This is a genomic window from Gemmiger sp., assembly GCF_036306485.1.
Classification (GTDB): Bacteria; Bacillota; Clostridia; order Oscillospirales; family Ruminococcaceae; genus Gemmiger.
Genome location: NZ_JAXJZK010000031.1, coordinates 1 through 53,638 on the forward strand (window position 1 = coordinate 1; position 53,638 = coordinate 53,638).

The 53,638-nt window shown below is 59.9% G+C and carries 49 protein-coding genes, 4 tRNA genes and 1 pseudogene; 24 read left to right on the forward strand and 30 right to left on the reverse strand.

Annotated features, from left to right (window positions below; all coding sequences use genetic code 11):
• Window positions 1-20 precede the first annotated feature (20 nt).
• From purB to purE, 11 genes are all read right to left on the reverse strand, one after another.
• Window positions 21-1,454, reverse strand: a complete 1,434-nt coding sequence (purB, locus tag U0L91_RS06510) for an adenylosuccinate lyase (RefSeq protein WP_330045394.1) — start codon at window positions 1,452-1,454, stop codon at window positions 21-23.
• Window positions 1,455-1,479: 25 nt separating this feature from the next.
• Window positions 1,480-5,166: a phosphoribosylformylglycinamidine synthase gene (locus U0L91_RS06515; RefSeq protein ID WP_330045395.1), complete on the reverse strand. Its 3,687-nt coding sequence runs from the start codon at window positions 5,164-5,166 to the stop codon at window positions 1,480-1,482.
• A 17-nt stretch (window positions 5,167-5,183) separates the two neighbouring features.
• Complete coding sequence (gene purD, locus U0L91_RS06520; RefSeq protein ID WP_330045396.1) at window positions 5,184-6,470, reverse strand: phosphoribosylamine--glycine ligase; 1,287 nt, start codon at window positions 6,468-6,470, stop codon at window positions 5,184-5,186.
• A 61-nt stretch (window positions 6,471-6,531) separates the two neighbouring features.
• The gene (locus U0L91_RS06525; protein ID WP_330045397.1) at window positions 6,532-8,550 is read right to left on the reverse strand and encodes a hypothetical protein; all 2,019 of its coding nucleotides are present in this window, start codon (window positions 8,548-8,550) and stop codon (window positions 6,532-6,534) included.
• A gap of 36 nt (window positions 8,551-8,586) precedes the next feature.
• Window positions 8,587-9,768 (reverse strand): phosphoribosylaminoimidazolecarboxamide formyltransferase, encoded by a 1,182-nt coding sequence (locus tag U0L91_RS06530; RefSeq protein ID WP_330045398.1) that lies wholly within the window; start codon window positions 9,766-9,768, stop codon window positions 8,587-8,589.
• A 6-nt stretch (window positions 9,769-9,774) separates the two neighbouring features.
• A complete protein-coding gene (locus U0L91_RS06535; protein WP_330045399.1) occupies window positions 9,775-10,506 on the reverse strand; it encodes an IMP cyclohydrolase in 732 nt (243 codons plus the stop codon).
• Between the two features lie 23 nt (window positions 10,507-10,529).
• Complete coding sequence (gene purN, locus U0L91_RS06540) at window positions 10,530-11,123, reverse strand: phosphoribosylglycinamide formyltransferase (RefSeq protein ID WP_330045400.1); 594 nt, start codon at window positions 11,121-11,123, stop codon at window positions 10,530-10,532.
• Window positions 11,120-12,160 (reverse strand): phosphoribosylformylglycinamidine cyclo-ligase, encoded by a 1,041-nt coding sequence (purM, locus tag U0L91_RS06545; protein WP_330045401.1) that lies wholly within the window; start codon window positions 12,158-12,160, stop codon window positions 11,120-11,122. Before purM ends, purN begins: the two co-directional genes overlap by 4 nt.
• A 23-nt stretch (window positions 12,161-12,183) precedes the next feature.
• Complete coding sequence (gene purF / locus U0L91_RS06550; RefSeq protein ID WP_330045402.1) at window positions 12,184-13,653, reverse strand: amidophosphoribosyltransferase; 1,470 nt, start codon at window positions 13,651-13,653, stop codon at window positions 12,184-12,186.
• A 30-nt stretch (window positions 13,654-13,683) separates the two neighbouring features.
• Window positions 13,684-14,397 carry a phosphoribosylaminoimidazolesuccinocarboxamide synthase gene (purC, locus tag U0L91_RS06555; RefSeq protein WP_330045403.1) on the reverse strand — a complete coding sequence of 238 codons (714 nt, stop codon included), beginning with the start codon at window positions 14,395-14,397 and terminating at the stop codon, window positions 13,684-13,686.
• Between the two features lie 75 nt (window positions 14,398-14,472).
• Window positions 14,473-14,973, reverse strand: a complete 501-nt coding sequence (gene purE, locus U0L91_RS06560) for a 5-(carboxyamino)imidazole ribonucleotide mutase (RefSeq protein ID WP_330045470.1) — start codon at window positions 14,971-14,973, stop codon at window positions 14,473-14,475.
• A 470-nt stretch (window positions 14,974-15,443) separates the two neighbouring features.
• On the opposite strand from purE, the gene U0L91_RS06565 reads away from it, so the two are divergent.
• Window positions 15,444-15,980, forward strand: a complete 537-nt coding sequence (locus U0L91_RS06565; RefSeq protein WP_330045404.1) for a PglD-related sugar-binding protein — start codon at window positions 15,444-15,446, stop codon at window positions 15,978-15,980.
• Window positions 15,981-16,051: 71 nt separating this feature from the next.
• Here U0L91_RS06565 and U0L91_RS06570 read toward each other — a convergent pair whose 3' ends face one another.
• Genes U0L91_RS06570 through U0L91_RS06610 form a run of 9 tightly spaced genes read right to left on the reverse strand, consistent with a single transcriptional unit; the run spans window position 16,052 to window position 25,326 of the window.
• Window positions 16,052-17,467 (reverse strand): hypothetical protein, encoded by a 1,416-nt coding sequence (locus U0L91_RS06570; protein WP_330045405.1) that lies wholly within the window; start codon window positions 17,465-17,467, stop codon window positions 16,052-16,054.
• Window positions 17,468-17,479: 12 nt separating this feature from the next.
• Complete coding sequence (locus tag U0L91_RS06575; protein ID WP_330045406.1) at window positions 17,480-19,012, reverse strand: MBOAT family O-acyltransferase; 1,533 nt, start codon at window positions 19,010-19,012, stop codon at window positions 17,480-17,482.
• 30 nt (window positions 19,013-19,042) lie between these two features.
• On the reverse strand, window positions 19,043-19,396 hold the full coding sequence (locus U0L91_RS06580; protein WP_330045407.1) for a DUF2304 domain-containing protein: 354 nt from the start codon (window positions 19,394-19,396) through the stop codon (window positions 19,043-19,045).
• 10 nt (window positions 19,397-19,406) lie between these two features.
• Window positions 19,407-20,129, reverse strand: a complete 723-nt coding sequence (locus U0L91_RS06585) for a glycosyltransferase family 2 protein (protein ID WP_330045408.1) — start codon at window positions 20,127-20,129, stop codon at window positions 19,407-19,409.
• A 30-nt stretch (window positions 20,130-20,159) separates the two neighbouring features.
• Window positions 20,160-21,383 carry a glycosyltransferase family 4 protein gene (locus U0L91_RS06590; RefSeq protein ID WP_330045409.1) on the reverse strand — a complete coding sequence of 408 codons (1,224 nt, stop codon included), beginning with the start codon at window positions 21,381-21,383 and terminating at the stop codon, window positions 20,160-20,162.
• A gap of 32 nt (window positions 21,384-21,415) precedes the next feature.
• Window positions 21,416-22,555 carry a non-hydrolyzing UDP-N-acetylglucosamine 2-epimerase gene (gene wecB / locus U0L91_RS06595; RefSeq protein ID WP_330045410.1) on the reverse strand — a complete coding sequence of 380 codons (1,140 nt, stop codon included), beginning with the start codon at window positions 22,553-22,555 and terminating at the stop codon, window positions 21,416-21,418.
• Between the two features lie 43 nt (window positions 22,556-22,598).
• On the reverse strand, window positions 22,599-23,069 hold the full coding sequence (locus tag U0L91_RS06600; RefSeq protein ID WP_330045411.1) for a DUF3592 domain-containing protein: 471 nt from the start codon (window positions 23,067-23,069) through the stop codon (window positions 22,599-22,601).
• A gap of 42 nt (window positions 23,070-23,111) precedes the next feature.
• Entirely contained in the window at window positions 23,112-24,287 is a 1,176-nt protein-coding gene (locus tag U0L91_RS06605) for a polysaccharide biosynthesis C-terminal domain-containing protein (RefSeq protein ID WP_330045412.1), read from the reverse strand.
• Entirely contained in the window at window positions 24,271-25,326 is a 1,056-nt protein-coding gene (locus tag U0L91_RS06610) for a polysaccharide biosynthesis protein (protein WP_330045414.1), read from the reverse strand. The genes U0L91_RS06605 and U0L91_RS06610 overlap by 17 nt, the downstream gene beginning before the upstream one ends.
• A gap of 156 nt (window positions 25,327-25,482) precedes the next feature.
• Here U0L91_RS06610 and pepT point away from each other — a divergent pair, with 156 nt between their 5' ends.
• Entirely contained in the window at window positions 25,483-26,706 is a 1,224-nt protein-coding gene (gene pepT, locus U0L91_RS06615; RefSeq protein ID WP_330045416.1) for a peptidase T, read from the forward strand.
• Window positions 26,707-26,784: 78 nt separating this feature from the next.
• On the opposite strand, the gene U0L91_RS06620 is transcribed toward pepT, so the two are convergent.
• The 8 genes from U0L91_RS06620 to U0L91_RS06655 all read right to left on the reverse strand — a co-directional run bounded on the left by U0L91_RS06620 (window position 26,785) and on the right by U0L91_RS06655 (window position 32,130).
• Window positions 26,785-27,117 carry a hypothetical protein gene (locus U0L91_RS06620; protein ID WP_330045417.1) on the reverse strand — a complete coding sequence of 111 codons (333 nt, stop codon included), beginning with the start codon at window positions 27,115-27,117 and terminating at the stop codon, window positions 26,785-26,787.
• A gap of 71 nt (window positions 27,118-27,188) precedes the next feature.
• Window positions 27,189-27,264: transfer RNA gene (locus U0L91_RS06625), tRNA-Gly, on the reverse strand.
• 38 nt (window positions 27,265-27,302) lie between these two features.
• Window positions 27,303-28,739 carry a DUF3329 domain-containing protein gene (locus U0L91_RS06630; RefSeq protein ID WP_330045420.1) on the reverse strand — a complete coding sequence of 479 codons (1,437 nt, stop codon included), beginning with the start codon at window positions 28,737-28,739 and terminating at the stop codon, window positions 27,303-27,305.
• Window positions 28,740-28,811: 72 nt separating this feature from the next.
• Window positions 28,812-28,888: transfer RNA gene (locus U0L91_RS06635), tRNA-Arg, on the reverse strand.
• Window positions 28,889-28,966: 78 nt separating this feature from the next.
• Window positions 28,967-29,911: a glycoside hydrolase family 25 protein gene (locus U0L91_RS06640; RefSeq protein WP_330045422.1), complete on the reverse strand. Its 945-nt coding sequence runs from the start codon at window positions 29,909-29,911 to the stop codon at window positions 28,967-28,969.
• A 56-nt stretch (window positions 29,912-29,967) separates the two neighbouring features.
• A complete protein-coding gene (ymfI, locus tag U0L91_RS06645; protein WP_330045423.1) occupies window positions 29,968-30,711 on the reverse strand; it encodes an elongation factor P 5-aminopentanone reductase in 744 nt (247 codons plus the stop codon).
• Window positions 30,701-31,195: a nucleoside deaminase gene (locus tag U0L91_RS06650; RefSeq protein WP_330045425.1), complete on the reverse strand. Its 495-nt coding sequence runs from the start codon at window positions 31,193-31,195 to the stop codon at window positions 30,701-30,703. Before U0L91_RS06650 ends, ymfI begins: the two co-directional genes overlap by 11 nt.
• Before the next feature lie 5 nt (window positions 31,196-31,200).
• Complete coding sequence (locus U0L91_RS06655; protein WP_330045427.1) at window positions 31,201-32,130, reverse strand: CPBP family intramembrane glutamic endopeptidase; 930 nt, start codon at window positions 32,128-32,130, stop codon at window positions 31,201-31,203.
• Between the two features lie 332 nt (window positions 32,131-32,462).
• On the opposite strand from U0L91_RS06655, the gene U0L91_RS06660 reads away from it, so the two are divergent.
• From U0L91_RS06660 to U0L91_RS06765, 22 genes are all read left to right on the forward strand, one after another.
• Entirely contained in the window at window positions 32,463-33,347 is an 885-nt protein-coding gene (locus U0L91_RS06660) for a LysR family transcriptional regulator (RefSeq protein WP_330045429.1), read from the forward strand.
• Window positions 33,348-33,463: 116 nt separating this feature from the next.
• Complete coding sequence (locus U0L91_RS06665) at window positions 33,464-34,309, forward strand: PHP domain-containing protein (RefSeq protein WP_330045431.1); 846 nt, start codon at window positions 33,464-33,466, stop codon at window positions 34,307-34,309.
• A gap of 41 nt (window positions 34,310-34,350) precedes the next feature.
• Entirely contained in the window at window positions 34,351-34,605 is a 255-nt protein-coding gene (locus U0L91_RS06670) for a TIGR03905 family TSCPD domain-containing protein (protein WP_330045433.1), read from the forward strand.
• A gap of 39 nt (window positions 34,606-34,644) precedes the next feature.
• Complete coding sequence (locus U0L91_RS06675; RefSeq protein WP_330045435.1) at window positions 34,645-36,423, forward strand: HAD-IIIC family phosphatase; 1,779 nt, start codon at window positions 34,645-34,647, stop codon at window positions 36,421-36,423.
• 11 nt (window positions 36,424-36,434) lie between these two features.
• Window positions 36,435-37,577: a hypothetical protein gene (locus tag U0L91_RS06680; RefSeq protein WP_330045437.1), complete on the forward strand. Its 1,143-nt coding sequence runs from the start codon at window positions 36,435-36,437 to the stop codon at window positions 37,575-37,577.
• On the forward strand, window positions 37,577-38,968 hold the full coding sequence (locus U0L91_RS06685) for an MBOAT family O-acyltransferase (protein ID WP_330045439.1): 1,392 nt from the start codon (window positions 37,577-37,579) through the stop codon (window positions 38,966-38,968). Before U0L91_RS06680 ends, U0L91_RS06685 begins: the two co-directional genes overlap by 1 nt.
• A gap of 113 nt (window positions 38,969-39,081) precedes the next feature.
• A tRNA-Leu gene (locus U0L91_RS06690) sits at window positions 39,082-39,165 on the forward strand.
• A 177-nt stretch (window positions 39,166-39,342) separates the two neighbouring features.
• Window positions 39,343-40,572, forward strand: a complete 1,230-nt coding sequence (locus tag U0L91_RS06695; protein ID WP_330045441.1) for a zinc ribbon domain-containing protein — start codon at window positions 39,343-39,345, stop codon at window positions 40,570-40,572.
• A 94-nt stretch (window positions 40,573-40,666) separates the two neighbouring features.
• On the forward strand, window positions 40,667-40,981 hold the full coding sequence (locus U0L91_RS06700; RefSeq protein ID WP_330045443.1) for an ArsR/SmtB family transcription factor: 315 nt from the start codon (window positions 40,667-40,669) through the stop codon (window positions 40,979-40,981).
• Window positions 40,982-41,071: 90 nt separating this feature from the next.
• Window positions 41,072-42,073, forward strand: coding sequence for a permease (locus tag U0L91_RS06705; RefSeq protein ID WP_330045444.1), 1,002 nt, complete (start codon window positions 41,072-41,074; stop codon window positions 42,071-42,073).
• A gap of 19 nt (window positions 42,074-42,092) precedes the next feature.
• On the forward strand, window positions 42,093-42,419 hold the full coding sequence (locus U0L91_RS06710; protein ID WP_330045446.1) for a thioredoxin family protein: 327 nt from the start codon (window positions 42,093-42,095) through the stop codon (window positions 42,417-42,419).
• Window positions 42,419-42,832, forward strand: a complete 414-nt coding sequence (locus U0L91_RS06715; RefSeq protein ID WP_330045448.1) for an arsenate reductase ArsC — start codon at window positions 42,419-42,421, stop codon at window positions 42,830-42,832. Before U0L91_RS06710 ends, U0L91_RS06715 begins: the two co-directional genes overlap by 1 nt.
• Before the next feature lie 199 nt (window positions 42,833-43,031).
• Window positions 43,032-43,116 (forward strand) — tRNA-Tyr (locus U0L91_RS06720).
• Between the two features lie 222 nt (window positions 43,117-43,338).
• Window positions 43,339-43,617 (forward strand): hypothetical protein, encoded by a 279-nt coding sequence (locus U0L91_RS06725; RefSeq protein ID WP_330045450.1) that lies wholly within the window; start codon window positions 43,339-43,341, stop codon window positions 43,615-43,617.
• A 216-nt stretch (window positions 43,618-43,833) separates the two neighbouring features.
• A complete protein-coding gene (locus tag U0L91_RS06730; RefSeq protein WP_330045452.1) occupies window positions 43,834-44,325 on the forward strand; it encodes a hypothetical protein in 492 nt (163 codons plus the stop codon).
• A gap of 100 nt (window positions 44,326-44,425) precedes the next feature.
• Window positions 44,426-45,259, forward strand: a complete 834-nt coding sequence (locus tag U0L91_RS06735) for a polysaccharide deacetylase family protein (protein ID WP_330045454.1) — start codon at window positions 44,426-44,428, stop codon at window positions 45,257-45,259.
• 96 nt (window positions 45,260-45,355) lie between these two features.
• Window positions 45,356-45,898 (forward strand): hypothetical protein, encoded by a 543-nt coding sequence (locus U0L91_RS06740; protein ID WP_330045456.1) that lies wholly within the window; start codon window positions 45,356-45,358, stop codon window positions 45,896-45,898.
• A gap of 14 nt (window positions 45,899-45,912) precedes the next feature.
• Window positions 45,913-47,232, forward strand: a complete 1,320-nt coding sequence (locus tag U0L91_RS06745) for an alpha-amylase family glycosyl hydrolase (protein WP_330045458.1) — start codon at window positions 45,913-45,915, stop codon at window positions 47,230-47,232.
• Window positions 47,233-47,405: 173 nt separating this feature from the next.
• Complete coding sequence (locus U0L91_RS06750) at window positions 47,406-48,959, forward strand: ABC transporter ATP-binding protein (protein ID WP_330045460.1); 1,554 nt, start codon at window positions 47,406-47,408, stop codon at window positions 48,957-48,959.
• Window positions 48,960-48,962: 3 nt separating this feature from the next.
• The gene (locus tag U0L91_RS06755; RefSeq protein WP_330045462.1) at window positions 48,963-50,120 is read left to right on the forward strand and encodes an ABC transporter permease; all 1,158 of its coding nucleotides are present in this window, start codon (window positions 48,963-48,965) and stop codon (window positions 50,118-50,120) included.
• 1 nt (window position 50,121) lies between these two features.
• Complete coding sequence (locus tag U0L91_RS06760; protein ID WP_330045464.1) at window positions 50,122-51,039, forward strand: ABC transporter permease; 918 nt, start codon at window positions 50,122-50,124, stop codon at window positions 51,037-51,039.
• Window positions 51,040-51,130: 91 nt separating this feature from the next.
• Window positions 51,131-52,453, forward strand: coding sequence for a pyrimidine-nucleoside phosphorylase (locus tag U0L91_RS06765; RefSeq protein ID WP_330045466.1), 1,323 nt, complete (start codon window positions 51,131-51,133; stop codon window positions 52,451-52,453).
• Between the two features lie 88 nt (window positions 52,454-52,541).
• On the opposite strand, the gene U0L91_RS06770 is transcribed toward U0L91_RS06765, so the two are convergent.
• Together U0L91_RS06770 and U0L91_RS06775 are read right to left on the reverse strand one after the other, a co-directional pair.
• Complete coding sequence (locus U0L91_RS06770; RefSeq protein WP_330045468.1) at window positions 52,542-52,946, reverse strand: hypothetical protein; 405 nt, start codon at window positions 52,944-52,946, stop codon at window positions 52,542-52,544.
• A gap of 155 nt (window positions 52,947-53,101) precedes the next feature.
• A pseudogene (locus tag U0L91_RS06775) lies at window positions 53,102-53,638 on the reverse strand (molecular chaperone HtpG); the annotation flags it as partial.

Genomic DNA, 53,638 nt, shown 5'->3' on the forward strand with positions numbered 1-53,638 from the left:
ATCGGATTCTGTTCAGGAAATCAGACGCTCAGCTCCGCCTTCTGGCCCACATCCTCGGGGTTGGCTGCGAGCACGGGACGGATCACCTCATTGAGATAATCCTCCACCTGTTCGGGAGCACGGCCGGTGAAGGCCTCGGGCGTCAGCTCGCTCTCGATCTCCTCGCGGGTCAGACCGAACGCCGGATCGGCCTCCACACGGGCGATCATATCGTTGGGCTTGCCTTCCTGCTTGACCACAGCGGCCGCCGCAACAGCGTGCTCGCGCAGACGCTCGTGCAGTTCCTGACGGTCTCCGCCCTTCTTGACGGCCTTCATCATGATGTTCTCACTGGCCATGAAGGGCAGCTCGGCCATCACGCGGCTGCGGATCACCTTCGGGTAAACCACCAGACCATCCGAGACATTCAGCAGAATGTTCAGGATGGCATCGGCGGCCAGGAAGCCCTCCGCCATCGCAATGCGCTTGTTGGCCGAATCGTCCAGCGTGCGCTCAAACCACTGGGTACCGGCCGTCATGGCAGGGTTCAGGACATCCACCATCAGATACCGGGACAGCGCACAGATCCGCTCACAGCGCATCGGATTGCGCTTGTAAGGCATGGCGGAAGAGCCGATCTGATTCTTCTCAAACGGTTCCTCCATCTCCTTGAAGTTGGCCAGCAGACGGATGTCGGTGGCCATCTTCATCGCACTCTGTGCGAGGCCGGCAATGGCGGACAGGACATTGTAGTCCACCTTGCGGCTGTAGGTCTGACCGCAGACCGGGATGACCTTGTCAAAGCCCATCTGGGCGCAGACATCGGCCTCGACGGCCTTGACCTTGGTGGAATCACCGGCAAACAGCTCCATGAAACTGGCCTGGGTGCCGGTCGTTCCCTTGACGCCGCGCAGCGCCAGTTCCCCGATCTGATGATCGATTTCGGTCAGGTCCATGTAGAACTCGTTCATCCAGAGCGTGGCACGTTTGCCGACGGTGGTCAGCTGCGCAGGCTGGCAATGGGTGTATGCCAGGCAGGGCATATCCTTGTAGGTCTCGGCGAAGGAAGCCAGATTGGCCAGCACGCCGATCAGCTTCTTGCGCACCAGCTGCAGACCCTGACGCATCAGGATCACGTCGGTGTTGTCGCCGACATAGCAGCTCGTGGCACCCAGATGAATGATGCCCTTGGCTTTGGGGCACTGCAGGCCGTAGGCGTACACATGGCTCATCACATCGTGACGGACCAGCTTTTCCCGGGCAGCAGCTTCCTCATAATTGATGTCATCCTTGTGCGCTTCCAGCTCGGCGATCTGCTCATCGGTGATGGCCAGACCCTGTTTCTGCTCCGCCTTGGCCAGAGCAATCCAGAGCCGACGCCAGGTGCGGAATTTGTTGTCGTCCGAGAAGATGTACTGCATCTCATCCGACGCATACCGGGTGGAGAACGGAGAAATATAACGGTCATGTGCCATAGGAAAATCCTCCTGGATTGATGTATTACAGCTTGAAGTAGTTCACGCCGCCCTCAAAGATCGGCTGATACTTGTCGCCGGTGACGTTCTTGTACAGGTTGTCGCCGCTGCGCTCCGAGTGACCCATCTTGCCGAACACACGGCCGTCCGGGCTCGTGATGCCCTCGATGGCCAGTACACTGCCGTTGGGGTTGTACCGCTGGTCCATCGTCGGCACGCAGTTCAGATCCACATACTGGGTGGCGATCTGACCGTTGGCAATCAGCTGCTGCAGCAGCTCGTCGTTGCAGACGAACCGTCCTTCGCCGTGGCTGATGGCAATCAGGTGTTCGTCGTTCACATCGCATTCGCTGAGCCAGGGGCTCTTGTTGGATGCCACGCGGGTGCGGACCAGCATGCTCTGATGACGGTGAATCGTGTTGAAGGTCAGCGTCGGGTCCTGTGCCGTGATCGGGCGGATCTCGCCGTAGGGGACAAGGCCCAGCTTGATCAGTGCCTGGAAACCGTTGCAGATGCCCAGCGCCAGACCGTCGCGCTGATTGAGCAGGCGGTTGACCGCATCGGCCACTGCCGGCGCACGGAAGAACGCCGCGATGAACTTGGCGGAACCGTCCGGCTCGTCGCCGCCCGAGAAGCCGCCCGGCAGCATCAGGATCTGGGCCTGATCAATCTCCTTGACCAGGGCCTCGCAGCTCTCGGCAACGTCGGCGGGGGTCAGGTTCTTCAGGACCAGAATGTGCGGATCGCCGCCCGCACGACGGAAGGCGCGCGCCGTGTCATATTCGCAGTTGGTGCCCGGGAAGACCGGAATGATCACGCGGGGCGTGGCAAGACGAACGGCCGGGGCCACGCGCTGGAAGACGTTGCAGTTGTATTCCAGGGCCTTGACCTCCTCGCCGGGCTTGCGGTAGGGGAAGACCGGCTCCAGCTTGGCTTCCCACTTGTCCTGCAGCGGGGCCAGGTCAATTTCCTGACCGCCTGCGGTGAGGGTGTAATCCACCGTCGTGAAGCCCAGGAACTCGCCCGCGGCGGGGTCCAGCAGCTCGAGAATCACAGCGCCGTAGCAGGGCTTGAACAGATCATCCAGCTTGATGTTGTTGCTCAGCGCCAGACCCACATGATTGCCCACGCACATCTTGAACAGCGCTTCGGCCACACCGCCGTACCCGGGGGTGGCGGCAGCCAGGACCTTGCCCTGCTCGATCATCTGCTCCACGGTGTGGTAGATGGCCAGCAGGCTGCCGATCTCCGGCAGACCGTCCTTGTACTGCGGCTTGAGGATGACCACCGAGCTGTTGGCCTTCTTGAATTCGGGGCTCAGCACGTTTTCGGTCTTGCCGATCGCCGTGGCAAAGCTGACCAGCGTCGGGGGAACATCCAGCCCCTCAAAGCTGCCGGACATGCTGTCCTTGCCGCCGATGGCCGCGATGCCAAGACCCATCTGGGCGTCCAGAGCACCCAGCAGAGCGGCCAGAGGCTTGCCCCAGCGTTCCGGCTGGGTGCCCAGGTGCTCAAAGTATTCCTGGAAGGTCAGATACATGTCTTCGTGGCGGAAACCGGCACAGACCAGCTTGGTCACGCTCTCCACCACGGCCATGTAGGCGCCGCGGTAGGGGTCCGCCTCGGTCAGATAGGGGTTGAAGCCCCAGGCCATACCGGAGCAGGTGGTGGTCTCGCCGTCCACCGGCAACTTGGCGGCCATGGCCATGGCGGGCGTCAGCTGATATTTGCCGCCGTAAGGCATCAGGACGGTGGCGGCGCCGATCGTGGAGTCAAACCGCTCGCCCAGACCCTTCTGGCTGCAGACGTTCAGGTCGGTGACCAGGCTTTCCAGCTTCTCGGCGAAGGTGTTGCCGGACCACTGCGGCTGCCAGACCGTGCCGGGCAGGATGTGAACATCGGCGTGACGCTCGGCGCCGTTGGAATTGAGGAATTCACGGGAAAGATCCACGATGGCGGTGCCATTCCAGCGCTCGCGCATCCGCTTTTCCTCGGTGACGGTGGCCACAACGGTGGCCTCCAGGTTTTCCTCACGGGCCAGCGCGATGAACTTGTCGGCATCCTCCGGGGCCACGGCCACAGCCATGCGCTCCTGGCTCTCGCTGATGGCCAGTTCGGTGCCGTCCAGACCTTCGTATTTCTTGGTGACCTTGTTCAGATCAATGTCCAGACCGTCGGCCAGTTCGCCGATGGCAACCGAGACACCGCCCGCACCAAAGTCGTTGCAGCGCTTGATCATCCGGCAGGCGTCCTCCCGGCGGAACAGACGCTGCAGCTTGCGCTCGATGGGGGCATTGCCCTTCTGGACTTCGGCACCGCAGGTTTCCAGGCTGGTCAGCTTGTGAGCCTTGCTGGAACCCGTGGCACCGCCGATGCCGTCACGGCCGGTCCGGCCGCCCAGCAGGATGATCACATCCCCCGGGGCGGGCTCTTCGCGGCGCACATGGCTGGCCGGCGTGGCGCCGACCACGGCACCGATCTCCATGCGCTTGGCCACATAGCCGGGATGATACAGCTCACAGACCTGGCCGGTTGCCAGACCGATCTGGTTGCCGTAGCTCGAATAGCCGGCGGCCGCGGTGGTCACGAGCTTGCGCTGCGGCAGCTTGCCGGGCATCGTCTCGGATACCGGCTGCAGCGGATCGCCGGCACCGGTCACACGCATTGCCTGATAGACATAGCTGCGGCCGGACAGGGGATCGCGGATTGCACCGCCGATGCAGGTGGCCGCGCCGCCGAAAGGCTCGATCTCGGTGGGGTGGTTGTGGGTTTCGTTCTTGAAGAGGAACAGCCAGTCCTGCAACTCGCCGTCCACATCACACTTGATCTTGACGGTGCAGGCGTTGATCTCCTCGCTCTCGTCCAGATTCTTCAGAATTCCGCGTTGCTTCAGTGCCTTGGCGGCAATGGTGCCGGCATCCATCAGGGTGCGGTTCTTCTTGTCGCGGCCGGTCTCGGTACGCAGGGCCATGTAGCGGTCAAAGGCGGCCTGCACCACGGCGTCGTCGATCTGGACGTTGTCCAGGATCGTGCCGAAGGTGGTGTGGCGGCAATGGTCGGACCAGTAGGTATCGATCAGACGGATCTCGGTGATGGTGGGATCGCGGTGCTCGGACTTGAAGTAGTTCTGGCAGAACACGATGTCGGCATGGTCCATGGCCAGGCCCTTCTCGACACGGAACGCCTCCAGCGCGTCGTCATCGAGGTCCAGGAAACCGGTCAGGGTTTCCACGGCGGTCGGAACGGCGAACTCCATCTTGAGCGTGTCGCGGGGCTCCAGGCTGGCTTCACGGGCTTCGACGGGGTTGATGACGTACTTCTTGATGGCTTCCAGATCGGCATCGGAGAGATCGCCTTCCAGCAGGTAGACACGGGCACTGCGCACGTCGGGGCGCTCGCCCTGGCTCAGCAGCTGGATGCACTGGGATGCCGAATCCGCCCGCTGGTCAAACTGTCCGGGCAGATACTCCACGGCAAAGATGATCGGTGCCGTGGGCAGCTCGTCGTAGGTCACATCCACCGGGGGCTCACTGAAGACCGTCGGAATGGCCTTCTCAAACAGCTCGCGGTCGATGCCTTCCACGTCGTAGCGGTTCAGCAGGCGCAGGCTTTTCAGACCCGAGATGCCGACCAGCTCGACCAGCTCATGCAGCAGGCCCTGGGCTTCGCCGTCAAATCCGGGCTTTTTCTCAACATAAATGCGGTATACCATTTCGTTTGACCTCCTGTTCAGTGCATGGCAGCCAGCGCGCGGGCGCCGATGTCGGTGCGCATATGCATCTTGTCAAAATGAATGTTTGCAGCCGCGGCGTATGCCTTCTTCAGGGCGGCAGGCAGATCGTCGGCTGTGGCGGTGACGCCCAGCACACGGCCGCCCGCCGTGACCAGCTTGCCGTCACGGATCGCGGTTCCGGCATGATAGACCGTCACATCCTCGGCGCCTTCCACCTGGCCGTTCACAAGACCGGTGATCTCCTTGCCCTTCTCATAGGCAACGGGATACCCGCCGGACGCCAGGATCACGCAGGCGGCCGCGCCGCTGCTGAACCGGACCTCGGTCTGGTCCAGCGTGCCGTTGGTCGTCGCCAGCATGATGGAGAGCAGATCGCTTTCCAGGAGCGGCAGCACGACCTGGGTTTCGGGATCACCGAAACGGCAGTTGTACTCAATGACCTTGGGACCGTCCGGGGTCAGCATCAGGCCGAAATACAGGCATCCCCGGAAGGGGCATCCCTCGGCCTGCATGGCAGCCACGGTGGGCAGGAAAATCTTTTCCATGCACTCGGCGGCAATCTCGGGGGTGTAGCAGGGGTTGGGCGCGACCGTTCCCATGCCGCCGGTGTTCAGACCCTCGTCGTGGTCCAGGGCCCGCTTGTGGTCCATGCTGGACACCATCGGCTTGACGGTCTTGCCGTCGCAGAAGGAAAGAACGCTGACCTCAGGACCGGTCAGGAACTCCTCCACGACCACATGGTTGCCCGAAGCGCCGAACTTCTTGTCCAGCATGATCTCCTTCACGGCGTCCTCGGCCTGAGCCTCATCGGCGCAGATCAGCACGCCCTTACCCAGGGCCAGGCCGTCCGCCTTGATGACCACCGGATAGCGGTTCTTCTCCCGGACGTACGCCAGTACCTTGGAAGGATCGTCAAACACCGCATAGTCAGCGGTGGGAATGCCGTATTTCTTCATCAGGTTTTTGCTGAACACCTTGCTGGCCTCGATGCGTGCCGCGGCAGCGTTGGGACCGAAAGCGGGAATCCCGACCTCAGCCAGCGCGTCCACCATGCCCAGGGCCAGCGGATCATCCTGGGCGACGACCACATAATCGAACGCCTCTTCCTTGGCAAAGGCAACCATGGCTTTCACATCGGTGGCCGGAATATTCTTGCAGATGGCGTCGTAGCTGATGCCGCCGTTGCCGGGCGCACACCAGATCTCGCCGCATTCGGGACTTTTTTTCAGCGCGCGGATGATGGCGTGTTCACGCCCGCCGCCGCCGACAACCAGAATCTTCATCACAAAAACTCCTTTATGTCAGACTTGCCCGCCGGCCCGCATCCGGACCGAAGGGAAACTTTCAGGATTCAAAACGGTAGATTTTCACCGTATCGTTTTCATAAACGCAGCAGAAACTGCCTGTCTCAAAGGCGGCATCGCTGCCCGGAAGGGTGGTGTTGCAGACCAGCCATCCGACCTGGGTATCGCGGCAGATCTGCTCGGCGCGGGCGGGATCGCAGACGCCGTCCATGCCGAACAGGGCAGCCATCCGGTCATACCGTGCGCCGAATTCCTCGGCCGGAACACCCAGATTGGTCTTGGCATACTGGAAACTTTCCATATAGGCGCGCCGTCCCGAAAGCCCGGAATACACGTTGGAAAGCCCTTCCTCCGCCGCACCGGTGTGCATGCGGTTGGTGGCAAAATAGGCATCTTCCGGCATGGCGGCGCGCAGCCACTGCATGGCCTCTTCCTCGTCCGCGGTCAATGGCGTGTACTGCGGATGGGCCTGTACGGCAGCGGAAGGATTCCAAAGCGCTGTGCAGCCTTCCCGCATCAGAAACACACAGGCGAGCACCCCGGTCAGTACACTGAGCGCACCGAGCGCCGCAGCCGGAACCCGCAGCAACCCGCGGCAGGATGGCAGGGCATCCAGGGCGATCAGATCCACCACGCCCAGCGCCGCATAGGCAAAATAGCACTGACTCATGGCCGGGTGGTCAAAGAGGAAGAACGCCAGCAGTCCGCCGAATCCCAGCGCAAAACAGAACAGCCGTGCCGGGTCGGCTTGTTTCAGGTGGCGCAGCGTGTGCAGCGCGGCGCCGCAGAAAAGAGGAAACGCAAAGGGGGCCATGCAGAAACACTGAACGATCATCCACAGCGGCAGACTGACCGTGTAGAGCAGACCGCTGCGTGCCTTGAGCGCCGCCAGCAGCGGGGCAAACGCGCCTTTTTCAAGGGTGGCGTGCAGAGAAAACTCCACACTGCTGTCCGCACCGGCCGCGAAAAGCAGCCGGAAACAGAGCAGGAACAGCAGACAGAGCAGCAGTGCAAAACCCAGGGAACGCAGCTTTTCAGAGCGCGAACCGCGCGGCAGGGAAAGAACCACCGCACACAGCGCCGCCAGGGCAACCAGCGCCGCCACCGGTCCTTTGCCGAGACAGAGCAGCAGAAAGGCAAGCACACAGGGGACAGCCCTCCGCACCGCATACCCGCCGGCAGACAGCCTTGCAAACAGCACCAGAAAGGCGCCCAGAAGCAGCGCGGCCGTTGCAACGGCATTGATGTTGGTCAGCAGGTGAATCGTCAGCAGGTTCCAGAAGGGATCGCGGCCGGCCAGCGCCGCGGTGCCGCCCACACTGCCGAGCAGCAGGACCGCGGCAGGAAGCAGTGGAGCGCGCAGCCGGCTGCCCGGCCAGAAAAGGCGGCCCAGCTCCTGCCAGATGGCGGCAGCGGCCAGCAGGACCAGCGGCGGTGCCGCAAAACCGGCGGCATCGTAGCAGGAAATCCCGCAGCAGAAGGACAGTCCGGCTTCAAGAAGCTCGGTCAGATAATGGTAGGTCAGTGTGTAGCCGCTGTACCGCAGATCGGACGGCGGAAACCCGAGGGCAAAGCTCTCGGCATTGCCCACATTCCAGTAAAAATCCTGCTGCGGAATGGTGATTCCCACAGCCGCGGGATGTGCAAACCGACCACAGGCGGGGGCCAGGAGCAGCAGCACAACGGCAGCCGTCAGACAGAAGGGCAGCCGGGAACGCCGCGGGGCGGACTGCGCCCGGGATGGCAGCAGCAGAGCGGCCAGTGGCAGCCACGTCAGGAAGCGGACCCCGGTCAGACTGGCCAGCACAGTGCACAGGGCAAAAACGGAAAGCCCCAGCACAGCGGTCAGGGAAGCAGCGGCGCCCTGTGCCCAGAGCCCGGGAAAGGCGAACCGTGCCAGAGACCGGCCCGGCAGCCAGATGCAGAGCAGACAGGCTGCGGCAGCCGCCGACAAAAAGAGCAGGGAAGCCCCTGACTGTGCGGCAAAAAAGGCGTAGACAGCCACACCTGCTGCCAGACAGCAGGCACCGAGCCACTCCTTTTTCGCCGTCATTGCCATCTGCCGGCCTCCCTGTTGAATTGTTTCGTAATGGAATCAGTGATGGAACAGGCGGATTCCGCAGAACGCCATCGCAATGCCGTACTTGTCGCAGGTTTCAATGACCTGGGCATCGCGGATGGAGCCGCCCGGCTCGACAATCGCGGTCACGCCGCTGCGGCGGGCACGCTCGATGTTGTCCCCGAACGGGAAGAACGCATCACTGCCGAGGCTGACGCCGGTCACGTGGGACAGCCAGGCTTTCTTCTCCTCGGCAGTCAGCGGAGCGGGCTGCTCGGTGAAGGTCTCGGCCCAGACATCGTCGCCGATGACATCCTCCGGCGTGTCGCCGATGTAGACATCAATCGCGTTGTCGCGGTTGGGCTTGGTGATGTCCTCGCGGAAGGGCAGATCCAGCACCTTGGGCATGTGGCGCAGCTGCCAGTTGTCCGCCTTCTGGCCCGCCAGACGGGTGCAGTGAATGCGGCTCTGCTGGCCGGCGCCGACGCCGATGGTCTGGCCGTCCTGTACATAGCACACCGAGTTGGACTGGGTGTACTTCAGAACGATCAGGCTCATGACCAGATCACGCTTCTGGGACTCGCTGATTTCCTTGTTCTTGGTCACAATGTTCTGCAGCATCGTGTCGGCCGAAATCTCGAGATCCTGACGGCCCTGCTCAAAGGTCACGCCGAAAACGGTGCGGCGCTCAAGGGCTGCAGGCTCATAGGCGGGATCAATCGCCACAATGTTGTAGTTGCCCTTCTTCTTGGACTTCAGCACTTCCAGGGCGTCGGCATCATAGCCGGGCGCGATGATGCCGTCCGAAACCTCGTGCTTGATGAGCTGGGCGGTGGAAAGGTCGCACACATCGGACAGGGCAATCCAGTCACCGAAGCTGCTCATACGGTCGGCACCGCGGGCGCGCGCATAGGCACAGGCCAGCGCGGACAGCGGCATATCGGCGTCGATGTGGTACATCCGGCGCAGCGTATCGTCCAGCGGCAGACCGATGGCGGCGCCGGCAGGGGAGACATGCTTGAAGCTGGCAGCGGCAGGCTGGCCCAGCGCCTTTTTCAGGTCACGCACCAGCTGGTAGCTGTTGAATGCGTCCAGAAAATTGATGTAGCCGGGCTTGCCGTTCAGAATCGTGACGGGCAGATCGGAACCGTCTGCCATGAAGATACGGGCAGGCTTCTGGTTGGGGTTGGTGCCGTATTTCAGCTGAAATTCCTTCATTTGTTTTCAGGCCTCCACCGTGTTGTATTTGTTGATGATGACGTCCTCATAGTCGCCCGTTGCCAGCGTGATGGCACGCACAAACAGGCTGACCTTGTTGTCCTCGTTCAGGGCATTCCAGATCTTGCCGGCGTACTCCTGCGGATCGACCTCGTCGACGGTCACGCGCATCGGTTCCCCGGCAAAGCTCGGGATCGGCGCACCGTTTTTCTGGTAGGTCGTGATCAGCTGGCCTTCGCCCGCCACAGGCTGGGGATAGTCGAAGGTCTGGCGCTGCACGCTGGCGGCATTGCCGTCGCAGCTTTTGAGGATGCTCAGCTTGTAGCCGCCGCGACGCATATCCACAACGCCGGAGATGCGCGGGGTGTAGTTGGGGGCGTCGTCCTCGAACAGACGGGTGGAGAGCGCCGCCTCAAAGCTGTAGCCGGGGAACAGATTGTCCCGGATAAAGTGGTAGATCGTATCGGTCTGGTCGCCGTTGGTGACAATGGTGGTCTCGTTGACGGTCAGGACCGGATTGTAGATGATCAGATGCGGGTCCTCAAGCTTGGCGGGGTCGGCGGCCAGCGTGCGGATACCGCCCGGGATCGCGTCGAATACCCGGTTGCGGCTGTTGGCGCTGCGGCCCATGATCCAGTAGGCGACCATGACCTTGGCGCCGTCCGGAGAAAGACCGATGCAGATGCCGCGGCCCGGATACTCGTTGCCGGCAAGATACTTGTACAGGTTCTTTTTCATCGCGATTGCCCTCCTTGTGCTTTTTATGCTTCGCCGCTGCACACCATGGCGATGGCGCGGGGCAGCAGCTTCCACTCGGCTTCCTCCATCACGCGTTTCTGCAGGGTCTGCGGCGTGTCGTCAGGCTTCACGTCCACAGCCTTCTGCAGCAGGATGGGGCCGCCGTCACAGATCTCGTTCACGAAGTGAACCGTGGCACCGGTCACCTTGACGCCGCGCTTGAGCGCTTCCTCGTGGACGCGCAGACCATAGTAGCCGGGTCCGCAGAAACTCGGAATCAGGCTGGGGTGAACGTTGAGGATGCGGTTCGGGTAGGCGGCGATGACGCTGGGGCCCAGAACGCTCAGGAACCCGGCCAGAACCACCAGATCAATCCCGTGGCTCTGCAGCGTTTCCAGCAAAGCGGCATCAAATGCCTCGCTGGTCTCATAGTCCTTGCGGCGCACCACAGCGGTCTCAACGCCGAAGTTCGCGGCACGCTCCAGGGCGTAGACACCCGGCTTGCTGGCCACAACCAGCGTCACACGGCCGTTGGGGTTCTCACCGCGGCGCTCACTCTCCAGAATGGCCTGCAGGTTGGTGCCGCCGCCCGAAACCAGAACAGCAATCTTCATCATACCAGTTCCACCCCGCTGCCTTCGCCGATCACACCCAGGCGATAGGCGTTCTCGCCGTTTGCCTGCAGGATGGCCAGCGCCTTGTCGGCGTCCTCGGCGGCGACGGTCAGGATCATGCCGACGCCCATGTTGAAGGTGTTGAACATGTCGCGCTCAGGAATGTTGCCTTCCCGGGCCAGAATGTCGAACAGGACCGGCGTGCGCACGTCCGCCTTGCGGATGACGGCGCAGCAGCCTTCCTTCAGGCTGCGGGGAATGTTCTCGTAGAAGCCGCCGCCGGTGATGTGGGAGACACCCTTGACGGTGACTTCCTTCATCACGGCCAGCACCGGCTTGACATAGATCTTGGTGGGCGCCAGCAGGGCCTCACCCAGCGTGCCGTCCAGACCCTCGTAGCGGCGGTCCAGGACGGACGGGTTGTTTTCCAGATCAAAGATCTTGCGGACCAGCGAGAAACCGTTGGAATGCACACCGGAGGAGGGCAGCGCCAGGATCACATCGCCGGGCTGCATCGTGGAATTGTCAAGAATCTTGCTCTTGTCCACGGCACCCACGGTGAAACCGGCCAGATCATACTCATCCTCGGGGTAGAAACCGGGCATCTCAGCGGTCTCGCCGCCGACCAGCGCGCAGCCGGCCTGGACGCAGCCTTCCGCCACGCCCTTGACCAGATCGGCGATGCGTTCCGGCACGTTCTTGCCGCAGGCGATGTAATCCAGGAAAACCAGCGGCTTGGCACCGGCGCAGATCACGTCGTTGACGCACATGGCCACGCAGTCAATGCCCACGGTGTCATGCTTGTTCATGTACTGGGCGATGCGCAGCTTGGTGCCGACGCCGTCGGTGCCGGAGATCAGAACCGGGTGCGGCATATCGGTGCAGTCCAGCTCAAACAGGCCGCCGAAGCCGCCCAGCCCGCCGATGCAGTGTTCGTTCATCGTGCGCGCCACATGCTGTTTCATCAGGTCAACGGCCTTGTAGCCGGCGGTAATATCCACACCGGCGGCCGCATAACTTGCGGAATAGCTTTTTTCCATTTCGTTATCCTCCCATGCAACACTCACAGCCGCTTGTTGGAACGCGACTGGCTCAGGGGCTTGTCGTAAACAATATCCATCGTCTCGGTGGGCGGGTCGACGGGGTATTTGCCGGTAAAGCAGCCGGTGCAGAAGCCGCAGTGGCTGTGAATGGCCAGCTGCTGCACATGCTCGACGCTCAGGTATCCCAGCGAATCGGCTCCAACCAGCTCGCGGATCTCCTCAACGGTATGACCGGTGGCGATCAGATCCTTCTCATCGGGAATATCCGTGCCGAAATAGCAGGGATGAATGAAAGGCGGGGCACTGATGCGGTAATGGACTTCCTTGGCACCGGCATCGCGCAGCAGTTTGATGGTGCGGGCGCTCGTCGTGCCGCGCACGATGGAGTCATCCACCAGCACCACACGCTTGCCGGCCACAGTGGAGGAGATCGCATTGAGCTTGATGCGCACGCTGCTCTCCCGCTGGGCCTGGGAGCCCTGGATGAAGGTCCGTCCGACATACTTGTTCTTGATGAAACCGGTGCCGTAGGGAATTCCGCTTTCACGGGAATAGCCCAGAGCGGCATCCAGGCCGGAGTCCGGCGCACCGATGACCACGTCGGCATCCACGGGATGCTCCTGCGCCAGGAAGCGGCCGGCCTGCAGCCGGGCGTCATGGACACAGGTGCCCTCGATCAAAGAATCGGGGCGGGCAAAATAAATATACTCAAAGACACAGATGGTATGCGGTGCCGTTCCGCAATGGGTGCGGATGGTCCGCAGACCGGAATAATCGGCCACCACGATCTCGCCGGGCAGAACGTCACGGACAAACCGGGCGCCCACGGCATCCAGCGCGCAGGATTCCGAGGCAAATGCCCAGCCGGAACCGTCGGGCAGCTGACCGATGCAGAGCGGGCGGAACCCGTGCGGGTCGCGCGCCGCAATCAGCTTGGTGTGGGTCATGATCACCAGGCTGTATGCACCGGTGATCTGCTCCATCGTACGGCAGACGGCGGTCTCGATGTCCGGGGAGATCAGACGGTTCTGGGTCAGCAGATAGCCGATGACCTCGGTGTCGGAAGAGCCGTGGAAGATGGAACCGCTCATTTCGAGCTTGTGGCGCAGCTGGGGGGCGTTGGTCAGGTTGCCGTTGTGGCAGATGGCCATGGTGCCCTTGCAGTGATGCAGGACCATGGGCTGGGCGTTGGCGCGGATGCGCTGCCCGGAGGTGGCATACCGCACATGACCGGTGGCCATCTTGGCGCCCTTGGGCAGATCCTCCAGGACGCGGGGCGTGAACACCTCACTGACAAGGCCCAGATCGCGGTACCCGGTCAGGACACCGTCCACGTTCAGCGCCATGCCGCAGCTTTCCTGACCGCGGTGCTGCAGCGCATACAGGGCGCTGAATACGGCGCTGACCATGTCGGTGCGGCCGGTGGAATCATAAATGCCGAAAACGCCGCATTCCTCATGCAGGGCGTCGGCGGGAGAAAAGTCATTCATGAAGGAAACTCCGTTTCGTTCAATTCAGGATCAGCCCAGCAGGCGCTTCATAACTTCCTGGTAAGCGTCAGCCTCGCCGCCCATGTTGCGGCGGAAGAGGTCCTTATCCAGATGGGCACCGGTGGTGGCGTCCCAGAAACGGCAGGTATCGGGGCTGATTTCGTCGGCCAGGATGATGGTGCCGTCCGGCAGGCGACCGAACTCCAGCTTGAAGTCGATCAGACGGATGTTGGCATCCAGCATGATCTTCTTGAGCACTTCATTGACCTTGAAAGCGTAACGGGCGATGGTGTCCAGCTCTTCCTGGGTGGCCAGCTCGAGGGCCAGAGCGTAGTAGTGGTTGATGAACGGATCATGCAGATCGTCGTTCTTATAGCTGTATTCCAGGATGGGCGTCTTGAAGACCTTGCCCTCGGGCACGCCCATGCGCAGGCTGAAGTGGCCGGCAGCGACGTTGCGGATGATGACTTCCAGAGGAACGATCTGGACCTTCTTGACCAGGGTATCGCGATCGTTGAGCTCCTCCACGAAGTGGGTGGGGATGCCTTCCTTCTCCAGCTTCTGCATCAGCGCGTTGGAGAGCTTGTTGTTGACGATGCCCTTGTCACGGATGGTGCCCTTCTTCTCACCATCGCCGGCGGTGGCGTCGTCCTTGTAGTGGACCATGACGATTTCGGGATCGGAAGTAGCGAATACCTGCTTGGCTTTGCCTTCGTACATCAGTTCTTTGATTTCAACGTTCATGGTGGTTTACTCCTTTATGATTTGTTATTTCTATTGTACCATAGCGGCCCTGAAAAGGGAAACAGAACTTTTGGATTACAGCGCGGCGGCCTCGGCGGCAACGGCGGCATCCTTCTTGGCGATGGCTTCGGCGGTCTCTTTGCGGAACGCCTCCAGACGGCTGGCGAGATCCTCGTCGCTCACCGCGAGGATCGCTACGGCCAGGTAGGCCGCATTCTTGGCGCCGTTGAGGGCCACCGTGGCGACCGGGAAGCCGGAAGGCATCTGCACCGTCGCAAGCAGGGCGTCCAGGCCGTCCATGGCGCCGCCCTTCATGGGAATTCCCACGACGGGCAGGGTGGTGTTGGCGGCAAACGCGCCGGCCAGATGCGCGGCCATGCCGGCAGCGCAGAGGATGACGCCATAGCCTTCGGCGCGGGCCGATTTGGCAAAGGCGGCCGCGGCTTCCGGCGTGCGGTGGGCGGAAAGAATGTGTGCCTCGTAGGGAACATCAAAGCTCTTCAGAACCGAACAGGCGGATTTGACAACCGGCCAGTCACTGTCCGAACCCATGATGACGGCAACTTTTTTGCGAATCTGCATCAGCTATTCCTCCTTGCGATCAGTGAAAAAGAAGAGCGCGGTGTACACGGGTACACTGCGCTTATCATACGGTATGGGACTTGTGCATCATGGGAGAACGGAAGCTCTGCGAAACTGCCGGGTACGGCCCGAACATCACATTTTGCACAGAACAAACCTCCGTTTCCTTCATGTTGTAAATTAAGTGTAAAACGTGTCGGACAAAAAAGCAAGACCCAGAGGATTTTTTGTCGCACTTTCCAGTGTGACAAAATTTGCGGGTCACTTTTTGTCGATATTGATAGTCAAAAACTAGGGGAAGTATGACTTTACCAGACCCCGCCGGTCCGGCGGTTCCGGCCCCGGGGCCTCGTCTTTGTCGGTACAGGGCCACAAATCCGTTCCGGACCCCGGGACGGGGAAAGGACTGTTGTTTTTTTACAATTGTGCTATAATAAGAAAAAACAAAACCGGGAGGTTATGGTATGAGATTGTTTCGCACAGCCCTGATTCTGGGGAAGGGCGGCTTCGGCCGGGAACTCGGAGAGATGCTGCTGGATTGCGGCGGGTATGGCGATGTCGTCTATCTGGATGATGCGGCCCCCGATGCAGCCGGTGTGCTGGCGGATTATCTGGACCCCGCACTGCGGGAGCGCTGCCGGGATGCGTTTGTCGGTCTCGGCGACAACGCCCTGCGCCTGGACTGGCTGCAGAAGCTCGCGGCTGCCGGATACCGTACACCGGTTTTCTGCCATCCGGCGGCGGAAGTCTGTGAATCCGCCTCGATTGCGCCCGGCACGGTCATCCTGCCGTTTGCCTTTGTGGGAACCAATGCGCGCATCGGCTGCGGCTGTATCCTCAATGTCGGCAGCATTGTGGACCATGATGCGGTGGTGGAGGACGGTGTCCATGCGGCACCCCGCTCCACGATCAAGGCGGGCGCGACGGCCCAGCGCTGCACCAAGGTGGATTCCGGAGAAATCCTCCGCTCTCCCTGGGAGCAGAACGCCGCGCAGCAGTAACTCCCCAAGAAACACAGAATCCCGGCACCTCGGCCAGATCGGCCCACAGGTGCCGGGATTTTTGTTTCCGGTTACGAAGCGGCGGAGTCATTCTCCGCTGCGGAATCCTGATTCAGACTCGTGCGGGGCGTAACGCTCAGGGGATCGGGGAGGGTGCCGTTCTGCAGATCCTGCAATACCTGGGGAACGCCGGGGAAAAATTTGGCGATGCCGCTGTCCTTACAGTGCAGACCGTCAAAGAAGTCGATCTCTTCGAGTCCCGGAATGCACTCGGGATCATAGCTGCCGTACAGCGGAATGTTGTTGTCATGACAGTACTGACGCACCCAGTTTTCCACCTGGAAGAAGCCCTGGTGATTTTCCGGCTCGCCGAGCAGATAGGTGTACAGGTACGGATGCCAGGGACTCAGCACCAGAATCACGGTGGTTCCCTGACTCTGGGCGTAGCGGATGAACTTGTCAAAGGCTTCCTCCTGCTTGGCGGACAGCGCATCAAACCCTTCCATATGTACGCTGTTGAAGCTCATGCAGGATTCGGCGGCCAGATTGCGGATCTGGTCCTCGTTGAGGGACCGGAACGCGATGTCGTACAGAACGCTGCCGTCCGAACGCTTGATGGTGGTGGTCTGGTTGTAGGGATCTCCCTGCACGGGATTGAACTCAATGGTGTTGCCGTCGTCATCGGTGACGGTGGGCTGACCGCGGTTCTTGACGAAGTAATCCACGTTGCCCTGGAAATATGCGGGTTCCGCCAGCGCTTTCCAGAGTTCGACGGTGTCGGGTTCCTCATAGTCGGTCTCGACGCCGAGAACCTTGGTCAGGAATTCGTTGTACAGCTCTTCGTCGGCACGCACGTCAAAGGCGGCTTCGTCGCCGAAGAACACCCAGGGGTCCAGGCTCCACAGCAGCACATCGGGAGCCTTGCCGTAGCTGACCATCTTGTAATAGCTGGTCATGTTGTCCCGCACGTCGGCGCCGGTCACACCCATGTTGAAGAAGCTCTGTGTTCCCACCAGCTCGGTGGTGAACTGCAGCACGCGGCTGGAGCCGATGCCGATCACTTCGGGCGTCTCGGGCACATCCTGGGCGTAGAGCTGGACCACTTCGCGTTCGTTCATCGCCTCAAAGTTGGTTACATCGTAGCCCTCGAGCATCAGGTCCACAATGCGGCGCGGTGCCAGCGCACCCTGGAACAGGCCGCTGCGGTCCACCGTGTAGCTGAACCCGACCATGAAAACCAGAATCGGCACCAGGAGCGCGAGCCGGAACAGGATCTTGCCGCCGAAATACAGCCGACGGATCAGCCCATACAGGATGAGCAGAAACGGATTGGGGCGCTTTTTCCGCGGTTTCGCGGGCGTCGGACGGGGTGCCCGGGCGGGGCGTTCCGGCGCCGCAACCGAACTGCGGGAGACGGATTCCTGCGGCTGGGTGCGGGATACCCGCTGCGGGGTACGGGGAACCGGGGTAGGGGTTGTCTGAGCCATCTCGATTCCTCCTTAGAATTGCTGGTAGATGAAGGCGGACTGCCCGAAGGCGGCAAAGAACAGGATCGCCGCACAGGCCGCATAATACAGGGTCCAGCGCAGCACAAAATTCTGGCGGCGAATCCAGCGGGCCACATTGTTTCCGTTGTGCTCCGCCGCGAACACAATGCCGCATCCGCAGATCAGCACGACGGGCAGCCGGCCGTCGATGCCGCTGTCCCGGATGAGCGCCGTGACGGACTGCCAGGCAGCGGAAAGGCCGCCGTCCCACCCGGACAGCATCCCGCCCATGACCTCAAACGGCTGGGCGTTGTACAGCGCACCCGCAAAGAAGATCAGCGTGAAGCTGAACAGCAGGAAGGTGATGCAGCGCTGGATGAACTTCTGCACAGCCGGTTCCCGGTAGAGCGGATTGACGCGGGCGAGCGCTTTGCGGGGGGCGGCGGTCAGCTGGGCAATCACCGAGATGATGCCGCAGGCCAGACCCCATTGCAGGTACCGCCAGTCGGCACCGTGCCAAAGACCGCTCACCGCAAACACGATCACCAGATTCAGCATATGCCGCACCACATTGCAGCGGCTGCCGCCCAGCGGAAAATACAGATAATCCCGCAGCCAGCTGGTCAGGCTGATATGCCACCGGGACCAGAAGTCACTGAAATTGACCGCCTCAAACGGACTGCGGAAATTCTCCAGCAGGTCATAGCCGAGAATCCGCGCGGCGCCGATCGCAATGTCACAGCAGCCCGAAAAATCCAGATACAGCCGGACGCTGAACAGCAGGGTGGCGGCCACCAGATTCGGGCCGCTCATTGTGGACACGGAATCGTAGACGGTCTTGATGTACAGGTTGAGGTTGTCGGCCAGCACCATTTTTTTGGTGTAGCCCCACAGCATCCGGAAAGCTCCGCCGGCGCAGCGGTTGTAGCTGAACCGCCGGGATTTTTCCATCTGCGGGCGCAGATGCGGGTACCGCTCGATGGGGCCGGTGATCATCGTGGGGAAGAAACTCACAAACAGTGCATAATGCAGCAGGTTGTACTCCACACGGCAGCGGCGCTTGTAGACATCGATGGTGTAGCTGAGCGCCGCGAGGGTAAAGTACCCAAGCCCCAGCGGCGTGAACAGCTCGGACCGGTGGGACAGGACCCCGCCCAGGCTGTCGGCCAGCAGGTTCCAGTATTTATAGTAGAACAGCAAGCCGATGCCCGTCAGGATGGACACCACCAGAAAAAGGACCCGGACCACACGGTTCCGGCTCCTGCCAATGATGAGACCGCAGACCCAGGTGACCAGCGTGGCACCCAGCAGGACCGGGACCAGCGCCCGGTCGGACGGGTCCCAGCAGAAGAACAGATAGCTGGCGGCCAGTAAAAAATAGGGCCGCGCAATCCGCGGCAAAGCATAATTCAGAATGGCAGCGACCGCAAAGAAACCCAGAAAGGTCAGGGTCGTAAAGGAAATGGCCTGTGTCCCGCCGATCAGGCCCAGCACCGTTTCGGGGGTGATCGCCGGCAGGGGCACCGACTGAAAAAGTGTTGTCATCATGATCTCTCCACATCCGCCGCAAGGGGGTCAATCTTTGGATTCCAGGTCCCGGACCCGCTTTTCCAGCAGGGCGTTGGCCTGCGTCAGACGCCGGCATTTTTCCGCAAGCTGGCTGACGGCGATGCTCAGACTCAGCAGCACCAGCAGCACAAAGCAGAACATCAGCATGAACACCAGATTGACCGGCATCTCAACATCCAGCAGGTCCCGCATCACATAGACCACATAGGGGAATACCGCAAAGATCACCAGAACCACGGCCAGAGCCAGCCAGAGCAGGCTGTATTTGACGGTCATCTTGCCTTTTTTGAGCAGCACAAAGATGATCACCAGCAAAACCAGCGCGCCGAGAATCATAAAAAACTGAAATTGAGGGGTCATGGAGTCCTCCTTACGAATTGGGTTTGCTCTTCTGGATGGCCAGCCGGTCAATGATCAGCGAAAGGGATACCTTGATCATGTAATAGGCGCTCTTGAAGCTGCGGATGCTGGAAATGCCGCCGCGGCGTTCCTGCATGATGACCGGCGCCTCGCCCACGCGGTACCCGGCCAGCGTTGCGGCCAGGATGGCCTCCGGCTCGGGGTAATCGGTGGCGTAGTGATCGGCAAAATAGGAGGTCAGCCGGGCGTTGGTGGCGCGGAATCCGCTCGTCACGTCCAGCACGCGGCGCCCGGTGAGCAGATGAATCAGCCAGCTCAGGAAGCGGATGCCCACCCGCCGCATGAAACTGGTCTGGAATCCTTTCCGGGTGATGAACCGGCTGCCGATGCACATATCCAGCTCACCCGCCAGGACCGGGGCCACCACGGCCTGCAGATAGGCGGGGTCGTGCTGGCCGTCGCCGTCCAGCTGTACTGCCACATCATAGCCGTTGTCCCGGGCGTACAGATACCCGCACTGCACACCGCCGCCGATGCCGAGATTGACGGGAAGATCCAGATACGGATACCCGTGGGATTTCAGCAGTTCGGCGGAACGGTCGGTGGAACAGTCGTTGATGACCAGATAATCCACCTCGGGGCAGACGGTGCGCAGACGCTCCACCGTCGAAACGATATTCGCTTCCTCATTGTAACAGGGAATCAGAACAAGAATTTTCGCAGGGCTGTTCAAAAGAGCACCTCACATCAGGAACGGCCGTATTCACAGGGAACCGTTCAAAATAAAACTTTCCAGTTTGCGCACCAGCTCGCTGCGCCGGTAATGCGCCTGATAATATTCCTTGGCCCGGCGGCCGATTTCAGCCCGCTGGGCCTCGGGCATCCGGTACAGCGCCAGCAGATTGTCGGCCAGCGCATCGGCATTGCAGGCGGGGGAACTCAGTCCGCCCGCCTCGGCCACGGCGGCATTTCCGGCACCGTCCATGCTGGCCAGCACCGGTTTGCCGGCAGCCATGTAACTGGCAACCTTGGCCGGGACCGTCAGACCCAGGTCGGGGGAATCCGACAAGGAGACGATCAGGGCATCTGCCAGCGCGGTAAAGCGGGGAATCTGGTTGGCCGGCACGCTGCCGTAAAAGGTGACGTATTCGGCGGCGTCCAGATCCCGCACCAGCTCTTCCAGCGCGGCGCGGCTCATGCCGTCCCCGACCAGCAGCAGATGCAGCCGGTCGGCACCGTTCTGCCGCGCCGAGCGAACGGCACGGATCACCGTGTCCAGGCTCTGGGCCGGGGTGAAGGTCCCGGTAAACACCAGATTGAACCGCCCGGCAAAGCGGCGTTCCAACTCGGCGTCGTGCTGCGGTACCGCGTAAAAATCCTCACAGTACTGCGGAATCACGGCGATCCGGTCCAGCGGCTTGCCGGTGCGTTCGGCCAGGCGGTGCTGCAGCGGCTGGCTCATCGCAATCAGACGATCCGCCTTGCGGTACAGACTGTCGCTGACGCCGGACGCAATACGCCGCAGCAGGGGATTGCGGACCGGCAGAACGCTGTACAGGTTTTCCGGCCAGATGTCCAGCACATAGTTGGTAAAGGGGACGCCGTGGCGCTCGGCATAGCGGATGGCGGGCCAGCACATCAGCACCGGACTGGTATTGAAGCAGAAGACCGCGTCGTAGGAATCCCGCAGCCGGCCCAGCCCGCGGGAAGCGTACCACGGCCAGCTGACATAATTCAGGAAGATGGAGACCGCCGTGTTGCCACGACGCGGAATTTCCCGGCAGCGGAAAACCCGCGCGCCGTGATACTCCTCCTCAAACGGCCCGTCGGGCCCGTATCCGTCGAACCATTCGCCCTTGGGATAGTTGGGCAGTCCGCACAGCACGTCCACGCGGATGCCGTCCTCCAGAAAGCCGTCAACGAGATCGTTGATGCGGAAATTTTCCGGCCAGAAATGCTGGGTTACGACCAGGATGGATTTGGGCATCAGCGGCCCACGACCTTTCTGTGTGAAGTTGATTACTCTTTGCGCCAGACCATCTTGTTGACCACACCGGTGTAGCTCTGGATGATCCGGACCACTTTGTTGGAGACATCCTCGGTGTAGTACGGTACCGGAATGCCGAAATCATGGTTTTCGTTCATCGCCACGGCAGTGGCCACAGCCTGTTCCACGCCACCTTCCCGGATGCCGGCCAGCACAAAGCAGCCCTTGTCCAGCGCTTCGGGACGTTCGGTGGAAGTGCGGATGCAGACGGCCGGGAAGGGATGTCCGACGCTCAGGAAGAAGCTGGACTCCTCGGGCAGCGTACCGGAATCCGACACCACGCAGAAGGCGTTCATCTGCAGATGGTTGTAGTCGTGGAATCCGAGAGGCTCATGCAGACGCACACGCTCATCCAGACGGAATCCCATGGCATCCAGACGCTTCTTGCTGCGCGGATGGCAGGAATAGAGGATCGGCATGTCGTAGGTCTCTGCCAGATGGTTGATCGAGGTGAACAGATCCACAAAGTTGCGGTCGGTGTCGATGTTTTCCTCCCGATGGGCGGAGAGCAGGATATACCGCTGCGGCTCCAGGCCCAGACGGGTCAGCACATCGGAAGCCTCGATCTTGTCCAGGTTGGCGTGCAGTACTTCCGCCATCGGGCTGCCCGTCACGAAGGTGCGCTCCTTGGCGGTACCCTCGGCGTTCAGATACCGGCGGGCATGCTCGGAATAGCACATGTTCACATCGGCAATGTGGTCGACGATGCGGCGGTTGGTTTCCTCGGGCAGGCACTCGTCAAAGCAGCGGTTGCCGGCTTCCATATGGAAAATCGGGATGTGCAGCCGTTTGGCACCGATGGCGGACAGGCAGGAGTTGGTGTCGCCGAGAATCAGCAGGGCGTCCGGCTTTTGCTCGACCATCAGGGCGTAGGACTTGGCAATGATGTTGCCGATGGTCTCGCCCAGGTCCTTGCCCACGGCATCCAGATAGAAATCCGGCGCCCGCAGTCCCAAATCCTCAAAAAAGATCTGGTTGAGGGTATAGTCGTAATTCTGACCCGTGTGCACGAGAATCTGGTCAAAGTATTTGTCACATTTTTTGATGACGGCAGACAGCCGGATGATCTCCGGCCGGGTGCCGATGATGGTCATGAGTCTGAGTTTTTTCATGATTCAGCGTCCTTGTTGTGTTGAATAAGAAGGAAAGCGGACATCAGGCCGCGTACAGATCCACTGCACAGCGGCGGGGATTCGCGGGATCGACGCAGACGGTCAGACGGCCGTCGGACGGCACGGCGGGCGCAATCCAGTAAAACCGGCTGCGGCCGTGATAGGTGACGCCGTCCACAACGTAGTGGAACCGCACCGAAAAGTGCCGCATATAAACCACCGGACCGGAGTGCACCAGGACCCCGCTGAGGGGACCGTCCGCCTGGGCGGTGACTTTCCGGCCGGATTCCAGCAGAACCCGGTCGCGGCGCAGCGCGGCGGCGTGAATCCCCAGCAGGACCGCGGCAGGCACCAGAAAGAGAATGACCTCAATGCCGCTGTTCTGAAGATCTGACACGGCCGCGGCCAGGCTTACCACGCCGAGAAAGGCAAACAGACTGCCCAGCAGGCCGCATTTGGTCGCAAATAGCCAGGAAAGCCCCTTTTGAATCCGGAAAGACAGTGTCGCTGACATGATCTGCACCTCCTGCATCCGATGCGCACAGCCGGCAGCGGATCAGACCTGCATCGCAAAGGTGTCGGGATGATCGGGGTCAAAGGCCTCGTTGGCCCACATGACCGTGACCATCTCACCGTCGCCGACGTTTTCAATGTTGTGGGTATAGCCGCAGGGAATATCCACGACCTGCAGCTTATCTCCCGACACATGGTAGGTGATGACCTCGTCGGAGAAGATCTGCCGGAACCGGATCACGCCCTCGCCCTTGACCACCAGGAATTTTTCATTCTTGGTGTGGTGCCAGTGGTTGCCCTTCACAATACCGGGCTTCGAGATATTCACACTGACCTGGCCCCGCTCGGGGGAACGCAGAAATTCCGTAAAGCTGCCGCGGTTGTCGCAGTGCATATTCAGGTCGTAGGCAAACCCGTCCTGCGGCAGATAGGACAGATAGGTGGAATAGAGCTTCTTTTCAAAACTGCCGTCGGCAAGATCCGGCACGGCCAGCGTGGGCTGACCGTCGGTGCCGAGTGCCTTCGCCGCGTCGCCGCCCCGGGCTTTGGCAAACCCGCGGATGGTCTCGGCCAGCTGGCCCAGCGTCACGGTGTGTACGGGATGGATACGGCAGATGCCCTCCTCATCCCGCACCGCCTCGCCGCGCATCATCACATCCAGAATGCAGGCGATCACGTCATCAATATAGACCAGCGGCAGCGAATAGGCGGGGTCGCGGACCTCAATAGGCAGCCCATGGGCGATGTTGTGGCAGAAGGTGGCGACGACGCTGTTGTAGTTGGGACGGCACCACTTGCCGAAAACCCCTTCCATCCGGAAGACATAGACCGGCGCGCCGGTGCGTTTGCCGTGGGCCAGGATGGCCTCCTCGGCCTGACGTTTGCTCTTGCCGTAATCGTTGTCCAGACTGGCCTGAATGCTGGAAGTCACCAGAACCGGGCAGGGATTGCCGGCGGATTCCAGGTCGCCCAGCAGCACATCGGTCAGACCGGCGTTTCCGGCATAGAATTCGCTGGGGTCCTTGGGACGGTTGATGCCGGCCAGATGCACCACAAAGGCGGCCCGGCGGCAATAGTCCTCGAGCGTCTGGGGCGTGTCGTCCTTTTCAAATAGCATCAGGTCGGTGCAGCCCATGGTCCGGAGCGTGGCAACAAGGTTCTTGCCCACAAAGCCGCCGGCACCGGTGATGAGGATGGGCCGATCAGTTAGACTGCTCAAGTTTCTCAAGCTCCTCTTTGATATAATCGGTGGTTTTGATCTTGGCAATGGTCTGTTCCACGTTCAGACGGCGGGTATTGTGGCTGGTGTAGTCCTCGTCGGCCTGGGTGTGGACCTGACCCTTGATGAAGTACTTGTCATAGTTCAGATCACGGGTATCGGCCGCCACGCGATAGTAGCCGCCCATGTCCTCACTGCGGGTGCGCTCTTCCTTGGTCATCAGCGTCTCATACAGCTTCTCGCCGTGGCGGGTGCCGATGATGCGGGTGCCGGTGTCACCGAACAGCGTCTGCACCGCCTTGGCCAGATCGCCGATCGTCGAGGCGTCGGACTTCTGGATGAACAGGTCGCCCGGGTTGGCATGCTCAAAGGCGAACATGACCAGGTCCACCGCCTCGTCCAGGTTCATCAGGAAACGGGTCATGGCCGGATCGGTGATCGTGATGGGGTTGCCCGACTTGATCTGCTCCACAAAGAGGGGAATGACCGAGCCGCGGCTGCACATGACGTTGCCGTACCGGGTGCAGCAGATCACCGGACCGCCGCGCTGTGCGCTGACGCGGGCATTGGCCGTGATGACGTGTTCCATCATGGCCTTGGAAATACCCATCGCATTGATGGGATAAGCGGCCTTGTCGGTGGAAAGGCAGACCACCCGCTCGACGTTGGCTTCGATGGCAGCGTGCAGCATGTTGTCGGTACCTTCAATGTTGGTGCGGACAGCTTCCATCGGGAAGAACTCGCAGGACGGAACCTGCTTGAGCGCCGCCGCATGGAAGATGAAGTTCACGCCGGGCATCACATCGCGCAGACTCTGGATGTTGCGCACATCACCGATATAGAACTTGACCTTGCTGTAATAGTCCGGATACTGGGCCTGCAGCTCATGACGCATATCGTCCTGTTTTTTCTCGTCGCGGCTGAAGATCCGGATTTCTCCGATGTCGGTCGTCAGAAAATGCTTGAGCACGGTGTGGCCGAAACTGCCGGTACCGCCGGTGATGAGCAACGTTTTATCTTTGAAAATGGTGTCTGCCATAGTGACCTCCTGAATTTGCCGGATACATACTCCAAGCTTTATAATCTTCCTAATTTTATCATAAAAGTGAGGCAATGAAAAGGCCCCATCTTGGAAATTCCGTTTTTTTGTGATACAATACCTGTAAATTCTGACTGAAACAAAGGAGATTCTGCGATGCGTGCTTATGAACGTTTGCTGCGCTATGTGAAAGTGTATACGACTTCCGACCCCGACAGTGCGACCCATCCCACGACGGAACGTCAGTTCGATCTGGCCCGGATGCTGGTGGAGGAACTGCAGGAACTCGGTCTTGCGGATGCCCGCGTGGACGAACACTGCTATGTGTATGCCACGCTGCCCGCCACCTCCGGCTATGAGGCGGCCAAGGGACTTGGCTTCATTGCCCATATGGATACCGCGCCCGACGCCCCCGGCGAGGGTGTGAACCCCCAGATTTACCCCGACTACGACGGCGGCGATGTGACGTTCCCGGCAACGGGTGCCGTCATGACGGTCCGTCAGTTCCCCTTCCTGGCCAAGCTCAAGGGCCAGACGCTGATCACCGCCGACGGCACGACGCTGCTCGGCGCGGATGACAAGGCCGGTGTGGCCGAGATCATGACGATGCTGGAAACCCTGCAGAAGGAAAACCGTCCCCACGGCAAGATCTGCGTTGCCTTCACGCCCGACGAGGAAGTGGGGCAGGGGGCTGATCTGTTTGATGTGGAAGGATTCGGTGCCGCCTATGCCTACACGGTGGACGGCGACGAGGCCGGTGAAATCAGCTACGAAAACTTCAATGCGGCCGCTGCCTTTGTGACGGTGCACGGCTTCTCGGTCCATCCCGGCAGCGCCAAGAATGCAATGATCAATGCGCAGAATGTGGCCATCGAATTCCACAATGCCCTGCCTGCCTATGACCGTCCCGAGAACACCGAGAACCGGGAAGGCTTCTTCCATCTGTGCAGCATGGAAGGGGATGTCAGCGGCGCCAAACTCGGCTACATTATCCGCGATCACAGCGCCACGACCTTTGCCGCCCGCAAGGAGATGATGGAGCATATCGCCGCCATCCTCAATGAAAAGTACGGCGAAGGCACCGTCGAGCTGGAAATCCGCGACAGCTATTTCAATATGATCGAGAAGATCCGCCCGCACTTCCATCTGGTGGAGAACGCCCGCAAGGCGATCCGTGCCGCCGGCCTGGAGCCCATCGAACCGCCGGTCCGCGGCGGCACCGACGGCGCCACGCTGAGCTTCAAGGGGCTGCCTTGCCCGAACCTGGGCACCGGCGGCTTCAACTATCACGGCCCCTGCGAAGGCATCACCGCCGAAGCGATGGACAAGGCCACCGACATTCTTGTCAATCTGGCCGATCTGTATAAGGATGTCCAGTAACCGCTGCTTCCCGGCGTACAGACAATAGGAAAAGACCCGGATACCGGCACAGACGGCCGATGTCCGGGTCTTTTGAATTCAGCAATCCGGTTCACAGTCCAGGATGGAAGGAATATCCGACCACTTGTCGGGTTCGGCGGCGTACCGCTCGTGCAGCCACGCCACGGCGGCGTCCAGCCCCGCCTGGTTGCCCTCGAACTCGGCGTGTTCCTGCTTTTCCGCCGCCGTGTGCTCCAGACTCCAGGGCCCGGGCCAGACCGTGGCGGTCAGATACTCCACCTTGGTCTTGCCGGTCTCGTCGGCCGGATCGGGCTTTTTCCCGGGAGCTACCAGATACCGCATCCCGCCTTCCGAACCGGAATAGGGGTTCCCGCAATGGAACCAGTGATAGATGGGCAGACAATCCAACATCGGAACACACCTCACAATGCGCGGCTTTCAGCCAACAAAAAAGCCCCGGCCTTGCCAGGCCAGGGCCGTTATGGAGCGGGATACGAGTCTCGAACTCGCCACCTACTGCTTGGGAAGCAGTCACTCTACCGGATGAGCTAATCCCGCATCGGTAAAAGATATTATATCCTCCCGATGCAGGTTTGTCAAGACCCGGCTTCCGTGTCCGGATCGGACTGGGCCTGTTCGCCGGCTTCATAGGCGCTGTTGGTGTGCCCCGCAAAGGGGTAGGTCCGCACCTCGTCGGCCGTGATGCTGGTCACGCCGTACCACCGTGCCCGCCCCAGCGCCAGGGAATCCTCTCCGTTCTCGCGGATGTCGGGCAGCCCGTAAGCGCCGCACCAGCGGGTGTACGGCTCAATGCCGTAGGTCACAAGGTTGGCCGCAGCGGGTTCCTCCAGCGCGGCAATCTCGGCGCGCAGCGCGCGGTCCCGCGTGCGGTCCATCATCCAGTAGCTGGCAATGTCATAACCGGCCTCAATGGCATGGAACCCGGCCACCACGGCCAGGCAGGCAGTGGCGCAGGCCGCGGCACGGCGCAGCGTCCGGCCGCTGATCTGGACCAGACAGGCCGCACAGGCGGCGGTCAGCAGGGCAAAGACCCCATGGGTGGAACGGGGATAGTAGTCATGGCTGGCGATCATGGCAAAGTTGGCGCCCAGCCCGCCGAGCAGAAGAACCGCCGGCCAGACAAGGTCGGTGGCGTGTTCCTGCCGCTGGTACCACAACAGCAGATACAGCACCGCGAAGGCGAACAGCAGCGGCAGGGCGTAGCGCTTGAGCATATCCAGACAGGTCAGAAACCGCATGGCATAGCGCGTCAGCAGACTGTCGTAGTCGCTGAGCGTGCTGGCGCGGTTGTAGTTGCCCCGCGCCGCAATCAGAATCACAAACCCGGCCAGCGCGCCGGCCAGTCCGGTTCCCATCCAGAGCGGAGCGCGGTGTTCCCGCCGCAGCACGACGGCAAGACACAGCACAAGACAGACAAGCATGCCGGCGCTGGTGTTTTCGCTGAGCCAGCCGGCCAGCAGACCGGCCAGCGCCATCCCGACGGCCATCCGGCGGCGGGCGGTGAAGGGCCGCTGCAGATAATAGCGCCAGGGCAGCAGGAAGGCAAGACAGCCCGCCGTTGCCCACAGATAATTGCAGGAACCGCACATCCAGAGGTTGGTCTGCCCGAACACCGGGCTGATTTCCCACAGCGAGAGGTAGATCAGCGCCAGCGTCACAAAATCGTACCGGTCCCGGCGTCGTCCCTCGGCCAGACGGTAGATCAGCAGCCCCAGCCCGGCATAGACAGCGGCATTGCACAGATTGAAAACGATTTTCGGGAACATCGTGAAGCCCTGGGCGAAGAACTTGACGATCACCCGTCCGCTCCACTCATAATAATGATAGGCAAGACTCTGCAGAAGCTGCGGCAGCGAATGCAGCCGTTCGCCAGTGTCGAAGGCATAGGCAAAGGTGTAATCGTCGGCCAGATAAGGCGTCAGACAGTTGAGCAGCAGCATCCAGAGGAATACCGCTCCCACCAGCAGGCAAAAGGCGCGTTTGCGCAGCGGCGTGTCGGTTTGAAGATGCATGGAAGTACCTCCGCGGAAGGATGTCCCGTGCCGGGATAACAAAAAATCCCCGCCCTGCGGGCGGGGAACAGCTGGTGTCCTCGAGGTGATTTGAACACCCGGCCTACCGCTTAGGAGGCGGTCGCTCTATCCAGCTGAGCTACGAAGACAAAATCCCGGCACTCTCTCATTATACAGGCACATGCCCGTAAAATCAAGTGCCGGGTTCGGCGGTGCCGCCGGAATCCTTATTCCAGAGCGGCTTTGGCGGCAGCGATCTTGGCGTTGGCCTGGGCCAGGAGTTCCGCACAGTTGTCCGATGAGGAAACCTGTTCCAGCCGGTTGCGGTCATCCAGGATGGCCGTCCAGTACTGGCCGCCGTTGTAGTCCAGAATCACCCATTCGTAGCCGTTGTACGGGGTGCGGTTGCGCTCCACGACCTTGTAGGTGCCCTGGGGCAGATACCCCACCACATCGTTGAAGTTGGCCGAGTAGAAGTACTCGTTGTTGGTGCCGAACACGGTCAGCTGATAGCCCGAAACGGACTGCATGTCGGGACCGGAAGAGCCGTAACCGTTGAAGTTGCCGGACTTGATGGCCGGCAGGAAATCCCGGTAACTGTAATTCAGATCCACCGAACCGCTGATGCCGCTGACCGACCCTGTCGAGGAGTACTGCCACATCGTGTAGTTGCCGGTGTAGCCCAGCGTCGAGCGGTAGTCAGCCACCCACAGCGGGTAGTTCTCGAGTGCCGAGGCGTCCAGATAGTTCTTGATGAAGTTGGTGTAGCTGTACCAGCCGGCATACCATTTGCGCTGGTACAGAATGTCCATCGCATATTTCACCAGGCTGGTCAGCGTCGTCTTGCCGAGGCTGGTCAGACTGGAATCCTCCACGTCCACAAAGACGGGATATTCCAGCTGCAGACCTTCCAGCGCGGCCATGAAGGTGTTCAGCTCCTTGGCAACGGCGCTCTGTGTGCGTGCGTAACTGTAATAGTAGGCGCCCACCCGCAGGCCGGCGGCATGGGCACCGTTGACGTTCTGCAAAAAGTACGGATCGATATAAAGGCCGCTGCTGTTGCTCGAACCGACGCGGATAATGGCAAACTGTTTGCCGGACGCGGCAACGGACTTCCAGTTGATGTTGCCCTGATACCGGGATACGTCAATCCCGTTCTGGAACAAAGCCATAGATATTCCCCCTTCCCGTTGCGACATCCTATGCGCGCGGCGGGGGAGAGGTTCAGTCAGATCACAAGGCCGCCGTTGACGCCCAGCACCTGTCCGGTGATGAACCCGGCGTTGCGCCCGGCCAGGAACAGCAGGCTGTCCGCAACCTCTTCGGGGGTGCCCAGCCGTTCCACCGGAGTCTCTTCGGCCAGGGCCGCCTTGTCCTGCGCCGAGAAAGCCGCCATCATGTCGGTCTCAATGACGCCCGGAGCCACACAGTTCACCGTGATGCCGGAGGGTCCTTCCTCCTTGGCCAAAGCGCGGCAAAGGCCGATCACGCCGGCTTTGGCGGCCGAGTAAGCGGTCTCGCAGCTGCCGCCCGTCTGGCCCCACATGCTGCTCACCAGCAGGATGCGGCCGTATTTGCGGTGGATCATTCCGGGCAGGACGGCACGGCAGGCATAAAAAACGCCGTCCAGATCGACGGCCATCATGCGGTGCCAATCCTCGTCGGTCAGGTCGGTGAACAGCGCCTGCCCCGCGATCCCGGCATTGCAGATCAGCACTTCCAGCGTCCCGAAGGCCTGCAATGCCTGTTCCACGGCGGCATTGACCTGCCGGGAATCGCTCACGTCGGCCTGCAGGGCCAGCACCGCTGCGTCCGGGTTCAGTTCCTGGGCACGGCGGACCACCTCCGCGGCGGCGTCGGCATGAGAGTTCCAGATAAATGCCACATCGTAGCCGGCACGCGCAAAAGCCAGGACCGCCGCGGCACCGATGCCGCGGCTGCCGCCGGTGATGAAAACATGATCACGATTCATGGGTTTCTCCTTGTTGCATTGCTTTTTTCCGGAGTCGCTTGGCGCGCAGCATCGCAAAAAAATCCTGGAGCAGCGCCCGGGACTCCTCTTCCAGCAGGCCGTGCTCCACCACCGGATGATGGTTGAACGGCAGGGCAAACAGATCGGTTAAGGACCCGCAGCACCCGGCCTTGGGGTCCGCAGCGCCGTAGACGACCCGCCGCAGCCGGCTGTTGATGATCGCACCGCTGCACATCGGGCAGGGTTCCAGCGTGACAAAAAGCTCACACTGCCACAGCCGCCATCCGCCCAGGGCGCGGCAGGCGGCGTCGATGGCCAGCAGTTCGGCATGATAGGTGGCGTTCTTTTCGGTTTCCCGCAGGTTGTGCGCCCTGGCAACAATCTCGCCGTCGCGGGCAATGACGGCCCCCACCGGGACTTCCCCCAGGGAGGCGGCGATCCGCGCTTCTTCCAGCGCGGCCTGCATCAGTTCGGTATCGGTCATGGCGGTCACCCCAGCTGTCTGGCGTAGACGGCCAGCACAATCAGGAACACAACCGCCACCGAATAGACCGGGCTTGTAAAGACCGCCAGCGGTCCCACGCCGGGCCGCAGCCCTGCCGAAAACCGGAATCCCCGGCGCTCGGCAAACCAGACCAGCCAGAGCGCCAGCAGCGGAAAGCCGATCAGGAGCAGCAGCTCATAGGCCAGCGAGATGTTGGAGGGAGCAAACAGCCGCAGATACAGACTCAGGAAGGCCAGACAGTTGTTGACGAAATGCAGCAGCATGCCCGGCAGGATGCTGCCCGAGCGCTCGGCCAGCCATCCGAGGAACAAAGCGCAGACAAAGGCCGTGATCCCCTGGGCCAGGTCCTGATGGAGCAGGGCAAACAGCAGCGCCGGGGCAAACATGGCGGCGGCGCTGCCGGAGGGACGCATCAGCCCCTGCAGGGCCCCGCGGAAAAACAGCTCCTCCACAATGGCGGGCATGACGCAGAGACTCAGAAAATAGGCGAACAGTTCGCTGCCCGCCGCGGGCAGGACCGTCATTTCTTTGGTGACGCCGATCAGCCGGGCCAGCAGCCCGCCGAACAGGTTGCCGGCGTTGGCGATGCCCAGAAAGACCGAAAGGCAGAACAACGGACTCCACGGAGCCGGCAGAATCACCCGCAGATCCTCCGGCACCAGCCGGGTCGTGCGCAGCAGCCAGAACAGCGGCAGCACAATGGCGCCGATGCCCACCAGCATTTCCAGAAAAATCGCGGCCGTGCCGCTGAATCCCACCGGATCGGCGAGACTGGCCCCTTCCACCCGCAGGTTCATCAGAAAGGAAACCCCCACCGCCAGCAGATTTTTCAAAAACAGATAAATGAACGCCGCCAGCGCGCACCAGGAGGCAGCTCCCTTGACGCCGCGGGTTCTTGCAATTCGTTGTTTCAATGCCAGATCCTCTTCTTTTCGGATGTTTAGACTTCCCGGCGGGAACAAAACCCGCCAAACCTAGTTTACCACACCCGGTTTCGGACTACAACTCCCGCCCGGAACAAAAAATGCCCGCCGGTTGTGCGGACCGGCGGGCAAAGAGGGGATAGAGAAGGAATACAGAGAAGAAGTTGGAAAAAGCTCATCAAGGTTGTGCGGACCTTGACTTTCTTCGACTATGATAGTACATTATTCGTGATTCGTAAAACTCAATTTTTTCATACCAAGCATGAAACAAATTCAACTATGATTTTGATGTGTCCCGCATTCGGCGGGGGAGGAAACAAACCATGACGCTGCTGGCCTGCCAGATCTTTTCAACCATTGCCCGCGAGGGCAGTTTTGCCCGTGCCGCGGAACAGCTGCACCTGACGCCGTCTGCCATCAGCCACGCGGTGGCCACGATGGAGGAAGAGTGCGGCTTTCCGCTGTTCACCCGCACCAAAAGCGGGGTTACCATGACGGCCGCGGCCGAAAGTCTCGTGCCGGCCATCCAGCGGATGCTGGCTTCCAACGAATCGCTGGACCAGTCCATCGCCCAGATCAACGGGATGCACAAGGGGGTGCTGCGCGTCGGGGTGTTCAACAGTGCCTGCACGGTCTGGATGCCTCACATCATCCCCGAGTATGTTGCGAAGTTTCCCGGCATTGATGTCCAGGTGTACCAGGGCAGTTATGCCGATATCGCCTCCTGGCTGCGCACCGGAACGGTGGAACTCGGATTCCTGTCCAATTCCTGTGCCCGTGACCTGGATTTTGAACCGCTTTACCATGACCCGCTGGTCTGTATTGCGCCCCACGGTTTTTCAACCCGCCGTCCCGGCATGGTGGAAGCGTCCGAACTGCGCGGACAGCCCTTTGTGAGCCAGCGGGCCGATACCGACGCCGACATCCAGAGCTATCTCAAGCGGGCCGAACTGCGGATCGATTCGCACTGCTATGTGATTGACGACGAATCCATGGTGGCAATGGTGGCCTGCGGCCGCGGCGTGGCCATCATGCCGGAACTTCTGCTCCGGGACGGTGTGGAGCGCGGGGTGGATGTCCTGCGCCTCGAACCGGCGGCCGAGCGCAGCATCGGTCTGGCCTGTCTCGACAAAAACAGCCTTTCCCCGGCGGCCAGGGAGTTCTTCCGCTGCGTGCGCACGTTTGCCGGCAGCCAGGGGGCTGCCTGATCGGCCGGAGCGTGGCTGACCGGTGATTTACAAATGCCGCTCGGAATGGTATAATATTCTTTACCTACCGGCAGGATGTGCCGGCAGCAAAGCCTATCTGCTTTGGGAGGAACACGATGCCCGGAGATCTGCACACACACTCCACCTTTTCGGACGGCTCCACGCCGGCCGAAAAGCTTCCGTGGCTTGCCGGCTGTGCCGGCATGACCGATCTGGCCATCAGCGACCACGACTCCATCCGGAGCGTCCGGTTCGCCTATCAGAACCCCCGGTGCAACGGGGTCCGTCTGATTCCGGCAACCGAACTGACCGCCTACGATTACGCCCGTTCGCACCGGGTCCATATTCTCTGCTTCTGGCCGGATGACTGCTCCGCCCTGGAACAGTATGCCGACGAGATGGCCCGGCGCCGCCGGGAAGCCGTTCTGCAATCCTGCCGGGAACTGGAGGAACTCTGCCCCCAGTTCCGGACCGAGGAAGCGCTGGAATACGCCAAGGACTGCGGTACGCTGTACAAGGCGCATGTCATGCGGGTGCTGTGGCAGTATGGCCTGTCGGACGGGATGTACAACCAGGTCTATCGGTCGCTGTTCGGACTGCGCCCGGTGCGGGGCAAAATCCTGCACACACCGCGCTACGAGACGGTGAACACGATTCTGGACCTGATCAGGACCTGCCGCGGTGTGGCCGTGCTGGCCCACCCGAGTGTCTATCACAGCATGGAGCTGGCCCGGGAGCTGATTGCGGCGGGCCGCCTCGACGGCGTCGAGATCCACCATCCCCGCAACACCGCGGAGGATCAGGAGGAACTGACCCGCCTGGCACAGCAATACAACCTGATCGTGACGGGCGGCACGGACTACCATGGCATGAATACCAACACCCCGCGCCCGGTGGGGGCGCTGCACACGGACGACGACCAGATTGCCCGCATTGAGGCACTGGCGAAGTCCCGCAAATGAACGCATCCAGGAAAATCAGTAATAATAAAGGAGAAATCAATATGACTTACGAACGCCGTAACCGCGGCACCTGCTCGGTGCTGACCAAAGTGGAACTCAACAGTGACCATACGATCGAATCTGTCTCTGTCCTCGGAGGCTGCAACGGCAACCTCAAGGGCATCTGCCAGCTGCTCAAAGGCATGAAGGCCGAGGACGCCATCGCCCGGATGGAGGGCACCACCTGCGGTTCCAAGCCCACCAGCTGCCCCGATCAGATTGCCCAGACGCTCAAGGAAGCCCTGGCCGCGATGTAATGGCACGGTATCCCGGATACCATGGACAGGAGTTACGATATGGACTGTTTTGATTATCCTCTTGACACGGCCACTCTTCTGCGCAAAAAGCGGAAGATCCGCAAGGAATTGCTGGCCCAGAACCCCCATCCGCTCGAAAAGCGGGTGGCCATCCTGGGCGGTTCCACCACAAACGAGGTGGCAGACCAGCTCGGCCTGTTCCTGCTGCAATACGGCATCCGGGCGGAGTTCTATCAGTCGGAGTACGGCCAGTACTGGCAGGACGCGATGTTCGGAACGCCGGAACTGGACGCCTTTGCGCCGGATGTCATCTATATCCATACCAACTGGCGCAATGTGACGGCCTTCCCGACCACCGCCACCCCGACGGACGAGATCGACGCCATGCTCCAGGCCGAGTATGACCGTTTTGCACAGATGTGGAAGGCGCTGGAGGACAAATTCCATTGCCCCATCATCCAGAACAACTTTGACCGGCCCAATTACCGTCTGATGGGCAACCGGGATATCTGGGACCCGCATGGGCGTTCCAACTTCCTGAGCCGCCTGAATCAGAAGTTCTATGCCTACGCCGCCGCGCATGAGGATTTCTATATCAATGATCTGGAGTACCTCTCCTCGGATTACGGTGTGACCGCCTGGGGGGATGCCTTCTACTGGCATATGTATAAGTATGCCATGTGCCTGGATGCCATCCCGTCGCTGGCCTCCAGTCTGGCGAACATCATCAAATCGCTGTACGGCCGCAACAAGAAGGCGCTGGTGCTGGATCTGGACAACACGCTCTGGGGCGGTGTTGTGGGGGATGACGGCGTGGACGGCATTGCCGTTGGTCCCGAAGTTCCCGAAGGGCAGGTCTATGCGGAGTTCCAGAGCTACTGCAAGGCATTGCAGTCCATCGGCGTGGTGCTGGCGGTGGATTCCAAGAATGACGAGGCCAACGCACTTGCCGGTCTGAACCATCCCGACGGGGTTCTGCGGCCCGATGACTTTGTCAGCATCAAGGCCAACTGGGACCCCAAGGACCAGAACCTCCGGGCGATTGCCGATGAGCTGAGCCTGGGCGCCGACAGCTTTGTCTTTGCGGACGACAACCCCGCCGAGCGGGCGATCGTGGCGGCCCAGATGCCCGGCGTGGCGGTCCCTGCCCTGGACGGAGCCGAGAACTATATCAAAATGCTGGACCACGGCGGCTATTTTGAGACCACCATCCTCTCGGGGGATGATTTGAAAAAGACCCAGCAGTACCATGCCCGGGCCCAGGCTGCCAGGGCACAGGCCGCTTTCTCCGACTACGGAGAATATCTGGACAGCCTCGAAATGCACGCGGTGGTCAAGCCGTTTGAACCGATCTATATCCAGCGCATTGCCCAGCTCACCAACAAGAGCAATCAGTTCAACCTGACCACGCTGCGCTGCACCGAGGATGATATCCGCGCCATGGCGGCGGATGAAGCCTGGATCACCCTGTACGGCAAACTGACCGATAAGTTTGCCGATAACGGTGTGGTGGCCGTCACGGCAGCCTGCCGGCAGGGAACAACGCTGGAAATCAAACTCTGGCTGATGAGCTGCCGCGTGCTCAAACGCGGCATGGAAGATGCCATGATGGACACCTTGGTGGCCAAAGCGGCCGCCCTCGGCGTCACCGAGATCATCGGCCGCTACCTGCCCACCGCCAAAAACGCGATGGTCCGGGAATTCTATGGCGAGATGGGCTTTGCCAAAGTCGCCGAGGAGGCGGACGGCAGCACGACCTGGAAACTGGAGGTGTCGGCTTACCGGCCCCGCCATCCGCACATGACCATCGAGCAGTAATAAGGAACGCCATGCCGAATCCCATTCCCGCACAACCGAACACCGGACGCGGCCCGCTGCAAAAGGCGGGCCTGTTTGTGTTGTTTGCCATCCTGACGGCGGCCATCTGCCTGCTGCTGAATTTCCTGCTGGTGGATGACCTTCATGCCTATTCCCGGGTGATGCTGCAGGAGTATTACGAACAGGCCGAAACGGTGGATACCATCTTTGTGGGGTCCTCCCACTGCTACCGCAGCTTTGACCCCGACGCGGTGGATGCCGTTCTGGGAACGCACAGCTTCAACCTGGGAACCAGTCAGCAGTTGCCCGACGGCTCCTACTGGCTGGTGCGGGAAGCCGCGGATCTCAGCCCGCTCAAGACGGTCTATCTCGAAACGTTCTACACCGGCTACAACCAGTCTGCCTCGAGCAATGTGCCGCTTGCGTGCTACCTGATCACCGACTATCTCCGCCCCTCGTCGCCGTACCGGTATCGCTATCTCTGGGAGATGGGCGGTCCCGCGGCGTTCGCGGACCTGATCTTCCCGGCCCGCCATGCCATTGCCGACCCCGGCGAATTGCCGGCACTCTGGCGCGGCAAACTCAGCGGCGGCTATGATGCCGGCAACTATGACTGGGTGACCTATCCCGGGGAGGAAGAATACCGCGGCCGCGGTTTCGTCTATACCTACGGGACCTGTCAGTGGGGATTCGGGACCGTCCTCAATGTGGATGCCGACCATCCGCTCTCACAGTTCGGTCAGAGCAACCTGCTGCGCATCGCGGACTTCTGCCGTTCCCGCGGTATCCGTCTTGTGCTGGTCACGGCACCGCTTCCCAGTGCGTACCTTCAGAATACCGAACAGTATCAGGCCTATGTCGACGCTTTGCGCGCCGTGGCCAGCGATTACGATACCGAATACTGGGACTTCTCTCTGTTCGCCGATACCGAGCTGATGCCGCTGGCCTATGAGGACTTCTCCGACATGCACCACCTGAACGGCCAGGGCGCCGAAAAATTTACCGCCGCGTTTGCCCAGGTGGCGGCGCGCAGCGCGGAAGGAGAGGATGTCTCCGGACTGTTCTATGATACGGTCGAGGAAAAACTGGCCCTGTCACCGGATTCGACGGTTCAGTGGGAGGCGCAATATCGGGCAGGGGAGGCGAACGGCTGATGCTTTCTGTAATTTCTCCGGCGTTTCTTCTGTTCGTCGCGGTGCTGCTTGCCGTGTGGTACCGTACTCCACCGGCACGCCGCTGGCAGACGCTGCTGGCAGCCAACCTGGTGTTCTGCCTGGCAATGGATGTCCGGGGCTGTGCGGCGGTGATTGCCGCATCACTGGTCGTCTGGATCGCAGCCCCCCGGACGGTCCGGGACGGCCGTTCCCGCTGCCTCTGGCTCTTTCTCGGCCTCGCAGCGGCCCTGGCACCGCTCATTCTTCTCAAGTACAGCGGCATGCTTGTGCCCGGACTGCGGGATCTCTACAAACCCTTCGGAATTGCCTATTACAGCCTGCAGCTGACCGGGTATCTGCTGGACGTGTCCGGCAAAAAGATTCCGCCGGAGCGCAGATTTGACCGCCTGCTGTGCTACGCCACCTTCTTTCTCTCGATGACGCAGGGTCCCTTCAACCGGTATGGGACACTGATGCCCCAGCTGGATGACACGCCGCACCGGCCCGGAACCCGGCGCCTTGTATTCGGCGCACAGCGCTGTGCCTGGGGCTATTTCAAAAAACTGGCCATTGCGGACCGCGCCGCGGTGGTGGTGGCGGCAGCCTTTGCCGACCCGACGGCCTTTGACCGGAGCCAGCTGATCTTTGCCACGGTCATGTACTCCTTCCAGCTCTATGCAGACTTCTCCGGCTACACCGATATCGTCCTCGGCATCGGTGAGATGATGGGGCTGGCCCTGCCGGAAAACTTCCGTCAGCCCTTCCTGGCCGCCAGCGTTCATGAGCTGTGGGCGCGCTGGCATATCAGCCTTTCCCGCTGGTTCCGCGATTACGTCTATATCCCGTTGGGAGGAAACCGCCGCGGTACCGCGCGGCGCGATGCCAACCTGATGGGCACCTTCCTGGTCAGCGGCCTCTGGCACGGGGCAGGGTGGACCTTCCTGGTCTGGGGCGGACTTCACGGCCTTGCACAGGTGATCGAAAACCATCTGCCTGCACCGCTGCGCCGCCGTGACCGGTATCCCGTCCGGCTGCTCGGCATTGCGGCTACATTTGCAACCTTCGTCGTAACCTTTACGATCTTCCGGGCGGACAGCCTCTCGTCGGCGGTGGCCTATTTCAGTGCCATTGTGCACAATCCCGGCCATCAGGTTTTCTCGCAGTACTGGCTGCTGGGCCTGACCAGCCGGTTGGATCTGCTGGAACTGCTGCTGGGAATTGCCATCCTGATTGCGGTGGATCTGCTGCATGAGGCAGGGCTTCACCTGCGTGAACTGGTGGCCCGTGCACCACTTCCGGTGCGCTGGACGGTCTATGAGGCGGCGATTTTTGCGTTTCTGCTGATGGCACGGTTCCTCGCGGGCGGGGGATTCCTCTATGCCCGGTTCTGAGGAACCCGACAGCTTTTTTTCAAAAAAATCAAAAAAAGCCTTGCATTCCCGCCGGGAATGTGATACAATAACTTTCGCAATGTCAAAGGTCAGCCCTTTGTACAAGGCGATTTGCGGAAGTGCTGGAATCGGCAGACAGGCACGTTTGAGGTGCGTGTGTCCATGACGTGTGGGTTCAAGTCCCATCTTCCGCACCAAAGAAAAAGAATCCGAACTTGTTTCTGTAAAGAAGTAAGTTCGGATTTTTTTGTGCTATTTTGTACTATCATGATTGCTCGGAAAGGTTGCTTAATTCTTGTGTCTGCAGTGTTATAAAGGACAGAATCCTATTCAGGTTCCAGTCTTTTTACCCTTCAAAGAAAGGATGCAGCCGGATGAAATATTGTACGAACTGTGGAAGTCCTCTGAAGGATGGCGATTCTGTCTGCCCGGGGTGTGGAGTACAACTTCAATCCGTCACACATCGTGAACGGAAAAAACGTCCTTTGCTTATAACAATTTTGTTATGGCTTTTCTTCTGGCCCATTCTGTTTCCGCTCTGGATCGTGAAGCAGGTTTTTGTGAAAAGACCAAAAAATCTGTATGTGTTGGCCGGGATTATTGTATTGGCGGCTGGCATATCAAAATTTCGCCAGACAGATCTTCCCCATTCTTCGGAATCGCCAACCGAAGCGGAATCCGGAGCCAGATCCGATGAACTGGAATTTTCGGGGATGACGGATGCGAAGCTGCAGGAAGAGTTCCTTGCTGCTTGCAGTCAAATCGGAATGGACCCAAAGGAAATCAAGGATTTCCAGCAAGTAGATGATTGGTCGGGCGGTCCGAGATTCTCGTTTGTGTACCAAGGAATGTCTTTCCGTCTTTACTGCAACGCGGATTCAACAGTCAGTTCTATCCGACTGGGAACGGACACGGATCTCTACAAACAAGGCTATGAACCGTATCAGGTTACAGACTACTTGGTTGATCCTTCCGTAGAGGTTCAACTGGAAGAACTGGCACAAGAGACCGTCACAGAACATTTGAAAGAACCGGATGAGGCCTCTTTTTCCTGGCTGGATTGGAGCTGCAGAAGGGACCACGATTTGTACTCGGTATCCGGTTCCGTATCGGCCGAAAATGGATTCGGAGCAAAAGAGCAGCTGCCGTTTGCGTGTACTTACCACATGGAGAATGAGACGTTCCGCCTTGTTGATTTGTTGATTGACGGAACGGTGATTCTGGATGATTGGGCTTCGGTTTCGATTCCGGAACGTGGTCAGGTTCAGACAAAGACGACTGCAGACTCCACGGAGGGAAAAACCATTTCCCTGGTTGACGGAATCCCGGGGAACTATGGTGAAGAGGTGGAAGTGGATGGCTCCCATGTAATTCTGTACCATGTTCCGGAAGGGCAATATACGGTGACAAATGACGGCGGATGGTGCAAAGTCTATGTTGCGAAAGATGATTATTCCAAAAACTCTGACGGATTTATGGAAAATGAGATTGTGAATACAGTTGAATTCTCGAAATATGGTGAGACAGCCTCTCTTTCGGTTGCCAGCGGGGAACATATCGAACTTACCATTCATGCCCGGGTGAAACTGACGCCTGCCTCCTAACGGATTTTCTCACCACCCCCCAAAATCTTCTTGACAAATCCCGGACGTTGTTCTATACTGAACACATCAAGAAATTTTGATTTGAGGTGACGACGTGGGGAACTATCAGCAGGATGCCAGGGTATTCAAAGCGCTGTGTGATCCCAAACGTCTGGCGATCCTTGAGCAGCTGCGCAGCGGCGAGAAATGCGCCTGTGTTTTGCTGGAACCGTTGGACCTGACGCAGTCCGGACTTTCCTATCACATGAAGATCCTCTGCGATTCCGGTCTGGTGGAGAGCCGGCAGGAAGGCAAATGGACCCATTACCACCTGAGTGAGGCCGGGCGGGAGAGGGCAGTCCGCCTTCTGCGGGAACTCACCACACCCGATGGTCATTCGACCGGGGAATGCGGCTGCTGCAGACACTGAACGCCATCTGGAAAGGATGGCGTTTTCGTTAGGCAATCAGATCAAAATTTTTTGATATATCTTTCGATGGTGGAAAAGTGAGGGTTTTGTATGGCTATCGGACAATGGATCGAGGACCAGCTTCTGGGAATGCAGTGGCTCAGCGACGGCATCGGGCTGCTGCTCTCCCGTGTGGGTCTTGATCTGGACAGCCGCCTGGGCGGCAGTCTGCATTTTTTCCTGTATGATGTTGTCAAAATCACGGTATTGCTCTGCGTCCTGATTTTTGCCGTGTCTTATCTGCAGAGTTATTTCCCGCCGGAACGAAGCCGTCAGATTCTCGGCCGGTTCCATGGGATCCGTGCCAACCTGATTGCCGCGCTACTCGGCACGGTGACGCCGTTCTGTTCCTGCTCGTCCATTCCGCTCTTCATCGGGTTTACCAGCGCGGGATTGTCGCTCGGCGTGACGTTTTCCTTTCTGATCTCATCCCCGATGGTGGACCTCGGCAGCCTGGTTCTGCTGATGAGCATTTTCGGCGCCAGAATCGCCGTGCTCTATGTGGTGGTGGGACTTGTCATCGCAGTGGTTGGCGGAACCATCCTCGAGAAGATGCATCTCGAGGACCAGCTGGAGGATTTCCTGTTTTCGGGAAATGCTGCCCGGGGTCAGGCTGCTTCGATGACGCTGTCCCAGCGTCTTGTCTATGCGCGGGAACAGATGACCGGGACCTTCCGCAAAGTGTTCCCGTATATTCTGGTCGGTGTTGGCATCGGGGCCATCATCCACAACTGGCTGCCGGAAAGCTGGATTCAGACCGTTCTGGGAAGCCGCAATCCGTTCGGCGTGCTGCTCGCCACGCTGGTAGGCATCCCGATGTACGCCGACATCTTCGGCACAATTCCCGTGGCGGAAGCCCTGCTGGCCAAGGGCGCCCAGCTGGGTACCATTCTCTCGTTCATGATGGCCGTCACCACCTTGTCTCTGCCGTCTCTCATCATGCTGCGCAAGGCAGTCAAACCCAAACTGCTGGCGTTGTTTGTGACGGTCTGCACGGCAGGCATTGTGGTGGTCGGGTATCTGTTTAATTTCTTTCAGCAATTTCTGATCTGACAGACAGGAGGATATGACAATGTTTATGTTTGGTAAAAAGAAAGAAGAAACCGCTTCCTGCTGCGCATGCAGCTGCGGGGCAAAGAATTCTGCGCCCGATGCATCCGTCAAGGTGCTGGGCTCCGGCTGTGCCAAGTGCAATGCCCTGGAGGAGGCGGCCCGCGCAGCCCTGACCGAACTGGGCATGGACACGACGATTGACCATGTGACGGATTTTGCCCAGATCGCCTCCTATGGCGTCATGGCGACGCCGGCTCTGGTGGTTGATGGCAAGGTTGTCAGCAGCGGACGTGTCCTCAAAAAGGAAGAGGCGGTGCAGCTGATCCGGGAGGCACGGGCCAAGTGATGAGCGAAAAACCGAAGGTTGCTTTTCTCTGCGTCCACAATTCCTGCCGCAGCCAGATCGCGGAAGCGCTGGGAAAGCTGCTGGCGGCGGATACCTTTGAGAGCTATTCCGCCGGGACCCAGACCAAGCCGCAGATCAACCCTGATGCCGTCCGGATGATGAAGGAACTGTATGGGGTGGATCTCGAAGCAACCCAGCACAGCAAACTGCTGTCCGAGCTGCCGCCGGTCGATATTGTCATTACGATGGGGTGCGGTGTGAGCTGCCCGAACCTGCCCTGCCGATACCGGGAGGACTGGGGCCTGGAGGACCCGACGGGACAGGGAGAACAAGCGTTCCATGAAACGATCCGCCAGATCCATCAAAAAGTCCTTTCGCTCAGACAGCGGATTCGTGACCGAGAACTTGGATAAGACCGAAGGCCCGGAAGGGGAAAACACTCCTTCCGGGCCTTTTTTTGTCTTTTCCGAACGAAAAAATCGAGGAAAAATCAGAGAATGACGATCCACCGAGAAAGTTTTTTTGAAAAAAAGCTTGCATTTTGTTTTCCGGTCTGCTATAATAAACAAGCACTCGAGAGAGGGCAGCGCCAAAGACGCCAAAACAGAATATGGGAGCTTTCCCGAGTGGCCAATGGGGACAGACTGTAAATCTGCTGCTTAATGCTTCGGTGGTTCGAATCCACCAGCTCCCACCAACAAAAACCTCGCAGAACTGATGTTTTGCGAGGTTTTTGCTTTTGAATCTCACGTTCAAAGGGCAAGGCTCCCGGGAATCCGGTCCGCACCATTGGCGATACGCATCACAGGGCAACCTTTACAAATCCCGTCCGGTATGGTACGATGCAAGTGAGATCAAATCGTAAGAAAAGGCAACCGGAAGCTTCAGCCGGATTGTCCCTTTGACAGGGGGGACTCTTATGAAACAGGGAAAAAAGAAGATGCCGATGCGAATGAAGGTAAAAATCATCTACGCATCCTTTCTCGCCATGCTGGTGCTGTGCGGCATCGGCATATGGGTCTTTACCAGAAATCCGGCGTTGGGCGTCTTGATCGTGGTATGCGATGCGATCGGCGAGTTTTTCTGGGTCCGCTATGTTCTCAAAAACTGGAGATGCCCTCATTGCGGTCATGATATGCCGGGGGTGCAGTACTGTAAGTATTGCGGGCAAAATCTGGATGATGAAACCGAAGAATAATGACATACAAGCCAGCGCTTCCGTGGTGCTGGCTTGTACTTTTGTCTGCCCGCCGATTGAGGTGTGTCGCGGGAGCAGCGCGCAGTCCCATTTGGCTCCTTCGGGAATAGAATGAAACAGGGGGCAGGGGATGGTGCCCTGTTCCGAAGCCTTACGGGTGGATCACGCCGAACGGCTCATTTCCATTCGACGATCAGGGAAGGAGCGCTGAACAAGATGAGCAAGAAATTTCTGACAACCCTTCTTGCAGGTCTGCTTTGCGGCAGCCTGGCGGCGACCGGCGGCCAGCAGGACGGCGGCATGGCGACGGAGGAGCAAACCGTGGACGGAGAGCGCAATTACCGCCGTCAGGATCTGTACGACGTACTGGACGGTATTGTCAATTATGAGGCGGACACCGCCGGCGGGAGCCTCAAAAACGTGATTGCAGCCGCCGAGCTGGTGGAGTTCCTCTCCAAGGAGGAGACCTCCGCCGACAAAAAGATGGTCATTGCCGACATCAATGCCTGGTATGAGGGTCTGACGGCGGACGAGCGCCGCCGCCTGGCCGAAAACTGGCCCAAGATGCTGGAGGAGGCCAAAGCCATCTCCGACGATCCGGAATCCCAGCAGGACATTCTCGATGATGCCGGGGTGACGACGGATTTCCAGGACATGGATCTGAGCGCCTCCCAGGAGATTCTGGACAACGAGAATCTTCTGCGCTGAGCTGCCGGAACGAAAAAAGAATACTGATTTGCCCCTCCTGCCGCATATCTTTACAGGAACACATTGTGAAACCTGACAGAGCGGGGGAGGGGCATTCCTTATGCGGCGTGACAATCGAAACAACCGCGATCATCGGCTGCTGATCGTCTGGCTGGCGGTGTCGGTGATTCTATCGGTGCTGACGGTGTGGGCAAGAACCGAGGAGAGACGTCGGGAAAATCTGTGGGAGACCTCCATCCCCGACGCAGGCTTTGCCGTTCCCACCCTCGGCATGAGCAGCCCGGAGGGAAGCGAGGGGGATTCCGGTGCGGTGGAAAAGATCTGCTGCCTGACCTTTGACGACGGGCCGTCCCGGAACACCCAGGACATTCTGCAGATTCTGCGGGACAAGAAGGTGCATGCCACCTTCTTTGTGACGGCTCAGCCTGCCAACGAACCGTATCTGCCGCTGCTGGCCGACATCGAGGCACAGGGCCACCAGATTGCGATGCACAGTGCCTCCCACAACTATTCCAAGATCTACCGGAGTACCACGGACTTCTGGCTGGATATCAAGGAGTTGCGCCAGCAGATCAGCCCCTATGTGTCGGTGGAGAAGATTCACTGGCTGCGGTTCCCGGGCGGAAGCACCAACACGATCAGCCACCGGTACGGCGGGCGCAGCATCATGCAGGAGCTCAAACAGGATGCCGAGGAAAAGGACTATCGCTGGATTGACTGGAATGTCTGCGGTGAGGACGCAACGGCCGGCCATCCGAACGCGGCCAGAATCCTGAAGAACATTCAGGAAGATGCCAAAGACCAGCCGCTCTGTGTGGTTCTCCTGCATGATACCAAAGCGACCGGCCAGACCGTCAAGGCGCTGCCGGACATCATCGACTGGTTTGCGGCGCAGGGATACCGGTTCTGCACCGTGGAGGAAATGGCCGAGTAAATCGGTTGCGTTGGCACAGAGGATGATGTATAATCGAAGCAGAAGGCCGTCCTGCGGGCAGTTCTGCGCGGACGGCTGCACCGGGAGGCACGCCAGTTGCGGAACACACAATCTCATAAAATCGCACTCTGCGGAGTGCTGGGGGCCTTGTCGGTTGCGCTGCTCCTCATGGGAAACCTGCTTCAGATCGGGACCTATGCGGCACCGATGCTGGCCGCTTTCCTGCTGATTCCCATTTTGGAAGAATACGGACGCCGCTATGCGTTCATGCTGTATCTGACGGTTTCCATTTTGTCGGTGCTGCTGGTCCCGGACCTGGAACTGTCGCTGTTTTATCTGTTTGTTGTGGGATACTACCCGATCCTGCGCACGGCCCTTGAACGGATTCGCCTGCGCCCTGTGCGCTGGATCGCCAAATTTGCCTGGTTCAACGCTGCCGTGGTCATCATGTACCTGCTGCTGATTTTCGTGTTGGCCCCACCGGAACTGGCGGCGGAATTTGCGGCGGACGGTGCCCCGATGCTGGTCCTGCTGCTGGCCATGGGCAATCTTTCCTTCTGGTTCTGTGACCGGGCGCTGGTCTCCATGACGGTACTGTACCGCCGGCGTCTGCGGTCGAAATTAAAAAAGATGTTCTAAGGAGAAAAACGAGTATGTGGTTTGATCAAGCGGTAATTTATCAGATTTATCCCTTGGGCCTTTGCGGTGCCGAACCGCAGAACGACGGGACCGACCGCACCGGCGAGCACCGGATTCTGCGGGTTCTGGACTGGGTGGAACATATCAAGAAGCTGGGTGCGGACTGCGTGTTGTTCAACCCGTTGTTCGAAAGCGATGCCCACGGATATGATACCCGCGATTACAATACGGTGGACCGGCGTCTCGGCACGGCGGAGGATTTCCGCAAGGTCTGCGACGCGCTGCATGAGGCGGGCATCCGCGTCATGCTGGACGGAGTGTTCAATCATGTCGGACGCGGATTCTGGGCGTTCCGGGATGTACAGCAGAACAAGTGGGACAGTCCGTACAAGGATTGGTTCCATATCAGCTTTGACGGCGACACCGGCTACCATGACGGTTTCTGGTACGAAGCCTGGGAAGGCTGCTATGAGCTTGTCAAACTCAACCTCAAGAACCCTGCCGTTCGGCAGCACCTGTTTGACGCGGTGCGCGGCTGGGTGCGGGATTACGGGATCGACGGTCTGCGTCTCGACGTGGCCTACTGCCTGGACCTGGATTTCCTCGCCGAACTGCGGGCGCTGGCCAACGAGATCAAGCCGGAATTCGTGCTCATGGGCGAGACGCTGCACGGGGACTACAACCGCTGGATGAATGACCGCGCCTGCCATTCGGTCACCAACTACGAATGCTACAAGGGCCTGTACTCCAGCTTCAACTCGGCCAACATGCACGAAATTGCGTACAGCCTGAACCGCCAGTTCGGCTCGGAACCCTGGTGCCTGTATACCGGCCGGCATCTGATGAATTTCCTGGACAATCACGATGTCAGCCGGATTGCCACGATCCTGACCGACCCGAAGACCATCGTCCCGGCCTACGGCCTGCTGTTCGGCATGCCCGGTACCCCGGCGGTCTATTACGGCAGCGAGTGGGGCATCGAGGGCGACAAGAAGAACGGCGACCCCTCGCTGCGCCCGGCCATCGAGAAGCCCGAAGAAAATCCGCTCACCGAATGGATTGCCAGCCTGGCAAAAGCGCACCGCGGCAGCGAGGCACTGTGCTTCGGCAGCTACCGCAATGTGATGGTGCAGCCCAAACAGCTGATCTTTGAGCGCAAGACCGACTCCGAGCGGGTGCTGGTGGCGATCAACGCGGATTCCTCGACCTACCATGCCGACTTTGACGCCGGCTGCGGCCTGGCCGAGGACCTGATCACCGGTCAGCCCCATGATTTCGGCGGGGGCAGCGACCTGCCGCCCTACTCCTGCGCATTCTGGAAGTGCGAGCGATAATCTGATACCGATTGCGGACCGGTTCCGCCGCCCGGAAGGGGCAGGGGAACCGGTCCGTTTTTTTCGATGTTCCGGCATTAAGAAACTGATAATATTTTATCAAACGGCCGGAAAATATTCTATTTTTGCTTGTCCTTTGGGTGTGAAAACTGTATAATAAAGACAAAACTACTATGGAAAGGAGCGTGAACGGATTGGCAGAGGATTTTGTAATCGAGATGCTCAACATTACCAAGGAATTTCCGGGCATCAAGGCAAATGACAATATCACGCTGCAGCTTCGCAAAGGTGAGGTACACGCCCTGCTGGGAGAAAACGGTGCCGGCAAATCGACGCTGATGAGCGTTCTGTTCGGTCTGTATCAGCCGGAAAAAGGCACGATCAAGAAAAACGGCAAAGAAGTCAAAATCCACGATCCCAACGACGCAAACGATCTGGGCATCGGCATGGTCCATCAGCATTTCAAACTCGTGGAATGCTTTACGGTTCTGGACAACATCATGCTGGGCGTGGAACCCTGCAAGGGAGGATTCCTGCAGAAGGAAGTGGCCCGCAAAAAGGTCATGGAGCTCTCCGAGAAGTACGGCCTTCGGGTGGACCCGGATGCGCTGGTCAGCGATATCTCGGTAGGAATGCAGCAGCGCGTGGAAATCCTCAAGATGCTCTACCGGGACAACGAGATCCTGATCTTTGACGAGCCCACCGCCGTTCTGACCCCGCAGGAGATCGACGAACTCATGGAGATCATGCGCGGCTTCAAGGCGGAAGGCAAGAGCATTCTCTTCATCACGCACAAACTCAACGAGATCATGGCGGTGGCGGACCGCTGCACGGTCCTGCGCAAGGGCAAATGCATCGGCACCGTGGATATTGCCTCCACCACCAAGGAAGAGCTTTCCCGCATGATGGTCGGCCGCGATGTCCAGTTTGAGGTGGAGAAGGCCCCGGCCAAGATCGGCGAAACCATCCTGAGCGTTGAGCACCTGACGCTGCCCAGCCGGGTGCACAAGAAGGACGCCGTCAAGGACATCAGCTTTGAGGTCCATGCCGGAGAGATTGTCTGCCTTGCAGGCATTGAGGGCAACGGCCAGACGGAATTCGTCTATGGTCTGACCGGCCTGGAAAAACCGTCGGCCGGCAAGCTGACGCTGTGCGGCAAGGACATCACCCACGCCACCATCCGCCAGCGCTCCAAGGACGGAATGAGCCATATCCCGGAGGACCGCCACAAATTCGGCCTGGTTCTGGACTATACGCTGGAAAAGAATCTGGTTCTGCAGCGGTACTGGGAACCGCAGTTCCAGCGCGGCGGCTTCATCCGTGCCGATGAGGTCCGCAAGTATTCCGACCGTCTGATCCAGCAGTACGATGTGCGCTGCGGCCAGGGAAGCCTGACCATCGCGCGCAGCATGTCGGGCGGCAACCAGCAGAAGGCCATCATCGCCCGTGAGATCGACAAGGACCCCAAGCTCCTGGTGGCGGTGCAGCCGACCCGCGGCCTGGACGTGGGTGCCATCGAGTATATCCACAAACAGATCGTCGCCCAGCGGGATGCGGGCAAGGCGGTCCTGCTTGTCAGCCTCGAACTCGATGAGGTCATGAACCTTTCGGACCGGATTCTCGTCATGTACGAAGGCAGGATTGTCGGCCAGTTCGACCCCAAAAAGACCACCGTGCAGGAACTTGGTCTCTATATGGCCGGTGCCAAACGACAGGAGGTGCAGTGACAGATGGCGAACAACAAAAAATCCCTGGGCCTTTCGCTGCGCCAGAAGAGCAGCAGCGTCCTGGCCGCACTGCTCTGCATTGTCATCGGTATGCTGATCGGCCTGGTGGTACTGTTCATCATCAATACCGAACATGCCTGGCAGGACGGCTTCCTGCGCATCATGCAGGGCGGCTTCTATGACTTTCCCTATGGTGTCGGCAAAACCCTGACCCAGGCAGCCCCGCTGATCATGACCGGACTTTCGGTGGCGTTTGCGTTCAAGACCGGCCTGTTCAATATCGGAGCGGCCGGCCAGTACACGCTGGGCGCGTTCGGCGCGCTGTACTGTGCACTGGTGCTGCAGCTGCCCTGGTGGGCCTGCCTGCTGGCCTCGGCCCTGTTCGGCGCCATCTGGGGCGCCATCCCCGGAATCTTCAAGGCCTATCTGAATATCAACGAGGTCATCACCTCCATCATGTTCAACTGGATCGGCCTGTATCTTGTCAATGAAATCATCTATGGCCGCGGTTCCGGCATCATGTACGATGCCCACAACACCCGTACCTGGAAACTGGCCAACAACGCCCCCCAGGCGCTGATTCCTTCGGGCGGCATGAGCGAACTGTTCCATACCAGCAACAACACCATCGCCATCTTCCTGGCCATCCTGATGGCCGTGCTGGTCTGGGTCATTCTGGAAAAGACCACCTTCGGCTATGAACTCAAGGCTGTGGGACTCAACAAGGATGCCGCCCGCTACGCCGGCATCAACGAAAAGAAAAACATCATTCTTTCCATGACGATCGCCGGTGCACTGGCCGGCTTCGGCGCGGGGCTCTTCTATCTGTCGGGCGGCGGCGAATGGAACCCGCTGAACTCCACCAGCCTGCCGGCCATGGGCTTCAACGGCATTGCGACGGCATTGCTGGCCAGCTCCCATCCGATCGGAACCATCTTCTCCTCGCTGTTCATCTCCCACATCACGGTGGGCGGCGCCTATCTGCCGACCCGCTATTTCCCGACCGAGATTGCGGATCTGATCTCGGGCATCATCATCTACCTGTGCGCGTTCTCGATGCTGTTCCGCGGCGTGATCCAGAAAAAACTGCTGCGCAAACACGATACCGCCGACGCCAACGCCGAGCCCGCCAAGGACAACGCCAGCAAGGAGGGCAAATGATATGTTACTGCTGATCAAATATACCCTGCTTTACGGCATTGTGCTGATGCTGGTCGCGCTGGGCGGTATGTTCAGTGAACATTCCGGCATCATCAACATTGCGCTGGAAGGCATCATGGTCATCGGCGGTCTTGCCGGTGTCCTGGTCACGGCCAGCCTCCCCAAGGAAATGGCACCCTGGCTCATTGTGGTGATCGCCATTGCGATGGCCGCCGTGGCCGGCATGGTGTATTCGCTGCTGCTGGCCTTCGCCTCCATCAACCTCAAGGCGGACCAGACCATAGGCGGTACAGCCCTGAATATGCTGGCCACCGCCATCGCGATGATCCTGGCCAAGAACTTCAACGGTTCCACCTCGGCCAAGATCAGCTACACCAACAAGGCGTTTCTGTTCCGGATCGGCGACCTGGAACTCAGCGTCTTCATCCCGCTGGGCATCGTCCTGCTCATCATCAGCTATGTCGTGATGTACAAGACCCGGTTCGGCCTGCGTCTGCGTGCCTGCGGTGAACATCCCCAGGCCGCGGACTCGGTGGGCATCAACGTTTATAAGATGCGCTACTCCGGCGTGCTGATCTCGGGCCTGCTGGGCGGCATCGGCGGCCTCGCCTACGTCATCCCCAGCGTCCAGACCTGGAACTTCGAGGTCGGCGTGGCCGGCACCGGCTTCCTGGCCCTGGCAGTCATGATCTTCGGCCAGTGGAAGCCCTTCAACATCTTCGGCGCGGCGATGTTCTTCGCCGTGTTCAAGAGCCTGGCCAATATTGCAGACTCGACAATCCTGGCCAACCTGGGCTGGTCCAGCAATATCTATAATATGATGCCTTTCATCGCCTCGATGGTCATCCTTGCCTTCACCAGCAAGAACTCGCAGGCGCCCAAGGCGGAGGGCATTCCCTACGATAAGGGAAGCCGCTGATACAGGGTTACACGCATAACCGGACAGGCCCGGCACCGAATCCTCGGGCCGGGCCTGTTTGTCTGATCGCCCGAAAGGAGGCGAACCAATCATGCGGATGTATGATATCATTGCAAAGAAACGGGACGGAGGCACCCTCACCCGGGAAGAACTGGCCTTTGCCGTCAACGGCTATGTGGACGGAAGTATTCCCGATTACCAGATGTCGGCACTTCTGATGGCCATTTACCTGCGCGGCATGACCGATGCCGAGACCGCTCAGCTCACCGATGTGATGGCACATTCGGGGGATATGGTGGATCTTTCCGCCATCCGGGGCATCAAGGCGGACAAGCACTCCACAGGCGGTGTCGGCGACAAGACCACACTGGTCATCGCGCCCATCGTGGCGGCCTGCGGCGTGAAAATTGCCAAGATGAGCGGCCGCGGTCTCGGCCATACCGGCGGGACCGTGGACAAAATGGAATCGGTCCCCGGAACCCGCACCGCCCTGACCCAGGAAGAATTCTTCCGGCAGGTCAACGAGATCGGAATTGCCGTCATCGGCCAGAGCGGACAGATTGCAGTCGCGGATAAAAAAATGTACGCACTGCGGGACGTGACAGCCACTGTGGGATGTATTCCGCTGATTGCGTCGTCCATCATGAGCAAGAAGCTGGCTGCCGGCTCGGACGCGATTCTGCTGGATGTGACGATGGGCAGCGGTGCCTTCATGAAGCATCTGGACGAAGCGGTTGAACTGGCGCGGCTGATGGTGTCCATCGGCACGGCACATGGCCGCAAGGTGGCGGCGCTCATCACTGATATGGATACCCCGCTGGGCCATAACATCGGCAATTCTCTGGAGGTTGCCGAGAGCATGGAGGTCCTGCAGGGCAGGGGCCCGGCCGACCTGACCGAGGTCTGTCTGCAGCTTGCCTCCAATATGCTGTATCTGGCCGGAAAAGGAGATCTTGCCGTTTGCCGGGCGATGGCCCGGCAGGTGATTGACGACGGCACGGCCTTTGAAAAGTGCTGTCAGATGTTCGCGGCCCAGGGCGGTGATACCACCGTGCTGCGGGACCCGTCACGGTTCCGCAAAGCGGCCTGTGCCCGGGATCTGGTCGCCGACCGCGACGGGTACATTGTGGCCAACGATGTGGAACGCATCGGGAATGCCAGCGTCCTGCTCGGTGCCGGACGCATCAAGAAGGAGGATTCCATCGACTTCGCGGCCGGGATCATCCTGCACAAGAAACTCGGGGATGCCGTGCGGGCAGGGGAGCCCCTCTGCACGCTGTATGCCGACGATGAGGCACTGTTTGCGCCCGCAGCGGAGATGTATCTCGGTGGGCTGAAAATCGGCCCCGAACGCCCGGCCATTCCGCCGCTTGTCTATGCGCGGGTGACCTGCGACGGTGTCGAGCGCTTCTGATCCCCTTGCATCAAAAAACCAGACCGCCCGCCTCGGCAATGCACCGGGGCGGGCGGTCTGGTTTTTACAGCAGGCGGGAAACGCAATGTCAGGCTTTTTTGCGGGCCAGACGCCGGTGAATCCAGAACAGTTTGAAGCGGGAATACCCGTTGGGCTTGTCCTGCTCCAGTTCCTCGGTCAGGACATACCGTTTGCGCAGCCCGTCAAATTGCAGGGCCGTTCCGTTTTCCTGTACGTCGGTCAGCACACGGGGAATGGCCTTCTGGTCCACCTCAAATTCCGGCTCCTTCTCCCAGAGAATTTTGCCGTCGGCATCCAGGCCGCGCGCCCACAGGCTGAACACCAGACAGGCGGCTTCCCCGTAGCAGTAGCGCTCGAACCGGATGCGGCCGTCCAGATAGAACAGCAGGCAATCCCGGAAATGGGTCTCAAGCTCCTTTTCGTACCGGCGTCCGCACTGCGTGCCGGCGAACTCCGCTGCATTGACGGTCATCATGCTTCCTCCCGATTTCAGACTCTCTGTCTATTATACGACATTGCGGCGGACCGTGCAAGGACCCGGCCGGAAACAACAAAACAGCGGACCGGTCTTCCGTTGCCGGAAAATCGGTCCGCTGGACAGAACAGACAAATATGTCGATGCCGTATTTACTTCATCAGGTCACAGACCAGCTGAGAATAGGCGACGGGATCTTCCAGAGGCAGACCCTCGATGAGCAGCGCCTGGTCGTAGAGCAGCTCGGCGTACTTGCCGATCTTGGCCGTGTCTCCGGCCTCATGGGCGGCCTTCAGTGCGGCAAAGACGGCGTGGTTGGGGTTGAGTTCCAGAATCTTGGTGCTCTCCATGCCTTCGCCGTTGGCCGGCATCTTGCGCAGGACCTTCTCCATCTCCATCGACAGTCCGCCTTCGCTGGACAGCGAAACCGGATGATCCTGCAGCGTCGGGTTCACCTTGACGTCCTTGATCTTGCCGCTCAGGGCCTTCTTGATCTCCTCAAACAGGTCCTTGTTCTCTGTGGTGGCTTCCTCGGCGGCTTTCTTTTCCTCCTCGGTTTCCAGACCCAGATCACCGGAGTTGATGTTCTTGAACTGCTTCTCCTTGTACTCGTGCATGATCTGCAGGCAGAATTCATCGACATCCTCACTGCAGAGCAGCAGGTCATAGCCCTTGCTCAGCACCAGCTG

What these genes read in the sequence shown, in the direction of transcription:
- U0L91_RS06715 (WP_330045448.1), top strand. Translation starts at nt 42,419, where the DNA reads ATGAGCGAAAAACCGAAGGTTGCTTTTCTCTGCGTCCACAATTCCTGC.
- U0L91_RS06515 (WP_330045395.1), bottom strand. Translation starts at nt 5,166, where the DNA reads ATGGTATACCGCATTTATGTTGAGAAAAAGCCCGGATTTGACGGCGAA.
- U0L91_RS06725 (WP_330045450.1), top strand. Translation starts at nt 43,339, where the DNA reads ATGAAACAGGGAAAAAAGAAGATGCCGATGCGAATGAAGGTAAAAATC.
- U0L91_RS06765 (WP_330045466.1), top strand. Translation starts at nt 51,131, where the DNA reads ATGCGGATGTATGATATCATTGCAAAGAAACGGGACGGAGGCACCCTC.
- purC (WP_330045403.1), bottom strand. Translation starts at nt 14,397, where the DNA reads ATGAACGTTGAAATCAAAGAACTGATGTACGAAGGCAAAGCCAAGCAG.
- U0L91_RS06640 (WP_330045422.1), bottom strand. Translation starts at nt 29,911, where the DNA reads ATGGCTTTGTTCCAGAACGGGATTGACGTATCCCGGTATCAGGGCAAC.
- purM (WP_330045401.1), bottom strand. Translation starts at nt 12,160, where the DNA reads ATGGAAAAAAGCTATTCCGCAAGTTATGCGGCCGCCGGTGTGGATATT.
- U0L91_RS06565 (WP_330045404.1), top strand. Translation starts at nt 15,444, where the DNA reads ATGAGATTGTTTCGCACAGCCCTGATTCTGGGGAAGGGCGGCTTCGGC.
- purB (WP_330045394.1), bottom strand. Translation starts at nt 1,454, where the DNA reads ATGGCACATGACCGTTATATTTCTCCGTTCTCCACCCGGTATGCGTCG.
- U0L91_RS06660 (WP_330045429.1), top strand. Translation starts at nt 32,463, where the DNA reads ATGACGCTGCTGGCCTGCCAGATCTTTTCAACCATTGCCCGCGAGGGC.
- U0L91_RS06530 (WP_330045398.1), bottom strand. Translation starts at nt 9,768, where the DNA reads ATGAAGGAATTTCAGCTGAAATACGGCACCAACCCCAACCAGAAGCCT.
- U0L91_RS06610 (WP_330045414.1), bottom strand. Translation starts at nt 25,326, where the DNA reads ATGGCAGACACCATTTTCAAAGATAAAACGTTGCTCATCACCGGCGGT.
- U0L91_RS06755 (WP_330045462.1), top strand. Translation starts at nt 48,963, where the DNA reads ATGGCGAACAACAAAAAATCCCTGGGCCTTTCGCTGCGCCAGAAGAGC.
- ymfI (WP_330045423.1), bottom strand. Translation starts at nt 30,711, where the DNA reads ATGAATCGTGATCATGTTTTCATCACCGGCGGCAGCCGCGGCATCGGT.
- U0L91_RS06695 (WP_330045441.1), top strand. Translation starts at nt 39,343, where the DNA reads ATGAAATATTGTACGAACTGTGGAAGTCCTCTGAAGGATGGCGATTCT.
- U0L91_RS06705 (WP_330045444.1), top strand. Translation starts at nt 41,072, where the DNA reads ATGGCTATCGGACAATGGATCGAGGACCAGCTTCTGGGAATGCAGTGG.
- purF (WP_330045402.1), bottom strand. Translation starts at nt 13,653, where the DNA reads ATGAATGACTTTTCTCCCGCCGACGCCCTGCATGAGGAATGCGGCGTT.
- U0L91_RS06535 (WP_330045399.1), bottom strand. Translation starts at nt 10,506, where the DNA reads ATGAAAAAGAACCTGTACAAGTATCTTGCCGGCAACGAGTATCCGGGC.
- U0L91_RS06670 (WP_330045433.1), top strand. Translation starts at nt 34,351, where the DNA reads ATGACTTACGAACGCCGTAACCGCGGCACCTGCTCGGTGCTGACCAAA.
- U0L91_RS06630 (WP_330045420.1), bottom strand. Translation starts at nt 28,739, where the DNA reads ATGCATCTTCAAACCGACACGCCGCTGCGCAAACGCGCCTTTTGCCTG.
- U0L91_RS06735 (WP_330045454.1), top strand. Translation starts at nt 44,426, where the DNA reads ATGCGGCGTGACAATCGAAACAACCGCGATCATCGGCTGCTGATCGTC.
- U0L91_RS06600 (WP_330045411.1), bottom strand. Translation starts at nt 23,069, where the DNA reads ATGTCAGCGACACTGTCTTTCCGGATTCAAAAGGGGCTTTCCTGGCTA.
- U0L91_RS06770 (WP_330045468.1), bottom strand. Translation starts at nt 52,946, where the DNA reads ATGACCGTCAATGCAGCGGAGTTCGCCGGCACGCAGTGCGGACGCCGG.
- U0L91_RS06750 (WP_330045460.1), top strand. Translation starts at nt 47,406, where the DNA reads ATGGAAAGGAGCGTGAACGGATTGGCAGAGGATTTTGTAATCGAGATG.
- U0L91_RS06575 (WP_330045406.1), bottom strand. Translation starts at nt 19,012, where the DNA reads ATGACAACACTTTTTCAGTCGGTGCCCCTGCCGGCGATCACCCCCGAA.
- pepT (WP_330045416.1), top strand. Translation starts at nt 25,483, where the DNA reads ATGCGTGCTTATGAACGTTTGCTGCGCTATGTGAAAGTGTATACGACT.
- U0L91_RS06620 (WP_330045417.1), bottom strand. Translation starts at nt 27,117, where the DNA reads ATGTTGGATTGTCTGCCCATCTATCACTGGTTCCATTGCGGGAACCCC.
- U0L91_RS06730 (WP_330045452.1), top strand. Translation starts at nt 43,834, where the DNA reads ATGAGCAAGAAATTTCTGACAACCCTTCTTGCAGGTCTGCTTTGCGGC.
- wecB (WP_330045410.1), bottom strand. Translation starts at nt 22,555, where the DNA reads ATGAAAAAACTCAGACTCATGACCATCATCGGCACCCGGCCGGAGATC.
- U0L91_RS06680 (WP_330045437.1), top strand. Translation starts at nt 36,435, where the DNA reads ATGCCGAATCCCATTCCCGCACAACCGAACACCGGACGCGGCCCGCTG.
- U0L91_RS06570 (WP_330045405.1), bottom strand. Translation starts at nt 17,467, where the DNA reads ATGGCTCAGACAACCCCTACCCCGGTTCCCCGTACCCCGCAGCGGGTA.
- U0L91_RS06675 (WP_330045435.1), top strand. Translation starts at nt 34,645, where the DNA reads ATGGACTGTTTTGATTATCCTCTTGACACGGCCACTCTTCTGCGCAAA.
- U0L91_RS06580 (WP_330045407.1), bottom strand. Translation starts at nt 19,396, where the DNA reads ATGACCCCTCAATTTCAGTTTTTTATGATTCTCGGCGCGCTGGTTTTG.
- U0L91_RS06650 (WP_330045425.1), bottom strand. Translation starts at nt 31,195, where the DNA reads ATGACCGATACCGAACTGATGCAGGCCGCGCTGGAAGAAGCGCGGATC.
- U0L91_RS06685 (WP_330045439.1), top strand. Translation starts at nt 37,577, where the DNA reads ATGCTTTCTGTAATTTCTCCGGCGTTTCTTCTGTTCGTCGCGGTGCTG.
- U0L91_RS06665 (WP_330045431.1), top strand. Translation starts at nt 33,464, where the DNA reads ATGCCCGGAGATCTGCACACACACTCCACCTTTTCGGACGGCTCCACG.
- U0L91_RS06525 (WP_330045397.1), bottom strand. Translation starts at nt 8,550, where the DNA reads ATGGCAATGACGGCGAAAAAGGAGTGGCTCGGTGCCTGCTGTCTGGCA.
- U0L91_RS06710 (WP_330045446.1), top strand. Translation starts at nt 42,093, where the DNA reads ATGTTTATGTTTGGTAAAAAGAAAGAAGAAACCGCTTCCTGCTGCGCA.
- U0L91_RS06590 (WP_330045409.1), bottom strand. Translation starts at nt 21,383, where the DNA reads ATGCCCAAATCCATCCTGGTCGTAACCCAGCATTTCTGGCCGGAAAAT.
- U0L91_RS06745 (WP_330045458.1), top strand. Translation starts at nt 45,913, where the DNA reads ATGTGGTTTGATCAAGCGGTAATTTATCAGATTTATCCCTTGGGCCTT.
- U0L91_RS06760 (WP_330045464.1), top strand. Translation starts at nt 50,122, where the DNA reads ATGTTACTGCTGATCAAATATACCCTGCTTTACGGCATTGTGCTGATG.
- purD (WP_330045396.1), bottom strand. Translation starts at nt 6,470, where the DNA reads ATGAAGATTCTGGTTGTCGGCGGCGGCGGGCGTGAACACGCCATCATC.
- purN (WP_330045400.1), bottom strand. Translation starts at nt 11,123, where the DNA reads ATGATGAAGATTGCTGTTCTGGTTTCGGGCGGCGGCACCAACCTGCAG.